Source organism: Arthrobacter sp. AFG20 (genome assembly GCF_002892795.1).
Taxonomy (GTDB): Bacteria; Actinomycetota; Actinomycetes; order Actinomycetales; family Micrococcaceae; genus Arthrobacter.
The window spans coordinates 112863-169034 of the sequence record NZ_PJMC01000004.1; the positions used below are offsets into that span (position 1 = coordinate 112863).

54 protein-coding genes (2 of these 54 running past the window's edge) are annotated in these 56172 nt (G+C 67.0%); 22 read left to right on the forward strand and 32 right to left on the reverse strand.

Going from position 1 to position 56172, the window contains the following annotated elements; genetic code table 11:
- Positions 1 to 364, reverse strand: partial view of a YceI family protein gene (locus tag CXZ05_RS05850; RefSeq protein WP_102971682.1) — the 5' portion only. Its footprint begins 185 nt before the window's first position; the window shows 364 of its 549 coding nt (coding positions 1-364); it begins with the start codon at positions 362 to 364; the stop codon falls past the left edge of the window.
- 204 nt (positions 365 to 568) lie between these two features.
- Here CXZ05_RS05850 and CXZ05_RS05855 point away from each other — a divergent pair, with 204 nt between their 5' ends.
- From CXZ05_RS05855 to ccsB, 5 genes are read left to right on the forward strand one after another with little or no spacing between them, the layout of a single operon-like run.
- Positions 569 to 1234, forward strand: a complete 666-nt coding sequence (locus CXZ05_RS05855; protein ID WP_102971683.1) for a histidine phosphatase family protein — start codon at positions 569 to 571, stop codon at positions 1232 to 1234.
- A 3-nt stretch (positions 1235 to 1237) separates the two neighbouring features.
- Positions 1238 to 1849: a TlpA disulfide reductase family protein gene (locus CXZ05_RS05860; RefSeq protein ID WP_102971684.1), complete on the forward strand. Its 612-nt coding sequence runs from the start codon at positions 1238 to 1240 to the stop codon at positions 1847 to 1849.
- Positions 1850 to 1855: 6 nt separating this feature from the next.
- Complete coding sequence (locus tag CXZ05_RS05865; RefSeq protein WP_102971685.1) at positions 1856 to 2611, forward strand: cytochrome c biogenesis CcdA family protein; 756 nt, start codon at positions 1856 to 1858, stop codon at positions 2609 to 2611.
- A complete protein-coding gene (locus CXZ05_RS05870; protein ID WP_102971686.1) occupies positions 2611 to 4356 on the forward strand; it encodes a cytochrome c biogenesis protein ResB in 1746 nt (581 codons plus the stop codon). The genes CXZ05_RS05865 and CXZ05_RS05870 overlap by 1 nt, the downstream gene beginning before the upstream one ends.
- A complete protein-coding gene (gene ccsB, locus CXZ05_RS05875) occupies positions 4356 to 5462 on the forward strand; it encodes a c-type cytochrome biogenesis protein CcsB (RefSeq protein ID WP_102971687.1) in 1107 nt (368 codons plus the stop codon). The genes CXZ05_RS05870 and ccsB overlap by 1 nt, the downstream gene beginning before the upstream one ends.
- Positions 5463 to 5847: 385 nt before the next feature.
- Here the strand turns inward: ccsB and CXZ05_RS05880 are convergent, their stop codons facing one another.
- Both CXZ05_RS05880 and CXZ05_RS05885 read right to left on the reverse strand, forming a co-directional pair.
- Positions 5848 to 6771 carry a hypothetical protein gene (locus CXZ05_RS05880; protein WP_102971688.1) on the reverse strand — a complete coding sequence of 308 codons (924 nt, stop codon included), beginning with the start codon at positions 6769 to 6771 and terminating at the stop codon, positions 5848 to 5850.
- Positions 6772 to 6994: 223 nt separating this feature from the next.
- Positions 6995 to 7510: a PLD nuclease N-terminal domain-containing protein gene (locus tag CXZ05_RS05885; protein ID WP_102971689.1), complete on the reverse strand. Its 516-nt coding sequence runs from the start codon at positions 7508 to 7510 to the stop codon at positions 6995 to 6997.
- 191 nt (positions 7511 to 7701) lie between these two features.
- Here CXZ05_RS05885 and CXZ05_RS05890 point away from each other — a divergent pair, with 191 nt between their 5' ends.
- Positions 7702 to 8025, forward strand: a complete 324-nt coding sequence (locus tag CXZ05_RS05890) for a DUF4229 domain-containing protein (protein WP_180987284.1) — start codon at positions 7702 to 7704, stop codon at positions 8023 to 8025.
- A gap of 21 nt (positions 8026 to 8046) precedes the next feature.
- Here CXZ05_RS05890 and CXZ05_RS05895 read toward each other — a convergent pair whose 3' ends face one another.
- The 5 genes from CXZ05_RS05895 to CXZ05_RS05915 form a co-directional block, all read right to left on the reverse strand.
- A complete protein-coding gene (locus tag CXZ05_RS05895; protein ID WP_102971691.1) occupies positions 8047 to 8928 on the reverse strand; it encodes a 1,4-dihydroxy-2-naphthoate polyprenyltransferase in 882 nt (293 codons plus the stop codon).
- A 93-nt stretch (positions 8929 to 9021) separates the two neighbouring features.
- Positions 9022 to 10185, reverse strand: a complete 1164-nt coding sequence (locus tag CXZ05_RS05900; protein ID WP_102971692.1) for an AMP-binding protein — start codon at positions 10183 to 10185, stop codon at positions 9022 to 9024.
- 60 nt (positions 10186 to 10245) lie between these two features.
- Complete coding sequence (locus CXZ05_RS05905) at positions 10246 to 11199, reverse strand: 1,4-dihydroxy-2-naphthoyl-CoA synthase (RefSeq protein WP_102971693.1); 954 nt, start codon at positions 11197 to 11199, stop codon at positions 10246 to 10248.
- A 21-nt stretch (positions 11200 to 11220) separates the two neighbouring features.
- Positions 11221 to 11661: a VOC family protein gene (locus CXZ05_RS05910; RefSeq protein ID WP_102971694.1), complete on the reverse strand. Its 441-nt coding sequence runs from the start codon at positions 11659 to 11661 to the stop codon at positions 11221 to 11223.
- 72 nt (positions 11662 to 11733) lie between these two features.
- Entirely contained in the window at positions 11734 to 12495 is a 762-nt protein-coding gene (locus tag CXZ05_RS05915) for a CPBP family intramembrane glutamic endopeptidase (RefSeq protein WP_102971695.1), read from the reverse strand.
- 181 nt (positions 12496 to 12676) lie between these two features.
- Between CXZ05_RS05915 and CXZ05_RS05920 the strand changes: the two genes are divergently transcribed.
- Positions 12677 to 14407 (forward strand): ABC-F family ATP-binding cassette domain-containing protein, encoded by a 1731-nt coding sequence (locus tag CXZ05_RS05920; RefSeq protein ID WP_102971696.1) that lies wholly within the window; start codon positions 12677 to 12679, stop codon positions 14405 to 14407.
- Between the two features lie 99 nt (positions 14408 to 14506).
- On the opposite strand, the gene CXZ05_RS05925 is transcribed toward CXZ05_RS05920, so the two are convergent.
- Positions 14507 to 16330, reverse strand: a complete 1824-nt coding sequence (locus CXZ05_RS05925) for a hypothetical protein (RefSeq protein WP_146033057.1) — start codon at positions 16328 to 16330, stop codon at positions 14507 to 14509.
- Entirely contained in the window at positions 16327 to 16614 is a 288-nt protein-coding gene (locus CXZ05_RS05930) for a hypothetical protein (RefSeq protein WP_102971698.1), read from the reverse strand. The genes CXZ05_RS05925 and CXZ05_RS05930 overlap by 4 nt, the downstream gene beginning before the upstream one ends.
- 628 nt (positions 16615 to 17242) lie before the next feature.
- Between CXZ05_RS05930 and CXZ05_RS05935 the strand changes: the two genes are divergently transcribed.
- Positions 17243 to 18703 carry an amino acid permease gene (locus tag CXZ05_RS05935; RefSeq protein WP_102971699.1) on the forward strand — a complete coding sequence of 487 codons (1461 nt, stop codon included), beginning with the start codon at positions 17243 to 17245 and terminating at the stop codon, positions 18701 to 18703.
- 72 nt (positions 18704 to 18775) lie between these two features.
- Here CXZ05_RS05935 and CXZ05_RS05940 read toward each other — a convergent pair whose 3' ends face one another.
- Entirely contained in the window at positions 18776 to 19501 is a 726-nt protein-coding gene (locus CXZ05_RS05940) for a dienelactone hydrolase family protein (protein WP_102971700.1), read from the reverse strand.
- Positions 19502 to 19633: 132 nt separating this feature from the next.
- The gene (locus tag CXZ05_RS05945; protein WP_102971701.1) at positions 19634 to 19810 is read right to left on the reverse strand and encodes a CsbD family protein; all 177 of its coding nucleotides are present in this window, start codon (positions 19808 to 19810) and stop codon (positions 19634 to 19636) included.
- A 119-nt stretch (positions 19811 to 19929) separates the two neighbouring features.
- Between CXZ05_RS05945 and CXZ05_RS05950 the strand changes: the two genes are divergently transcribed.
- From CXZ05_RS05950 to CXZ05_RS05970, 5 genes are all read left to right on the forward strand, one after another.
- Positions 19930 to 20388: an SRPBCC family protein gene (locus CXZ05_RS05950; RefSeq protein WP_102971702.1), complete on the forward strand. Its 459-nt coding sequence runs from the start codon at positions 19930 to 19932 to the stop codon at positions 20386 to 20388.
- Positions 20388 to 21077 carry a pentapeptide repeat-containing protein gene (locus tag CXZ05_RS05955; RefSeq protein WP_102971703.1) on the forward strand — a complete coding sequence of 230 codons (690 nt, stop codon included), beginning with the start codon at positions 20388 to 20390 and terminating at the stop codon, positions 21075 to 21077. Before CXZ05_RS05950 ends, CXZ05_RS05955 begins: the two co-directional genes overlap by 1 nt.
- 191 nt (positions 21078 to 21268) lie before the next feature.
- Positions 21269 to 22480 carry a thiolase family protein gene (locus CXZ05_RS05960; protein ID WP_102971704.1) on the forward strand — a complete coding sequence of 404 codons (1212 nt, stop codon included), beginning with the start codon at positions 21269 to 21271 and terminating at the stop codon, positions 22478 to 22480.
- Positions 22481 to 22509: 29 nt separating this feature from the next.
- The gene (locus tag CXZ05_RS05965) at positions 22510 to 23286 is read left to right on the forward strand and encodes an enoyl-CoA hydratase/isomerase family protein (RefSeq protein WP_102971901.1); all 777 of its coding nucleotides are present in this window, start codon (positions 22510 to 22512) and stop codon (positions 23284 to 23286) included.
- On the forward strand, positions 23283 to 24137 hold the full coding sequence (locus tag CXZ05_RS05970; protein WP_102971705.1) for a 3-hydroxyacyl-CoA dehydrogenase family protein: 855 nt from the start codon (positions 23283 to 23285) through the stop codon (positions 24135 to 24137). Before CXZ05_RS05965 ends, CXZ05_RS05970 begins: the two co-directional genes overlap by 4 nt.
- 39 nt (positions 24138 to 24176) lie before the next feature.
- On the opposite strand, the gene CXZ05_RS05975 is transcribed toward CXZ05_RS05970, so the two are convergent.
- From CXZ05_RS05975 to CXZ05_RS05985, 3 genes are all read right to left on the reverse strand, one after another.
- Positions 24177 to 24407, reverse strand: a complete 231-nt coding sequence (locus CXZ05_RS05975; RefSeq protein WP_102971706.1) for a DUF6480 family protein — start codon at positions 24405 to 24407, stop codon at positions 24177 to 24179.
- Positions 24408 to 24441: 34 nt separating this feature from the next.
- Complete coding sequence (locus tag CXZ05_RS05980; RefSeq protein WP_102971707.1) at positions 24442 to 24873, reverse strand: SRPBCC family protein; 432 nt, start codon at positions 24871 to 24873, stop codon at positions 24442 to 24444.
- A gap of 75 nt (positions 24874 to 24948) precedes the next feature.
- Positions 24949 to 25818, reverse strand: a complete 870-nt coding sequence (locus CXZ05_RS05985) for an SGNH/GDSL hydrolase family protein (protein WP_180987286.1) — start codon at positions 25816 to 25818, stop codon at positions 24949 to 24951.
- 257 nt (positions 25819 to 26075) lie between these two features.
- Between CXZ05_RS05985 and CXZ05_RS05990 the strand changes: the two genes are divergently transcribed.
- The gene (locus CXZ05_RS05990) at positions 26076 to 26783 is read left to right on the forward strand and encodes a tyrosine-protein phosphatase (RefSeq protein WP_102971709.1); all 708 of its coding nucleotides are present in this window, start codon (positions 26076 to 26078) and stop codon (positions 26781 to 26783) included.
- Entirely contained in the window at positions 26780 to 28999 is a 2220-nt protein-coding gene (locus tag CXZ05_RS05995; protein WP_180987287.1) for a S1 family peptidase, read from the forward strand. The genes CXZ05_RS05990 and CXZ05_RS05995 overlap by 4 nt, the downstream gene beginning before the upstream one ends.
- A 98-nt stretch (positions 29000 to 29097) precedes the next feature.
- Here CXZ05_RS05995 and CXZ05_RS06000 read toward each other — a convergent pair whose 3' ends face one another.
- The 4 genes from CXZ05_RS06000 to CXZ05_RS06015 form a co-directional block, all read right to left on the reverse strand.
- Complete coding sequence (locus CXZ05_RS06000; protein WP_258006464.1) at positions 29098 to 29394, reverse strand: antibiotic biosynthesis monooxygenase; 297 nt, start codon at positions 29392 to 29394, stop codon at positions 29098 to 29100.
- An 89-nt stretch (positions 29395 to 29483) separates the two neighbouring features.
- The gene (locus CXZ05_RS06005) at positions 29484 to 30812 is read right to left on the reverse strand and encodes a hypothetical protein (protein ID WP_102971902.1); all 1329 of its coding nucleotides are present in this window, start codon (positions 30810 to 30812) and stop codon (positions 29484 to 29486) included.
- 115 nt (positions 30813 to 30927) lie between these two features.
- Positions 30928 to 31677 (reverse strand): ABC transporter permease, encoded by a 750-nt coding sequence (locus tag CXZ05_RS06010; protein WP_102971712.1) that lies wholly within the window; start codon positions 31675 to 31677, stop codon positions 30928 to 30930.
- Positions 31678 to 31739: 62 nt separating this feature from the next.
- Positions 31740 to 32198 carry a PaaI family thioesterase gene (locus tag CXZ05_RS06015; RefSeq protein ID WP_374754626.1) on the reverse strand — a complete coding sequence of 153 codons (459 nt, stop codon included), beginning with the start codon at positions 32196 to 32198 and terminating at the stop codon, positions 31740 to 31742.
- A gap of 137 nt (positions 32199 to 32335) precedes the next feature.
- On the opposite strand from CXZ05_RS06015, the gene paaZ reads away from it, so the two are divergent.
- On the forward strand, positions 32336 to 34447 hold the full coding sequence (gene paaZ, locus CXZ05_RS06020; RefSeq protein ID WP_102971713.1) for a phenylacetic acid degradation bifunctional protein PaaZ: 2112 nt from the start codon (positions 32336 to 32338) through the stop codon (positions 34445 to 34447).
- Positions 34448 to 34573: 126 nt separating this feature from the next.
- Positions 34574 to 34981: a VOC family protein gene (locus CXZ05_RS06025; RefSeq protein ID WP_102971714.1), complete on the forward strand. Its 408-nt coding sequence runs from the start codon at positions 34574 to 34576 to the stop codon at positions 34979 to 34981.
- A 181-nt stretch (positions 34982 to 35162) separates the two neighbouring features.
- On the opposite strand, the gene CXZ05_RS06030 is transcribed toward CXZ05_RS06025, so the two are convergent.
- Together CXZ05_RS06030 and CXZ05_RS06035 are read right to left on the reverse strand one after the other, a co-directional pair.
- Complete coding sequence (locus CXZ05_RS06030; RefSeq protein ID WP_102971715.1) at positions 35163 to 35996, reverse strand: DUF427 domain-containing protein; 834 nt, start codon at positions 35994 to 35996, stop codon at positions 35163 to 35165.
- A 68-nt stretch (positions 35997 to 36064) separates the two neighbouring features.
- On the reverse strand, positions 36065 to 36682 hold the full coding sequence (locus tag CXZ05_RS06035; protein ID WP_102971716.1) for a TetR/AcrR family transcriptional regulator: 618 nt from the start codon (positions 36680 to 36682) through the stop codon (positions 36065 to 36067).
- A gap of 274 nt (positions 36683 to 36956) precedes the next feature.
- On the opposite strand from CXZ05_RS06035, the gene CXZ05_RS06040 reads away from it, so the two are divergent.
- Positions 36957 to 39146, forward strand: a complete 2190-nt coding sequence (locus tag CXZ05_RS06040) for a multicopper oxidase family protein (RefSeq protein ID WP_102971717.1) — start codon at positions 36957 to 36959, stop codon at positions 39144 to 39146.
- A gap of 68 nt (positions 39147 to 39214) precedes the next feature.
- Here the strand turns inward: CXZ05_RS06040 and paaK are convergent, their stop codons facing one another.
- From paaK to CXZ05_RS06060, 4 genes are read right to left on the reverse strand one after another with little or no spacing between them, the layout of a single operon-like run.
- Complete coding sequence (gene paaK, locus CXZ05_RS06045) at positions 39215 to 40582, reverse strand: phenylacetate--CoA ligase PaaK (protein ID WP_180987289.1); 1368 nt, start codon at positions 40580 to 40582, stop codon at positions 39215 to 39217.
- 10 nt (positions 40583 to 40592) lie between these two features.
- Complete coding sequence (locus CXZ05_RS06050; protein ID WP_102971718.1) at positions 40593 to 41048, reverse strand: hotdog fold thioesterase; 456 nt, start codon at positions 41046 to 41048, stop codon at positions 40593 to 40595.
- A 36-nt stretch (positions 41049 to 41084) separates the two neighbouring features.
- Positions 41085 to 42041: a CPBP family intramembrane glutamic endopeptidase gene (locus CXZ05_RS06055; protein ID WP_102971719.1), complete on the reverse strand. Its 957-nt coding sequence runs from the start codon at positions 42039 to 42041 to the stop codon at positions 41085 to 41087.
- On the reverse strand, positions 42019 to 42873 hold the full coding sequence (locus tag CXZ05_RS06060) for a CPBP family intramembrane glutamic endopeptidase (RefSeq protein ID WP_180987290.1): 855 nt from the start codon (positions 42871 to 42873) through the stop codon (positions 42019 to 42021). Before CXZ05_RS06060 ends, CXZ05_RS06055 begins: the two co-directional genes overlap by 23 nt.
- Before the next feature lie 252 nt (positions 42874 to 43125).
- On the opposite strand from CXZ05_RS06060, the gene pta reads away from it, so the two are divergent.
- Complete coding sequence (gene pta / locus CXZ05_RS06065; protein ID WP_102971721.1) at positions 43126 to 45258, forward strand: phosphate acetyltransferase; 2133 nt, start codon at positions 43126 to 43128, stop codon at positions 45256 to 45258.
- Positions 45259 to 45266: 8 nt separating this feature from the next.
- Positions 45267 to 46421, forward strand: coding sequence for an acetate kinase (locus CXZ05_RS06070; RefSeq protein WP_102971722.1), 1155 nt, complete (start codon positions 45267 to 45269; stop codon positions 46419 to 46421).
- Positions 46422 to 46452: 31 nt separating this feature from the next.
- Here the strand turns inward: CXZ05_RS06070 and CXZ05_RS06075 are convergent, their stop codons facing one another.
- From CXZ05_RS06075 to CXZ05_RS06085, 3 genes are read right to left on the reverse strand one after another with little or no spacing between them, the layout of a single operon-like run.
- The gene (locus CXZ05_RS06075) at positions 46453 to 47988 is read right to left on the reverse strand and encodes a bifunctional diguanylate cyclase/phosphodiesterase (protein WP_102971723.1); all 1536 of its coding nucleotides are present in this window, start codon (positions 47986 to 47988) and stop codon (positions 46453 to 46455) included.
- Positions 47978 to 48394 carry a hypothetical protein gene (locus tag CXZ05_RS06080; protein WP_146033058.1) on the reverse strand — a complete coding sequence of 139 codons (417 nt, stop codon included), beginning with the start codon at positions 48392 to 48394 and terminating at the stop codon, positions 47978 to 47980. The genes CXZ05_RS06075 and CXZ05_RS06080 overlap by 11 nt, the downstream gene beginning before the upstream one ends.
- Positions 48394 to 49461, reverse strand: a complete 1068-nt coding sequence (locus tag CXZ05_RS06085) for a hypothetical protein (RefSeq protein WP_258006465.1) — start codon at positions 49459 to 49461, stop codon at positions 48394 to 48396. The genes CXZ05_RS06080 and CXZ05_RS06085 overlap by 1 nt, the downstream gene beginning before the upstream one ends.
- A gap of 212 nt (positions 49462 to 49673) precedes the next feature.
- Here CXZ05_RS06085 and CXZ05_RS23030 point away from each other — a divergent pair, with 212 nt between their 5' ends.
- Positions 49674 to 49832, forward strand: coding sequence for a hypothetical protein (locus CXZ05_RS23030; RefSeq protein WP_180987291.1), 159 nt, complete (start codon positions 49674 to 49676; stop codon positions 49830 to 49832).
- An 86-nt stretch (positions 49833 to 49918) separates the two neighbouring features.
- Here CXZ05_RS23030 and CXZ05_RS06090 read toward each other — a convergent pair whose 3' ends face one another.
- Positions 49919 to 51616 carry a cell wall metabolism sensor histidine kinase WalK gene (locus CXZ05_RS06090; RefSeq protein WP_102971726.1) on the reverse strand — a complete coding sequence of 566 codons (1698 nt, stop codon included), beginning with the start codon at positions 51614 to 51616 and terminating at the stop codon, positions 49919 to 49921.
- Between the two features lie 133 nt (positions 51617 to 51749).
- Between CXZ05_RS06090 and CXZ05_RS06095 the strand changes: the two genes are divergently transcribed.
- Positions 51750 to 52124 carry an STAS/SEC14 domain-containing protein gene (locus CXZ05_RS06095; RefSeq protein ID WP_102971727.1) on the forward strand — a complete coding sequence of 125 codons (375 nt, stop codon included), beginning with the start codon at positions 51750 to 51752 and terminating at the stop codon, positions 52122 to 52124.
- Between the two features lie 37 nt (positions 52125 to 52161).
- On the opposite strand, the gene CXZ05_RS06100 is transcribed toward CXZ05_RS06095, so the two are convergent.
- The 3 genes from CXZ05_RS06100 to CXZ05_RS06110 form a co-directional block, all read right to left on the reverse strand.
- Entirely contained in the window at positions 52162 to 52968 is an 807-nt protein-coding gene (locus CXZ05_RS06100; RefSeq protein ID WP_102971905.1) for a class I SAM-dependent methyltransferase, read from the reverse strand.
- 174 nt (positions 52969 to 53142) lie between these two features.
- Positions 53143 to 55704 carry a hypothetical protein gene (locus tag CXZ05_RS06105; protein ID WP_102971728.1) on the reverse strand — a complete coding sequence of 854 codons (2562 nt, stop codon included), beginning with the start codon at positions 55702 to 55704 and terminating at the stop codon, positions 53143 to 53145.
- 7 nt (positions 55705 to 55711) lie between these two features.
- Positions 55712 to 56172, reverse strand: partial view of a peptidoglycan-binding protein gene (locus tag CXZ05_RS06110; RefSeq protein ID WP_258006466.1) — the 3' portion only. It continues 280 nt past the right edge of the window; 461 of the gene's 741 nt are visible here — the last part of the coding sequence; the start codon falls outside the window, past its right edge; its stop codon occupies positions 55712 to 55714.

Sequence of the window (56172 nt, forward strand, 5' to 3'; positions counted from 1 at the left end):
TCTCCAGGGAGACGGGGCGGGTGACACCCTTGATGGTCAGGTCGCCCTGGAGTTCGTAGCTGTCGCCGTTGGCAACGAGGCCGTTGGAGACGAAGGAAATCTCCGGGAATTTCTCGACGTCGAAGAAGTCTTCGCCGCGGACGTGGCCGTCGCGGTTGGCGTCGCCGGAGTCGAAGCTGGCGGTCTTGATGGTGGCCTCGACCTTGGTGGCCGTCACATCGTCGGCGAGGTCCAGGGTTGCGGCGGCGTCCTTGAACTGGCCGCGGACCTTGCTGATGCCGGCGTGGCGGACGGTGAAGGCGATCTCGCTGTGGGAGTTGTCGAGGGTCCAGGTGCCGCGGGTGAGCTCGGTGGAAAGTGCCATGGTGGTTCTCCTTGTATCAGTGGTGGAGGCGGGATGTTCCGATTGAAGCTTCATTGGTTGAAGTCTCAACTAACTGCTGCATCCAGTATAAACATGCATTTGCATCTTTTATTCCATCTGTTCGGAACTTTCTGAAAAATTTTTTAGTTCTACTTGGTGTAGAAGATTTCGTCATTACCCCTGCCCTTTGAGAAACTGGTAGACATGCCCCAAGCCACTGTCCATTTGCTCCGCCACGGCGAGGTCCACAACCCTGAAGGTGTCCTGTATGGCAGGCTGCCTGAATTCCACCTCTCCGAGCTTGGCCGGCAGATGGCGCAGACGGTCGCCGAGCACTTCCGCGAACGCGTTTCCCAGGGCGCCAACATCGTGTACCTGGTGGCGTCGCCACTCACCCGCGCCCAGGAGACCGCCCAGCCCACCTCGGAAGCTCTCGGGCTGGACATCCACACCGACGGCCGCATCATCGAGGCGGAAAACTACTTCGAAGGGCTGAAGGTCACCAAAGCCGAGCTGCGCAAGCCCAAGCACTGGCCGCACCTGATCAACCCTTTCCGGCCCTCGTGGGGCGAGCCTTACAAGCTGCAGGCAGCCCGCGTGACCGAGGCCGTCCAGGAAGCGCGCGCCAAGGCCATCGAGCTTGGCGGCGACGGTGCCGAGGCCATCCTGGTCTGCCACCAGCTTCCGATCTGGGCCACGCGGCTCAGCGCCGAGGGCAAGCCGCTGTGGCACGATCCGCGGAAACGCGAATGCACACTGACCTCCCTCACCTCCCTGGTTTTCGGCGACGACGGCGCCCTGCTGCGCGTGGAGTACAGCGAACCCGCCGCCGCCCTTCTTCCCGGTGCCTCGAGCACCCCCGGAGCCTAAGTTATGACTGAAACACCCAAAAGTTCCCGCCGCAGCGTCCTCGCCGCCGGCGGCCTGGCCCTCACCGCGATCACGCTGGGCCTGTCCGCCTGCGCTCAGGAGGACGCCCTGGCCAAGCAGGCCAAGGCCGGGGACAACAAGAACTACGTGGCAGGCGACGGCTCGGTGACTGAGTTCGCCGCAGCGGAGCGCAAGTCCGGCATCCAAATCCAGGGCACCCTGTTCAACGGCACTGCCGTTGCCCCCAAGGATTTCCTGGGGAAGGTCACCGTGCTGAACTTCTGGTTCGCCGGCTGCGCGCCCTGCCGGGTGGAAGCGCCGTCCCTGGAGGCCCTCCACCAGGAGTTCAAGACCAAGGGCGTCCAGTTTTTCGGCGTGAACCTGCGTGATGAGAAGGCCACAGCTGACGCCTTCGACAAGACCTTCGGCCTTACCTACCCGAGCTTCGACGACAAGGACGGCAGCGTGCTGCTGGCCGTGTCAGGTCTGGTGCCCCCGGGCGCCGTCCCCACGACGCTCGTGGTGGACAAGCAGGGCCGGGTGGCGTCGCGTGTGCTGGGGGAGATCGAGAAGGGCACACTCAAAGCCCTCATCCAGTCCGCCGTGGCAGAGTAACCTCCCGTGAACAGCCCCTTCGCCGAAGCCATCCTGAACGGTTCGCTGCTGCTCGCCATCCCCGTGGCGCTGCTGGCCGGACTCGTGTCCTTCCTCTCGCCGTGCGTGCTCCCGCTGGTGCCCGGATACCTGGGCTACGTCACGGGCCTCACGGGCGTGGACCTGCAGAAGCAGAAGGGCGGCCGCATGCTCGCCGGCATCGGCCTGTTCGTGCTCGGCTTCTCGGTGATCTTCGTGCTGCTCGGCGGCGCGTTCGGACAGCTGGGCTCGCTGATCTCGGGCGGGCAGAACGCCTGGGTCACGCAAGTCCTGGGCGTCCTGGTGATCCTCATGGGCGTGGTATTCATGGGCGGATTCTCCTGGTTCCAGCGCGATGCCAAGATCCACGCGAAACCGCCGGCAGGCCTGTGGGGCGCGCCGCTGCTGGGAATCACGTTCGGCCTCGGCTGGGCGCCCTGCATCGGCCCCACCTACTCTGCCGTCCAGCTCCTGAGCCTCTCCGGCGGCTCCTCCGCCGCGAAGGGTGCGTTCCTGGCCTTCGTCTATAGCCTTGGGCTGGGCATCCCGTTCCTGCTGATCGCATTGGCGGTGCGACGCGGCGCGGGAGTGATGTCCTTCTTCCGCAAACACCGGCTGGCCATCCAGCGCACCGGCGGCGGAGTCCTGATTGTCCTGGGCATCCTGATGGCCACAGGACTGTGGGGAGCCTGGGTCACCGAGTTGCAGTACTGGTTCCAAACCGATGTGAAGTTGCCGATCTGATGAGCGAGCGTGTGAAGTCAACCGAGAAATCCCCGGCCGAGGACGCCCCGCAGCCCGGTCCTGTCCAAAAGGACGCCGCGACCAAGGATGCCGTGAAGGCCGCCAAGGCCGGTGCCGCCCTCCCGTCCCTGGGCGTCGTGGGCATGTTCCGCTGGGCCTGGACCCAGCTGACCAGCATGCGCACCGCGCTGTTCCTCCTGCTGCTGTTGGCGGTGGCCGCGGTGCCCGGATCGCTGTTCCCGCAGCGGCCGGCCAACCCCTCCGTGGTCACGCAGTACATCAAGGACCACCCCGACTACGGCAAGCTGCTGGATTCGGTGCAGCTGTACGACGTCTACTCCTCGGCCTGGTTCTCGGCCATCTACATCCTGCTGTTTATCTCGCTGATCGGCTGCGTGGTGCCCCGCGCCATCGCCCACTACAAAGCCATGCGTTCGCAGCCTCCGCGCACCCCGAAGCGGCTCTCCCGCCTGCCCGAGTACGGCACCCTGGTGGTGCCGGCGGACGCCGGGATCCCGGCGTCGGACGCCATTGAGGACGCGGCGGCGCTGCTGAAGAAACGCGGGTACCGCGTTGACGTAAGGCACGACGACGGCGCGCGGCCGTCTTTGGGGGCCGAGCGCGGCTTCCTGAGGGAAGTGGGAAACCTGGTCTTCCATACCTCGCTGATCGGCGTGCTGGTGTCCGTGGCCGTCGGCGGGCTGTTTGGTTACAGCGGCCAGCGGATCCTGGTGGAGGGTGACACGTTCGTGAACACCCTGGTGGGCTATGACCAGTTCACGCCCGGCACCAACTTCCAGAGCGGCCAGCTCCAGCCCTACTCGATCCAGCTGGACAAGTTCCAGGCCACCTTCGACCGTGAGTCGCAGGGCAAGTTCGGCCAGCCCATCGACTTCACGGCGGATGTCACCACCAAGGAAAACCCGGGGGCGCCGGCCAAGAAGGAAGTCCTCAAGGTCAACGACCCCGTTACCCTTGGCGGCACCAGCATCTACCTGACGGGCAACGGCTACGCCCCGGTGGTCACGGTCCGCGACGGCAAGGGCAACGTGGCCATGCAGGGTCCCGTGGTGGCCAAGCTGCAGGGCGAGAACTACTACTCCTCCGTGGTGATTAAGGTGCCCGACGCGAAGCCAGACCAGCTGGGCTTCGCCGGCTTCTTCCTGCCGACTGCGTTCGTGACCGAGCAGGGCATCTCCTTCAGCGGCGACCCGGACCTCATCAACCCGCAGCTGAGCCTGAACTCGTACTACGGCGACCTCGGCCTGGACAAGGGTGCACCGCAGAACGTGTTTGAGCTTGACGTCAAGGGCCTCAAGGAGCTCAACAGCCGCAAGGCCGAGGCGGGTGGCATCACGCTCGCGCCGGGCAACACCTACACGCTGCCCGAAGGCAAGGGGTCCATCACGTTCGACGGCGTGAAGAAGTACGTGGGCGTGGACATCCACCACAACCCCGGCCAGCTGTCCGCGCTGATCTTCGCGCTGCTTGCCGTGGCCGGCCTCATCGTCTCGCTTTACGTGAACCGCCGCCGCGTCTGGGTCCGCACCGGCACCCACGAGGACGGCCGGACAATGGTGGAGTACGGACTCCTGGCCCGCGGCGAGGACCACCGGCTGGCCGGCGAGGCCGCAACGCTGCGCAGCCTCCTGGCGGGCAAGTGGAACCTGGACGCCGACAACCCCGAAACAGCACCTTCCAACTCCTCACCAGCCGGCTCGCCTGAGCCGAAGAAGGACCAGTAATGTTTCCCATCAACGAGACCATGGGCCAGTACAGCGAGCTCTTCATGCTGCTGGCGGCCGGCACCTACACCGTCGCCTTCATCGCGTTCGCGTGGGACCTGGCCAGGAGCAGCAAGTCCCTGAAGGCGATTGACCTCAAGGCCGCAGCTGCAGGCGCGTCTGCAGATACTTCCGCCAAGGTTCCGGTGGCGGCGGGCGCGTCCGCAGGAGCCGCCACGCCGCGGCCCGCGGGCAGCGGTGGGGGCCGGCTGTCCGGACCGGCAGACCGTGCCGAGCGGCCGTCGTCGTACGCCTCCTCCGCGAACGGTGCCGGCCAGACCGCCGACGACAGCATGCGCTACGGCGAACGCCGGGCCCCCGCACGCGTTGCCGTGGCACTGACCGTCCTGGGCGCCGCGATCCACGCCGCAGCCGTGCTGACCCGCGCTGTCGGCGCAGGCCGCGTGCCGTGGGGCAACATGTACGAGTTCCTCACCACCGGCGCGTTCGTGGCCGCTGCCGTGTTCCTCGTAGTGCTGATCCGCCGCGACCTGCGCTTCCTCGGCACGTTCGTAGTGGGCCTGGTGGTCATCATGCTGGTGGCCGCGTCCGTGGCGTTCTGGACGCCTGTCGGCCACCTGGTGCCCGCGCTGCAGAGCTACTGGCTGATCATCCACGTCTCGATCGCGGTGCTGTCCTCGGCGCTGTTCACGCTGACCTTTGCCATGTCCGCGCTGCAGCTGGTCCAGTCGCACCGGCAGAGGACCATCGCGGCCGGTGGTGCGGACAAGCTGGGGTTCATGCGCCTGGTGCCGTCCGCGCTGAGCCTCGAGAACCTGTCCTACCGCATCAACGCGATCGCCTTCATCGGCTGGACGTTCACCCTCATGTTCGGTGCGATCTGGGCGGAGAAGGCCTGGGGACGCTTCTGGGGCTGGGACACCAAGGAAGTGTGGACCTTCGTGATCTGGGTGGTCTACGCCGGCTACCTGCACGCCCGCGCCACCCGCGGCTGGACGGGGACCCGCGCGGCCTGGCTGTCGATCGTGGGCTACCTGTGCGTGGTCTTCAACTTCACCATCGTGAACCAGTTCTTCAACGGCCTGCACTCGTACTCGGGGCTGTAGGGGTCTTTAGCTTCCGGTTCGGCGGGGCCTCGCTCTGCAGGGCGTCGCCGTCTTGCGGGTGCTCACCGAATTACCGAAAAGGGCCGCTTGGCTTCGTCGAATTACCGAAAAGGGCCGTACAGCTTTCTGCTGGGCGGCCCTTTTTGGCGAAACGGCGAAGGCGGGGACCGCCGCCGGGCTTCAAGTGGGCTGCATGCGCCGCCGGCTTGCGGGTGCTCACCGAATTACCGAAAAGGGCCGCTTGGCTTCCTCGATTTACCGAAAAGGGCCGTACAGCTGGTTGCTGGGCGGCCCTTTTTGGCGAAACGACGAAGGCCTGAGACGCAGTCGGGCTTCAAGTGTGCTGGCGGCGGTGCACCTGTGCGGAGGGGCGAAACGGCGAAGGTTAGCGGGCGCGCTTCCAGCCACGGCTTGTTAACGCTGCGCGCACCTTGGTGACGGCGCTTGGCTCAATGCCCGGTGCAAACGGATCCAGGTCCAACTGCGTCAGTACCACCACGAGCCAGCCGAGACTGCGTGCGTTTTCATCGCGGTATATGTCACTTCTCCGCTGGGCCGGGGCGGCGTGGTGGCCGCCGTCGTACTGGATGGCAATCTTGAAATCTTCATAGGACATGTCGGGGTCCTGGATCCAGCCTCCGGTCCCGTCGAACATGGGAACGTTGATGCCTGGTTCGGGTAGCCCCGCGGCTGTCAGCAGAAGCCGCAGCTCGGTCTCCTTCGGTGAATCGGTGTTCGCGCGGATGAGGACCCTGGCCTTCATCGCCTTGGGGTAGCCAGCCCGGCCCTTCTTCCCTTCCAGGAAGGAGTCCAACGCGTCCGGCGTGGAAAGGGGACTCTTGCGGCGCAGGAGGAAGTCGCCGGCAATGACAAGATCCTGGAGGGATAGGATGCCGGCCAGGTCGAACCAGGTCCGAAGCGGCGACGTGCACGCAACGTAACGGCCGTCGGAAATTTCGTCTTCCGCGAGCGGAAGCCTATGGCCGCAGACGCTTTTCCGCCGCACGGCCCTGGCGCCGCCCCGGCTGGTCAGATGGATTGTCTTGTGGTCCTCGAAACGCAGGGGCAACGGGAAACCCCAGAGCGCAGCGGCCGAAAGGTGGCTAACGACGGCTCCGGTCGCGAGTGCAAGCCCGCGCGCCCGGATGAGGAGGGTAATCTCCACGGCAGCCGGGGCACGTACGCCGTGGCAGGGGCTCGCCAAGTCGAGGGCGCGAGTACGCCTGCGGGTAAGCCCGGCATCTGTGGCCTGGCGGATAGTGAACGGCTGTGCCTGCAGGGCGGGAGGAAGGGGGCGTGGACGCGGCATAGGAGCATTCTGCTGCCCGAAGTGTGCCTCCGTTCCGTTGTCCACAATTTAGGCCCGATGTGGAGGAATAGTGGGGGCCGCCTGGGTTCGCCGTTTTGCCAAAAAGGGCCGCTTGGCGCCAGTTCGGGGCGGCCACTTTTGGTAAACCGATGCGGCGGGGCGGCCACTTTTGGTAAATCGACGCGCGTGGAACGGCGCTGTGAAGGGACGCGGCGAAGTGGTGCTACTTGGCCTCGGGGTTGCCTTCGGCGTTGGCCTCGCCTGCTGCCCCCGGCTTGCGCGGACCAGGCTCACCCGCAGCCGGGCCGCCGGCATCCGAACTGCCGCTGGAGGTGCCCGGTGCTGCCCCCGTGCTGCCAGCACCCGTCGTTCCCGTGCCTGTGCTGCCCGAGCGGTGGGGACCGCCGTCGGCCTGGTTCTTCCGAGCGGCATCATCCCTCAGCTTGCGGAGTCTTTCCGCCTCGGCTTGGCGGCGGCGCTGCTCGAGGTTCCGCAGGAACTCGGGGTCGTCGTCGGGGGCGGTGGGGTGGTGCTGGTAGACGGGCTGGGCCACAGCCGATGCCCGGGGGCGGCCGATCAGGAACCACAGCGCCGCGCCGATGAGCGGCAGGAGTGCAACCATGATGATCCAGGTTGTTTTTGAGAACCCGCGCGTGAGACGTCCATCAGTCCGGATAACGTCCACCAGTCCGTAGACGTAGATGGCGAGAATGGCGACTGCGATGGCGACACGAGGCATGCAATCAGTCTAGCCGCCGTGTGCCCCAGCGGAGATTACAGTATGCCCACAGTAATGCGCCAGTAAAACGCCGAACGGCAGGCCCAGCTGACACCGATCTGCCAGGCGCGCGCAAACGGCCGGAGCAACGGGGAACAGAGCGTCTATGCCACCGGCAGGATACGTTCAGGCAGGACGGCTAAACTTGGATCGTGGCTTTTCTGAAATACACCCTGATCCGGTTCGCAATCTTCCTGCCCCTGTTTGTGCTGTTCGTCTTCCTGCAGCTGGGGTGGTTTCTGGCCGTCATCTGTGCGGGGCTGATTTCCTTCGCCATCAGCTACCTCTTCTTCCAGAAGCAGCGGGATGCGGCCACGGCGTCCCTGCATGCCCGATTCTCCGGCCGTGCCAAGCCCATCCGCACGGCCGGTGAGCTGGACGATGCCCAGGCCGAGGACCGCCTGGTGGACACCCACCCGGACGTCACCATCCGCAACGACGCAAAGAACCGCGAACCCCGCGGCGAGGGTGCCTAGCCTGCAGCGAGGCGCCTGGGCTTACAGCCCGCTGCTCAGCACGAGTCCCAGTGAGAACAGCACCGCGTAGCCCAGGTTGATGAGGCCCGTCTGCTTCAGGACCGGGATGAGGCTCTTGCGCTTTCGCCCGTTGATCATGAGCCAGGCCGGCATCAGGCAGGCCGGGATCAGGAGCAGCACAATCAGCATCCACGGCCGCGTGGGCGCCAGGATCACCACCAGCAGGATGGCCACGGCCAGCATCAGCACGTAGCTTTCGCGGGCGTGCTTGTCGCCCAGCCGCACCGCCAGGGTTTTCTTCCCCGCCTCGATGTCCGAGGGGATGTCCCGGACGTTATTGGCCATGAGCAGGGCGCACGCGATGAGTCCGGTGCCGATGGCGCCAATCACGGCAGGCAGGCCGATCTGCCCGGCCTGGGTGTACGTGGTGCCGAGGGTGGCCACGAGGCCAAAGAACACGAACACGAAGACGTCACCCAGGCCCATGTAGCCGTACGGGTTCTTTCCGCCCGTGTAGCCCCAGGCCGCCATCACGCAGCCCACGCCCACCAGCAGCAGCCACCACGTCTGGGTGATGATGACCAGCACCAGCCCCACGAGCATCGCCAGGCCGAACGCGCCGAACGCGGCATACTTCACGTGCTCGGGGCGGGCGGCACCGGAACCGACCAGACGCAGCGGTCCCACCCGGTTCTCGTCCGTCCCGCGGATTCCGTCCGAGTAATCGTTGGCGTAGTTGACGCCAATCTGCAGCAGCAGCGCCACGAGGGCCGCCAGAACCGCATTGAGCGGGCGGAAGGAAGCCATCTCGTAGGCCGCCGCCGAGCCGATCAGGATGGGGGCGATCGCGGCCGGCAGCGTGCGGAGCCGGGCGCCTTGGATCCATTGTGCGGCTGTTGCCACGGTAAGTACCTCGCGTTGGGTCGGTGATGCGTTCAAAAAATGCATGGGCGTGCGCTGGGCACGCGGAAGCCGCAGCGGCGCGGCAGGACTAATCTATTTTCCCTGATGGATTGCGTTCAGCCGTTCAATCATGGCCAGCCGGTCCGGCTTGCCGTTAGGCAGCATGATCAGCCCGCCGGCCGGAAGAACCGTCTTGGGGGCCAGTAGCCCGAGCGTGCGGTGCCATTCCTCGGCCCACGCCGCTCCGTCCCGCGCAGCGGACCCGGACCCAGCGCCGTCCCCGGACGCGGACCCGGCGACGGCCACATAGGCCGCCACGGCCTGGCCCCATTTCGCGGACTCGACGCCGGCCACAAAAGCCGCGGTCACGCCGTCGGACTTTTCCAGCTCCGCCTGCACGTGTGCGGCGGAGACTTTGACGCCGCCGGTGATGATGACGTCGTCGGCGCGGCCCAGCACGGTGAGCCGGCCATCGGCATCGAGGGTGCCGAGGTCGTTGGTCCGGTACCAGCGGCCGCCATCCTCCTCAACGAAAGCCTCGGCGGTCTGTCGCGGCGCGCCAAGGTAGCCCGCCGCAAGGGTGGCCCCGCCGAGGTGGATCCGGCCGTCTTCGGCGAGCCTCAGGGCCACGCCCTCGAGCGGGTAGCCGTCGTACACGCAGCCGCCGCAGGTTTCCGCCGCCCCATAGGTGGTGACCACCCGGAGGCCGGCGTTGCGCGCCGACTCCAGGAGCTCGGCAGAGGCCGGGGCGCCGCCGAGCAGGATGCCGTTGAAGCGGCGCAGCACGGCGAGCGTGTCCGCCGACGGGTCGGCGAGCAGGCGCTGCAGCTGCGTGGGCACCAGCGACGTGAAGCGGATGTTGTCCGTCAGTTCCAGCGCGGCCGCGGTGAAGCCCTCGGCCGTGAAGCCCTCGGACAGGTCCATGGCCCAGGGCCGGGTGCCGGCGAACAGCGACCGGACCAGCACCTGCACGCCCGCCACGTACTGCAGCGGCAGGGCCAGCAGCCACTGCCCCTCGCCCTTGAGCGCGAAGGCGGTTGCCATCGACGACGCCGCCAGCGCATCCACCGTCAGGACCGTCGCCTTGGGCTTCCCGGTGGACCCTGACGTGCGCACCACGGCGACGGCGTCCTCGAACCCTGGTGTCGGGACCGGCGTCACCACGGGCTCGCCGTCGGGGCTGGCGGAGAGTTCGACGGCGGGACCCTCACCGTGGAGGGCGGCCGCCAGCGCCTTGAGGGCCGGCTCGATATTCACTGCGTGCGCCTTGGGTGCGCGGTCCTGGGGAGCATGGGGTGCCTTCCGACGAGTGCGGGTTTAGAAGTAGTGCGGGAACCGTGACCAGTCGGGGTCGCGCTTTTGCAGGAAGGCTTCCTTGCCCTCCACGGCCTCGTCCGTCATGTACGCCAGCCGGGTGGCCTCGCCGGCGAACACCTGCTGGCCGGCCAGGCCGTCGTCGGCGAGGTTGAAGGCGAACTTGAGCATCCGGATGGCCTGCGGGGACTGCCGGGCGATGTCCGCGGCGTAGTCCAGCGCCACCTCCTCCAGGCGTTCGTGGTCAACGGCCTCGTTCACGGCGCCCATCCGAACCATGTCCTCGGCGGAATATTCACGGGCAAGGAAGAAGATCTCCCGGGCGGCCTTCTGGCCGATCTGCCGGGCCAGCAGCGCCGAGCCGTATCCGGCGTCGAAACTGCCCACAGTGGCGTCGGTCTGCTTGAACTTTCCAAACTGGCGCGAAGCGATGGTCAGGTCGGAGACCACGTGCAGGGAATGCCCGCCGCCGGCCGCCCAGCCGTTGACGACGGCGATGACCACCTTGGGCATGGTCCGCATGAGCCGCTGGACTTCCAGAATGTGGAGCCGCCCGGCGCGGGCCGGGTCGATGGTTTCCTGCGTCTCGCCGTCGGCATAGCGGTAGCCGTCCCGTCCCCGGATCCGCTGGTCCCCGCCGGAGCAGAACGAGTGCCCGCCGTCCTTGGAGGAGGGGCCGTTGCCGGTGAGCAGCACGGTGGCCACGTCCGGCGTCATCCGAGCGTGGTCCATGGCGCGGTAGAGCTCGTCCACGGTCCCCGGGCGGAAGGCGTTGCGGACCTCCGGCCGGTTGAACGCGATGCGGACGGTGGGCAGGTCCCGTGCCGCGGTGCCGTCGTCGGACCGCTCCACCTGCCGGTGGTAGGTCAGGTCCTGGAAGTCGTCGAAGCCGGACACGGTGCGCCAGCGGGACGGGTCAAAGACGTCGGATACCTTGGCGGGGAATTCGTTGCTCACCGTCCAAGTCTAGTAATCGGCTCAGCTGATGCAGAACTCGTTGCCCTCGGGGTCCGCCATGGTGTGCCATTCGTGGGGCCCCTGGCTGGCAGTCCAGAGGAAGGTGGCGCCGCGGGCCTCAAGCTCGGCGCGGACGTCGTCCTTGTCCCGGCCGTCGAGCCTGACGTCCCAGTGCACCCGGTTCTTGATGGTCTTCTGCTCCGGTACGGTCTGGAAAAGCAGCCGCCGGGCCGGTGCCTTCGCGTCGAGTTCCTCGGTGGGCCGGATCGCCGCGCCGTCCTTCCACACGAGCTTGCCGTTGTGCGTCATGGTCTGGTCTTCCGCCGCGAAGCCCTGGCTGATCATGGACCGGATGAAGCCCTCATCCTGCGGCTCCACTGACCAGTCCAGCGTTTCGGCCCACCAGTCGGCGAGGTCATGTGGGTGCTTGCAGTCGATGGCGATCTGAATGTTGAGTCCCATGCCACCAAGTTACGACGGCGGCGCCGCCTCCGGATAGGGACCGGCTCATGCAGGGGAGGGGCGTGGGCGATTCTAGCTTTGGGCGCGCTGCAGCTGGTCCAGGAGTTCTGGCGGGATGGTGTACAAAAAAACCGCAGCGAGCAGGTTCTTGGTGGCATGGACGAAGTAGGAAAACATCAGGTTCCTTCCGGTCCACACATAGACGAACACCAGCGTGGCGCCCATGGCCAGGTACGGCATGAGCGCGGGGAGGGTGACCGCTTCCTGGCCCACGATGTGCAGGGCGGCGAAAAGGACCACGGACAGCCCGCAGCAGATCCAGATGTTGACCCGCCGGCTCAGTTTTCCGATCAGCAGGTGCCGGAACACGTACTCCTCGACGAACGGGCCCACCAGGACGATCAGCGGCACCATGAGCCAGGCCGGCACCTGCCGCATGAGCGCCTGCAGTCCGGCCTGGTTGGCGGATGTCTCGGTGGTCCCGCCCACGGCCACCAGGATCGCGGTGACAATCATCATGGCGACGACAGCCAGCGGCACCATCGCGAGCGTGAACCAGGGCCGGGTGGCAAGCACTTTCAGGTCCCGGGACACCACCCCGTGGGCGGCAACCAGCGCCAGGGCGCCAACGCACCCGTAGAAGAGGAGATTTACGCCATAGGACGCGACGGCCGGCGTCGGGGCCATTTCGCGGAGCAGCGGCAGGATCAGTTCCCCGGCCAGCGCGAAGAAGGCCGCGACGGCGACATAAAGCCCCACGGCCGTGAGGTCCAGCGGCGAAAACCGGTAGAGATCCGGCCGCGGAGTCGGGAGCGTGCGTCTGGTATTCACCATGCTTCCAGCGTAGTGCGCCGACGGCGGTGCGAACCTTGACGGGGCCGCCCGCCGCCGGGCAGGCTTGACCCATGAAGTCCTAGACCCCGACGCCGGCATCCTCCGGCGTCGGCATGGCCCTAGACCAGGCCCCGCAGAGCGCCCAGCTCCGGGGCCGCACTTTGGACTGCGAGGACTTCCCATGACTGAACCAAATTTCCGCACCGAACAGCTCCACCTGTCCGGCGTCTCCCACGGCTACGGGGATCGCGAACTCTTCTCCGGCGTCGATCTGGTGATAGCCGCAGGGGAACACGCCGCCGTCGTGGGTGAGAACGGGTCGGGCAAGTCCACCCTGCTGCGGATCCTGGCGGGAATCGAGGCGCCGGCAAACGGCACGGTCCGGCGGCACGGCCGGGTGGGATACCTGGCGCAGACGTCAGGGCTGCCCGCCCGGCTGACCGTGGCCGACGCCATCGACGGTGCGCTCCTCGTACTCCGGGAGATGGAAGCCGAGCTGGAACGGCTGGAGGACGGCCTGGCCGCCGCAGGGCCCAACGAACTCGAGGCGTACGGGAACCTGCAGACCCAGTACCAGCTGCGCGAGGGCTACACTGCGGAATCCCGTGTGGAGGCGGCGCTGGACCGGCTGGGTTTGGGCGGCGTGGACCGCGGCCGGACGCTGGGGTCGCTGTCCGGCGGGGAACAGGAGCGCGTCGCGCTGGCCTGTCTGCTGGCCGACCCCGCGGACATCCTGCTCCTCGACGAGCCCACCAACCACTTGGACGCCGGCGGCACTGCCTGGCTGGAAGCCCGCCTCGCAGCACACCGGGGAGCCGTGGTGGTGGTCTCCCACGACCGCGTGCTCCTGCGCAAAATTGCCGCCGCCGTCATCGAGGTGGACGCCGAGCGCCGCACGGTGAACCGCTATGGCAACGGCTACGACGGCTACCTGAAGGAGAAGCGCGCCGAACGCCAGCGCTGGGCACAGCAGTATCACGGCTGGCTCGACGCCATGGCCTCGGAACGGCGGCAGGCGGACACCGTGGCGGACCGGATGGGCTATGCGCGCCGTCGGGACAATGACAAGGCGGGCTTCGACTTCAAGACGGGAACGTGGCAGCGCGCCGCCGCCAGCAAGGTCCGCAATGCCCAGGAGCGACTGCGCCGCCTGGAGGACAACCCGGTGGAGCGCCCGCCGGAACGCCTGAAGCTCGACGCCGGGCTGAACAGCGCCAGGTTGGACGACGCCGGGCTGAACCTGGACCGTGAAGCCCGGGACGTGGCCGACCGGGTCCTGCACGCCCGCAATACGCAGGTGCCCGGCCGGTTGGACGTGCCCGAGTTCCGTGTGGAGCGCGGGCAGAAAATCCTCATCACAGGTCCCAACGGCGCCGGTAAGTCCACGCTGCTCTCCGTTCTGGCCGGCACCCTCGAACCGGCCGCCGGCCAGGTGGTGCGCCACGGCCGGATCGGTTATCTGCAGCAGGAGCTGGAGCCGCCCGAGCATCCATCCCTGCGGCTGCTGCCGGCCTTTACTGCCGGGCTGGGCGGGAACATCGACGACCACGCCGAGGCGCTGCTGCGGCTGGGCCTCTTCCGCACCAGCGAGTTCCATGTTCCGGTGGGTGCCCTTTCCGCCGGCCAGCAGCGCAGGCTGTCGCTCGCCCGGCTCCTGCTGGGCCATAACGAGGTCATGCTCCTCGACGAGCCCACCAACCACCTGGCTCCCGTGCTCGTGGAGGAACTGGAAGCGGCGCTCGCGGACTTCAGCGGAACGGTTGTGATGGTCAGCCATGACCGGGCCCTGGGCGAATGGTTCGACGGCTGCGCGGACAGGTCCCGCGGCCGGGCCGGCGAAGGTACGCCGGGCACGTGGCTCAGGTACGCGATGGCGGAGGGCACGCTGGAAAAAGTGGCGTTGCCGGCCTGAACCTCCGCCTGCTGGCGCGGAAAAAACCCAGGCCCGGCGGGTGTGCCGCCGGGCCTGGGTTTTTGAACCGCATGGGTTTGCTGCCCCTACGAAGAGCAGCTACCGGAACAGGGCGCCGTAGGTTCCCATGATGATCCGGTCGCCCGGCTTCGACTTCTTGATGTAATCCACCACGGCCCAGTCGTCCAGCGAGATACAGCCTGCCGTCGGGACCTTGTTCATGTGCAGGAAGATGGCGAAGCCGGCGTCCTGCACGATGTTGGGCCGGTTGTAGTTGATGACCACGCCTTGACGGTAGTCATGCGAGGCGCGTGTGGCGAAGTACCACATGTTCTCGTCCCAGCCCACCCAGGACGAGGACTCGAAGTACTTGTTGTACGTCGCCGTCCACGGGTTGCCGCCCCAGCGGGAGCGGGGGTTGAGCGTGCGGTAGGGGAGCTGCGTCCCCGGGTTGCCCAGGCCGAATGCCTCGGTTACCGAGTAGGACCCGGTGGGTGAGTACAGGTTGCGGGTGGGACCGGAGGGCACTCCCGGCGCCTTGAAGCCGGAGGCCCCGACGTAGCCGTCCGTCTTCCAGTCCGCAACGTACAGCCCTGCCACCCGGACGCAGTAAATATTTGTCGCATAGGACCGCCCGTAGCCCTGGGTGAAAGTGAGCAGGACCCGGTTGGCGCCGTACGTGGGATACCTGGACCGGCCGTTGTTCAGCTTGGCACACTCGGTCATGGAGTAGATGCGGGTGCCTCCGGTCGTCGACCAGCCGATGTAGCCCGCCTGGAATGACTGGATGCATTGTCCCGGGACGCATTTTTCGTTGGCCGTGGGATAACCCAGCCCGCTTCGGGTTGAACCGGCGGCGGCATACCGCGCGCCGATGCCGCCCTTGGTGACCCAGTTGCCGCTTCCCGCAGACCAATAGATGGCGCCACCCTGGAAGCGCTGGATACACCCCCCGGCCGGCTGGCCGCAGGTTTCACTGCTGGTGGGGTACCCCAGTGCACCGGGCAACCCGCCCACGCCTACCCACTTGGCGTAGTTGCCCGGGCGCACCGCCCTTGCTCCGCTTGCTGGACTCCAGTAGATGTAGCCTTTGGCAAATTTCTGGTAGCAGCCGCCGTTCCGCTGGCCACAGGTTTCCTTGGACACAGGCAGGCCAAGAACGCTCACTGCTCCGAGTGTGTTCCAGTGACCTCCGATCGCTCCCCGCAGCCAGACTTGGTACGTGCCCTGGCCCGACCACGCAATGAGCCTGCCGGTGGACATTTTCTGAACAGTTCCTCCCGGAACCGCTACTTCGTCCGTGACGGGGTAGCCGAGGACTTTGCCTCGGCCGTTGGCGTACCAGTAGGGGCCGGTGTGTCCTGACGTGAGGAGCACGGGGTGGGCTCCGGTGGCAGCGGTCGAATACATCGTTCCGCCCTTGAACGTCTGGCCGCAAAGGCCCGCGCCGCACGTTTCGTTCGCCAGCGGCGCGCCCAGGGGGCCTGCAGCACCGTTCATGGCCCGCCATTTCACGCCGATCGCGCCCTTGACGACGATTGGAGCGGGGGCGGAAGGGACCGTGGGCGACGGCGTCGCGGACGGCGCGGGAGTGACTGTGGCTGAGGGCGCCACTGACTGTGCGGGAGAGCCAGTGGGCGTAGGCGTCACGGACGGGGAAGGTGCCACGGATGGCAGGGCCGGCTCTGACTGTGCGGGGTCAACGGACCCTGCCGGCTGAGGCGATTCCGCGGTGGTCGCGCTGGGACTTGGCGTCACCGTGGCCGTGCCAGGTGTTTCCGCGCCTGCCGTGGAAGCATTCGCAGTTTCCGTTGCCTGGGCCGGCGGTGGAGGGGTGGCATCGACGGCGAGGGCGGGCGAGGACGCAAGGGACCCGGCCGCCAGGCTCAGGAGCAGGGCAGCCGCAAATATTGGTTTTTTCACGAAGCGTCCTCCACCGAGACAACGGGTTCGCACGTGCCGGCCTGGCCCGTGGTTTTGGCGAAGTTCTCGGCAGAAACCTCAGCCGATTTCCCTGCCTGGACGGTTTCCGTGATCAGGGTGTGGCCCTGGACTGCCGCGCCGACGGTGACCGCGATGGCCAAGGTGTAGGTCTTGGCTTTGTCTGAGGAGTTGACCAGGGTTCCCTTGAACGTCCACTGACCGTCTGCACCGGCCGCGCACGTGTGCTCCTGCAGGGCGTCGATCGCGTTCAGCGATGTGGACACATCGGTAGGGAGGGAGGGTGCCGTAGTGGGTGGTGAGGATTCCGACGGCGGCTGGGACACCGCCGTCGTACTGGCTGGTGATGCGCTGGGGCTTGGTCCGGAGGGGCCACTGCCCCCGCCGGAACACCCCGAGGCTGCCAGCAGCAAGGCAGCCGGCAGCAGTAGAGCTCTCTTTCTCATAGTTCCCCCTGAACAAATGGCGCAAGTGCCGGCGCCCGCATGAGACGGTGCGGTGCCATGGCCGGGAACGGATCCCCGGCCATGGTGCTCACAGTAGCCGCAACAGGGCCCCGCCGGGAGCCTTTTCTCCATTCGAATTAGAGACGGCGTCCCCGCGGGTCAGAGACGGCATCCCGCGGGGTCGCATATGTGAACTCGACCGGGAGGACGGTGCGATCGAGATCGGCCCGCCCGGCGCCTGTTCCGGCGGGGAATGTTGTCCCCGTCACGCACCACTCGGGGAATCTTGTACGATGGATAGGCCGCGCGAACCTTCGATGCTCCATGAGGTTTTGTACATATACGGTCCTCAAGAGGGGCCTGAAGTCGAATTATCTGTACAAAATCTCCAGGTTCCGGAACCGGCAGTGCCCTATCCAAGGCAACCCCCGACCTACAAGGAACAGTTGTGCCTCAAAGTACCCCAACAGAACTTATGAGCCCGACGGCTCCATCCGCCGCCGTCGACTCGACCCTCAGCGCCGAGGGCTACAAGAAGACCCTGGGCCGGCGCCACGTCACCATGATCGCCATGGGCGGCGCCATCGGCGTCGGCCTCTTCATGGGCGCGGGCGGCCGCTTGGCCTCCACCGGCCCCGCGCTCATTTTCTCCTACGCCATCGCCGGCGTCATCGCCTACCTGCTGATGCGCGCCCTCGGTGAACTCGTCATGTACCGCCAGACCTCCGGCTCCTTCGTCAGCTACTCCGGTGAAATGTTCGGCAAGAAGGGCGCCTACCTGTCCGGCTGGATGTACTTCATCAATTGGGGCATGACCGGGATCGCGGAACTCATCGCGATCGGCCTCTACTTCCAGTTCTTCTTCCCGAACGTACCGGTGGAAGCCTCCGCCATCGCCGCACTGGCCCTGCTGGTGGCGGTCAACCTGCTCAGCGTCAAGGCGTTCGGCGAATTCGAGTTTTGGGCGTCCTGCCTGAAGGTGGGCGCCATCCTGATCTTCCTGGCAGTGGGCACCTTCATGGTGGCCACCAACGCCAGGGTCGGCGACGGCCACGCCTCGGTCGCCAACCTCTTCGCGGCCGACGGCGGGCTGTTCCCCAAGGGCGCCCTGGTGATGGTCCTGGTCCTGAACGCCGTCATCTTCGCATACAACGGCATCGAGCTCGTCGGCATCACCGCCGGTGAGATGCAGAATCCGGAACGCGAAGTGCCCAAGGCGATCCGCGCCGTCGTGCTCCGCATTGTGGTGTTCTACGTCGGTTCCGTCACCCTGCTGGCCATGCTTCTCCCGTCCGACCAGTACAAGGCCGGCACCTCCCCGTTCGTCACGGTGTTCGGCCAGATGGGCCTGGGCTGGGTGGGCGACGTGATGAACATGGTCGTCATCACCGCCGCCCTGTCCTCCTGCAACTCGGGGCTCTACTCGATCGGCCGCGTGTTCCGCACCATGGCCAACAACGGGCATGCCCCGCAGTGGCTCACCCGGATGTCCAAGCGCCACGTTCCGTATGCCGCGATCCTGGCCATCGCCGCGTTCTACCTGGTGGGCATCCTGCTCAACATCTGGCTGGGCGGCTCGCACGCGTTCGACCTCGCGCTCAACACCGCGTCCATCGGCGTTATCTTCACGTGGGGCGCCATCTTCGCGAGCCAGATCGCGCTGCGGCACCGCAAGGGCCAGGTTTCCAGCCTGCCCATGCCGGGTTCGCCGTGGACCAGCTGGGCCGGACTCCTGGGCCTGCTCGCAATCACGGTGCTGATCGGCTTCGACACCATGACCAGCAAGACCGGCGAAGTCTTCCACCTCGGCCTTTGGACGCTGGCCACCGTTCCGTTCTTCGCCCTGGTTCTGTGGCTCGGCTGGCAGAAGGTCAAGAACAACGAGCCGAAGAGCGAACTCTTCAGCTAGCTTTCTGTTTTGATTACGACGGCGGGCCCTCCTTTTCGGAGGCGCTCGCCGTCGTCGTTCCTGCAGAGGGGGTTAGTCCTTGAGGTGCCGCGCGAAGTGGTCCTCGATCCGGCGCCATGCCTCCGGAGCGGCGGACGGATCCGGGCCAATCCCCATCACGCGCGCCAGCGGGCGCAGCGCCCGCGGGCCTTCCTCCTGGTCGTTCAGGAAGGAGTGCCCCGCCGTCGGGAATTCCTTGACGTCGTGTTCAACGCCCGCCGCGGCCAGGGCGGATTCCAGACGGGCCGCGGCGCCCCGCAGGGTGCGGTCCTGCGCGCCGTAGTTCGCGACGAGCGGGCACGCGGCCCGGAGTGCCGGCCCAAGGTCACGGGGGAGGCGCCCGTAATTCACTGAGGCGGCGTCGAAGCCGTCGTTGGCCGCCAGCAGGGCGAACCCTCCGCCCATGCAGAAGCCGATCACCCCCGTCCGGCCGTTGGAAAGGGGCGATGCCTGAAGCCACGAGCGTGCGGCGGCGATGTCGGCAAAGACCCGCCCTTCGCCCGTCATCATGGATTTCATGGTGCCGACCAGGCAGCGGCCCGGGCCGCCGTCGCTGTAGAGGTCCACGGCGAGGGTGAGGTAGCCGGCCGCAGCCAGCCGGTCGGCATGGCGTCGGATCTGGTCGGTGAGGCCGAATGCCTCGTGGATCATCACGACGCCAGGAACGGGGCCGGTGTCGGCAGGGGTGGCGAGGTAGCCGCGAAGGTTCTTGGATCCGCCGGCGGCAGTGCCTGCCCCGCCCAGGTCTACGTGCGTCATGCGGCCAGTCTTGCACGGGGCCCGCAGGGTTGCATGGGCCGTCTTTGCGGGGCTTTCAGCCGGCCGCCACGAAAAACGGCGACGCCGGGCTCCCCCCAAGGGAGTCCGGCGTCGCCGTTGAGCGGGGCTGTACTAATCCCGCTTGAAATCGTCCTTGACGTCTTCGCCGACCTTCTTGGCGTCGGCGACCACCTGGTCCTTCTGGCCCTCAGCCTTCAGGCGGTCGTTGTCCGTCGCGTTGCCTGCCGCTTCCTTCGCCTTACCGCCGAAGTCCTCTGCAGCGTTCTGGATCTTGTCTCCGATACCCATGGTGGGAACCACCTTCCGTTGCCCGTTGATCTGACAAAGCCATTTCAGCCTAACACGAAGCATGCTTACTATTTCAAGCGGTGAGGCAAAAATGTCGGTCCCGCGGCTAGGCTCAAAGGATGGATCACAGCATCAGCCTGAGTCAGCACGTGAACGCCACTCCGGAGAAAGTCTGGCAGGTGATCTCGGATATTCCAGGGTCGGCCGCCACGCTTTCCGGCATCGAGTCCATCCAGATGGTCAGCGAGGGGCCGTACGGCGAAGGGACCCGCTGGAAGGAGACGAGGTCCATGATGGGCCGGCGCGAAACCGTGGAGATGTGGGTATCCCAGGCGGATCCGCCACGCAGCACAACAGTCAAAGCGCTGCAGGGCGGAGCGGACTACACGTCCAGGTTCACCCTGGTAGAGCGGGACGGCGGGACCGAGCTGACCCTGACCTTCGGCGCGGAGGTTCTCCGGCCCACCGTGTTCAGCCGGCTGATGTTCGCCCTGTTCGGGCGGCTGGGCATGAGCGTGACGCGTAAGGCCCTGGCGAAGGACCTCGCCGAGATTGCCGCGAAAGCGGAGCAGCTGTAGTGGCGGGCAGGAACCCGGGGAAACCCCGGCAGGGTGCGGCATCGAAGGTCACGCCGCCGAGGCTGGCGCCCGTGCGGCTGGAGGACCTGCGCGAGGACGATGCGCCGGATTTCAGCCGCGCGGCACGGTACGACGGAATGCGGTACAGGCGCGCGGCCGCCGACGGGCTGGAGCTCAGCGGCATCACCTTCGCCGAATGTGAGTTCGCCGGCGTCTCCTTCAATGAAGCCCAGCTGCGGGGCGCAACCTTCCGGGACTGCATCATCGAGGAGGCCTTTGCCCCCGTCCTGAACCTGGCCCGGTCCACCATGCACGACGTCGTCATCAGCAACCCCAGATGGGGGTCGGCGGAGCTCTATGAGAGCGGCTGGCAGTCGGTGCGGATCGACGGCGGCAAGCTGGACTACCTGAATCTGCGGGGCTCACGCCTGGCGGACGTGCAGATCAGTGACTGCATCATCAGCGAGCTGGACCTGGGTTCCGCAACCGCCGCCAGGGTAGCGCTGAAAAACTGCACCATCGGAAGCCTGGACCTGGCTGGCGCCAAGCTGAAGGACTTCGACCTGCGCGGCACGGACTTCCGGAGCATCAGCGGCCTTGGCAGCCTGGCCGGCGTCGTGATTGACGAGTACCAGCTGGGACTCCTGGCTCCGCTCCTGGCGGCCCACCTGGGCGTGGTCGTCGCCTGACGCTGATGGTGCCGCGCGAAAAGCGGAAGAGTTTTTGTCCACTTGTCACGACTTCGAGGCACGTTAGGTCGCGACAAGTGGACAAAAACTCCAGTTCCGTTGACCGGTTGCCCGCACCGTGTAATCTTTATAGAACGAACGGTCGGTAATTTATTCGCTTCCGGCCCAGCTTCTGCGAAAAGGATGTTCTCATGGTCGAGGCTTTTCTGGTGGGCGGTGCCCGCACCCCGGTGGGACGGTATGGCGGAGCGCTTTCGGCGGTCCGGCCCGATGATCTCGCCGCGCTGGTGGTCCGCGAGGCCGTGGCCCGGGCGGGTGTGGATCCGGATGCTATCGACGAGGTCATCCTCGGCAATGCCAACGGCGCCGGCGAGGAGAACCGCAACGTGGCGCGCATGGCGACCATCCTCGCCGGCCTGCCGCTGCACATCCCCGGCATCACCGTGAACCGGCTCTGCGCCTCGGGCCTGAGCGCCATCATCATGGCCAGCCAGATGATCAAGTCCGGGGCCGCGGACATCGTGGTGGCCGGCGGCGTCGAGTCCATGAGCCGTGCGCCCTGGGTCCAGGAGAAGCCGCAGGCGGCGTTCGCGAAGCCCGGCGACATCTTCGACACCTCCATCGGCTGGCGGTTCGTGAACCCCCTGTTCAAGAAGGGCGAGCTGTCGCGCGACGGGAAGATGACGTTCTCCATGCCGGAAACCGCGGAGGAAGTGGGCCGCGTGGATGGCATTTCCCGCGAGGACGCCGACGCGTTCGCCGTCCGCTCCCATGAGCGGTCCCTGGCCGCGATTGAGGCGGGCCGCTTCAAGGACGAAATCGTCCCGGTAACGGTCAAGACCCGCAAGGCCGAGACGGTGGTGGACACCGATGAGGGGCCCCGCGCAGGCACCAGCATGGACGTGCTGTCCGGTCTCCGTCCCGTGGTTCCGGGCGGCTCGGTGGTCACCGCCGGCAACTCGTCCTCCCTCAATGACGGCGCCTCCGCGATCATCGTCGCCTCCGAGGCCGCCATCCAGCGGCTCGGCCTGACGCCCCGCGCCCGCATCATCGACGGCGCGTCCGCCGGCTGCGAGCCGGAGATCATGGGCATCGGCCCGGTCCCGGCCACCCAGAAGGTGCTTAAGCGGAACGGGCTCAGCGTCGGAGACCTTGGCGCCGTCGAACTTAACGAAGCGTTTGCCACCCAATCCCTGGCCAGCGTGCGGCGCCTTGGGCTGGACCCGGACATTGTGAACAACGACGGCGGCGCGATCGCTTTGGGGCACCCGCTGGGTTCCAGCGGCTCCCGGATCGCCATCACCTTGCTGGGCCGGATGGAGCGCGAAGATGCGCGGATCGGCCTGGCCACCATGTGCATCGGCGTGGGCCAGGGCACGGCCATGCTGCTGGAGCGCGTGTAGTGCCGGGCCAGGACAGCGCGAACGGACACTTGAGCACCCGGGAGTTCAGCACCCTCCTGGTCGAAGAGCGCGCGGACCGGGTGGTGGTGCTCCTCAACCGCCCCGACGTCCGGAACGCCATTGACCAGCAGATGGTAGACGAGCTCCATGCCGTGTGCGCCGAGCTGGAGAAGAACCCCAAGGTCCTCATCATCGCCGGCACCGAAGGCGTTTTCGCGTCGGGGGCGGACATCGCGCAGCTGCGGGAACGGCGCCGCGATGACGCGCTGCAGGGCATCAACTCCACCATCTTTGTGCGGATCGCCAAGCTGCCCATGCCGGTGATCGCGGCGCTGGACGGCTACTGCCTGGGCGGCGGGGCAGAGCTGGCTTACGCCGCCGACTTCCGGATCGGCACCCCGGCCGTTCGGATCGGAAACCCGGAAACGGGGCTTGGCATCCTTGCGGCTGCCGGTGCCAGCTGGCGGCTGAAGGAGCTGGTGGGGGAGCCCGTGGCCAAGGAAATCCTGCTGGCCGGACGGGTGCTGAAAGCCGAGGAGGCCCTCGCCGTCAACCTCGTCACTGAACTCTACGAAGCCGCCGAGCTCATGGACGCCGCCCACCGGCTGGCCGACCGCATCGCCCGGCAGGACCCGCTGGCCGTCCGGATCACCAAGTCGGTGTTCCACGCGCCGGCCGAGGCGCACCCGCTGATCGACCAGCTGGCGCAGGGAATCCTGTTCGAATCGCAGGCCAAGTTCGACCGGATGCAGGCTTTCCTGGATAAGAAAAACGACAAGAAGAAAACAGACGGGACGAAGTCATGACCGCCATTCCCCAGTACGTCGGAGTCCTCGGCGGCGGCCGGATGGGCGCAGGAATCGCCCACGCCTTCCTCATCAAGGGCGCCACAGTGGTGGTGGTGGAGCGCGACGACGATGCTGCCGCCGGTGCGCGCACCCGGGTCGCCGACGCCGTTGCCAAGTCCGCTGCCCGCGGCGTTCTGGACGGAGCCCCGGAGGATGTCCTGGCGCGGTTCAGCGCGTCCACGGACTACTCGGCCTTCGCCGGCTGCGGCCTCGTGGTGGAGGCGGTCCCGGAGGATTTCGAGCTGAAGGTCAGTGCCCTGAAGGCCGTCGAGGAACAGCTGGCGCCCGGGGCGTTCCTGGCCTCGAACACGTCGTCGCTCTCGGTTACCGATCTCGCCGCCCAGCTGCAGCGGCCAGCCAGTTTCGTGGGGCTGCATTTCTTCAATCCCGTGCCCGCCTCCACCTTGATCGAGGTGGTGGTGGCCAAAGAGACGTCAGCCGAGCTGGCGGCCCAAGCGAAAGGCTGGACGGAAGCGCTGGGCAAGACCGCCGTCGTCGTCAATGATGCCCCGGGGTTTGCGTCCTCGCGGCTGGGCGTGGCGATTGCGTTGGAAGCGATGCGAATGGTCGAGGAGGGCGTGGCCTCCGCGGAGGACATCGACGCCGCCATGGTGCTCGGCTACAAGCACCCCACCGGACCGCTGAAGACCACCGACATTGTGGGACTGGACGTCCGTCTGGGCATCGCCGAGTACCTGCACTCGACGCTGGGGGAGCGCTTCGCTCCGCCGCAGATCCTCAGGGACAAGGTGGCCCGCGGCGAACTGGGCCGCAAGACCGGCAAGGGCTTCTTCGACTGGGCTGACTGACCTGCGGAACCTGACCCGCGGCCGTCTACCGCCGCCCGCCTAGAGCAGGCCGACGATGTAGCCGACGAAGAACAGCAGGCACAGCAGCACCACGATTCCGATCAAAACCAGCACCGCCACCTGGGTTCCCCGCGGCGGTCCGCCCTCGTCGTGCCCCTGCGGTCCGCCGGTGGAGCCTTCACCGGGCGGTGTTTCCCCCGGCGGCACTCCGCCGCCCGGTTCCAACCCGGTGATGTGGTCTTCAAGGGGGTCGGGGTTCTGGCTGCTCATGGAGTCCTCCTGGGCTGACTTGCGGCTGGGACGGTTACAGCGACTCGAGTTTCTGCCGAAGCCCGTTCAGGGCCGGATCGCGCAGCTTCATGAACTGCGGCTTGAGGATCGGCTGCAGCAGTTTGTAGGGCCAGTTGATCCTGAACTGGGCCGTGTACAGGATCTCGGAGCCGGAACTGAGTGACCGCACGTCGATCGAGTCAAAGGCCACGAGGTTCTGGTGTTCACCGCGGAGCTTGATGTGGTTGTCGAACAGTTCGATGACCTCATACTCGATGGGCTGGCGCTTGTTCCGGAACAGCGCCTCGGCATGGTAGCGGTGGCCGACGGCGACGGGCCCCTCGGTCAGTCTGTCCATCACCGCCGTGCCCGGATCCCATTCGCTGGTGTGTTCGAAGGCGGACAGGTAGGCGAACGCAGTCCGCGCCGGCAGGGAAGAACTGACAGTGCCCGAGACTGTGATCATGCTCCCAGCCTAGCCATGCGGGCCGGGGGGCACACCCCCGGCCCGCGACCGGAGCCCGGCCCTAGCGGCGAGGCCTTAGGGCACCAGCCCGGCGAGGGCAGGCACGTACCCGTAGGCGTAACCTGTGGCGGTCGGGTGGAACACGTCCTCGGGTCGACCGGCCGGCGCGCAGGTGTACGAGAGCTTGCAGATTGGCTCGGGTCCGACGATCCAGGGCTCAGCGGATCCGATTCCATGGTTGGTGAACTGGTTCGTGACGCTGACGTACTTCACCCGGTTGGCCAGCGCGGAGAGTGCGATGGTGCCGTTGAGGAGGTCCGCGGCGGAGTTCAAGGTGCGGACAGTGGTCTTCTGCTGCTCGGTCATCAAGGCGTTCGCCGTGAACAGCCGGGGGTATCCGGTCAGCACGATCCTGGCCCGGGGGGCGTTTTTCTTGATCACTGCCACCATGGCCTTGATTTTGCCTGGCAGCTGGGGGAGCTTAACCGCCAGCGAATTCACCAAGGCGGCCTTGCAGGCTGCTGTAGCGATGGAAGCTGCACATTGCACGGCCGCAGCTCCCGCGTCGATGTCGTTTCCGCCCACAGTTACTGTGATGACCGAGGCGTTCGCCAGGTACCGTGCCGTGCCGGGGTTGTAGGCAGCAGCAGTCACGATGGCGGACACGCCTGTCGTGGTCGCCCCCGAACAAGCCAGGTTTTCGCCGTCCAGCATGGTGGAATATGCCTCCTCCGTCTGAATACAGGGCTCCTGAATCCATGCGGGCCCTGCCTTATATGCCCCGCCGCCTATTCCTGCTGCATAGGAGTCGCCAAACCCGAGGTAGATGGGTGGCGGATCGGCGGCCGTGGCCGGTGCGGCGGTAAGGCCGGCGGTGAGCGCCAAAGCGGCCAGGACACCGGCCAGTCGGGCTGTGCGGCGTCGGATCAGTTCATTGGTCAACACGATGAAACCCCCTCATTCAGGGAAAACCATGGAATCGGATGCAGGGAAGGCTGCGGAGAATCGGCAAGCGATGAGCCGGGCCTGCCGCGGGCGGCAGGCCTGGAAACTGACGGCGCGAAGTGGCGCTCATCGCCCTAGGGTATGCCTGCGGAAGGGTCTGAACCCCGGCACCTGGTACTCGTTTTTCCGCCGCGTGGTCCGGCACTACTTGCTTTAAGCCCCTGCACCCGGACCCGAAGGTGTGGTTAGCTGGCTCCGTGAATGAGAGCGGACAGGTCGGCTGGGACGGGGCTGTGAACGCCTGGCTCGTGGCTGGCTCCGTCTACCGGATGGGGCGGCGGGAATGGGTCACCGAGGCTGGCTGGAAGAAGGCCTACGGGGACGGCATCCGCACCATCATCGACCTCCGCAACTCCGCCGAACGCCAGCCCAGGCCCAGCGATCCTGACGTGGGCGGGGCGCTCGCCGCGTTCGACGTCGTCCACGCGCCCACGGAGGATCCGGACAACCTTGAGTTCAAGGCCCTCTGCGATCCGTATCTCAACGATCCCGCGCACTATGCCGCCAATGCCCGCTTGTTCCCGGACCGGCTGGCCGCCGTCTTCAAGGCGGTGGCCGCTTCCTCCGGGGCCGTGGTGATTCACTGTTCCGCCGGCCGTGACCGGAGCGGCATGATCGCGGCCATGCTGCAGGACCTCGCCGGAGCTGACGACTCCGAGATCGTCGCCAGCTACCAGGCCGCCATGCGCGGCATTAACGAACGCCACCGGACCATGTGGCCCCCGCACCCGCACGAACGCTACCTTGACGAGGAAACCCTCGCCCCGCTCCTGGAAATCCGCGGTTCCCGGGTTCTGGGTTTCGTGCGGCAGCTCAACACCCGGGAATTCCTGCTGCAGAACGGCGTCACAGAGCCTGAGCTGGAGTCTGTGCTGGCCGCCCTCGGCGCTAGGGTTGCCTTGTGACTTCTTCCACATGCGCCCCTTTGCTCCGGCGTGCACTCGCCCTTGCGGCGGCGGCTGCGGTGGCGCTCGGTGCCCCGCTCGCGTCCGTGCCGGCTTACGCTGCCCCGGAAACCACGACGGCGGAAACCACGACGGCGGAAACCACGACGGCGGGGGGCGGCTCCGCTGCCCCGGCGGCCGTGCCGTCCCCGGCCGTCCCGGCGGCGGGCGGCCGGGATGCCCCGGGAGCCTTGCCGTCCCCGGCCGTCCCGGCGGCCGGCACCGCAACAGCCGAACTGTCCGGAGAAGGCCTTGCCGACGCCGTTCTGCAGGACCTCGGCATGACCGTGGCGGAATTCAATGCCGCAGGAGAGCAAGGCAAGCGCGCGGCCGCCGCCCTGCCCAGGCTCCGGAAGGCCGCAGGATTCGAGTCGATCAGGCTGGGCGGGGGCAGAATCGTGGTCGAAGGTACGGGCGCGGACCTCGCCAACGCCGTGCGCGCACTCAACGAGGCCGATGCCGAGTCCCGGCAGGAGTTCGTGCTGGCGCCCTCCGAAGCGCCCGCCGCGGCGGCCCCTTCCTCGCAATCGTCGCCGCTCCCGGCGTCCGCCGATTCTTCGCCCACGCAGCCTGCCGCCGAGCCGGACCCAGCGGCCCCGGATCTCCGTGCTACGAGCATTGACCAGCTTTACCGGGCCTACCTCCGGGAAGTGGGACCGGCCGGGCTCCAGGCCGTGGCCGAGGCGGACGGCAAGTTCGTTATCCGGACGGGCGGTGTGAACCAGCCCGAGTCGGAGCCGCAGGCCGGGCGTGTTGCTGACACCGACGGTCCGGCTGCCCCGTCTGCCGGTTCGCCCGGCGGGTCGCTCCTGTCACCGTCGGAATTCGTGGAGCAGTACGCCAACGTGGTCCTGGAGAGCGGGGAGCCTCTGGTCAGGGAGGAGGACTTCTTCGGCGGGCAGGGGTACAGGATCGACGGCTGGGTGGCCTGTTCCGCCGGGTTCAGCGCCTTCGATGCCGAGGGCCGGCCCCTGGTCCTCACAGCCGGCCACTGCGCTGACGACGGCGCCGCGCGGCTCGCCGAGGTGACCCTGCCCGCCGGGGATCCCGCGGGCGGATCCGTGGCCGAAAGCGCGGTTACCGGAAAACTCGGAACGTTCGGGTTCAGCCAGTTTGGCGGCCCCGGGAACTCGCGGGTCACCGATCCGAAGAATCCCGGCACCCCCGGAAACGACATCGCCGTCCTGGAATCCATCCGCCCCGGCCTGGATGCGCGCCCGGCTGCCGCCACCTGGGCGGATGCCACCAATCTTGCAACCGGCTCAGTACCAATTGTGGGCACGGCGTCGCCGTTCCAGGGGCAGCCCGTCTGCCGTTCGGGGCGAACCGTTGGGTGGTCGTGCGGAACTGTCGACGAGGTGGGGATCTACATAGTGGGCGGGGGCTCGGGGGACCCTGCAGACCTGCGTTCCTTCCGCGGATTGTTGTCCAGGTCGGTGGAATCCAGCGGCGGCGATTCCGGCGGTCCCTGGATCAGCGGAAACTACGCCGTGGGCACACACTCCGCGGGCAACAGCCGCTTCTCCACCGAGAACTTCGCCGTGGCGGCAACGCTCGAGGAATCCATGGCGGTCCTTCCGGGCGTGCAGCTGAGGCTGTTTCTGAACAGGCCAGTCCTTGCCGGCGTCCTGCCTCCGGGGCCCATCAAAACCGGCCAGCGGGTCGCCGGCCGGCTCGCCTCGGCGCCGGCCACAGACGTTCCGGCGGGAACGCAGGTCCGGATCACCTTGCCCGGCAGCGATCCCTTCGACGTGGACGTGGACGCCCAGGGAAAATGGGCCTTCAGCGCGCCCGCTCCAGCCGGGGAGTTCACCGCCCAGACGATAAACGGCTTCAGCCGCTCCGGGCTGAGCACCTTCCGCGCTGCGGCCGAACCGGCGGCACCTGAACTGCCAGCACCGGGCGGTGCCGGTGCCGGTGCGCCCAGCCCCGGCGGGTCACCGTCAGCGCCCCCGCCGGCGGCCGCTCAGGGTGGCGAGCCTGCGGTGCTCGCGCCCGCGCCGCAGCCTACAGTGGTGGCCGTGCTTCCGGCTGCAGTTCCGGACCCGGATTCACGGCCGATGATGCTCGCCGACACGGGGGTATCCGGTCTGACGCTCGCCGCTGCTGTAGCGGGCGCGGTTCTGCTGCTCGGCGGCCTGGTGCTGGTAGCCGTGCGGCGCGGCGGCAGGCGCTAGCCGCACAGCGACAGATGGCGCCTGCGCCATACGGTGCGCTGGTGCAATGTGGGACGCGGTCGGATTGGACAGAGCTGGGCAGATGGAGCCGTGCCGGCTCAGCCGATTGTGGCGGCTTCGTCCAGCGTGTGCGGCTCGAAGTGCTCAATGATGTCGCGGATCGACGCCAGACCCTCGGTGAACGTCGCCGACGCCCGCCACTGTTCGACCTGCTCGAGTGAGGCCCACGGCCCGGTGCTAATGAAGCGGTTGGGCACATCACGGTCACGCTTCAGCAGGCCCCGGCCACCCGGATAATCCTTGTGGGTCCGGTCGGCCATGTCCTTCCAGGCCTTCACGAAGTCGTCCTCGTGGCCCGGCTTCACAAGCCAGATACCCAACGTGTATACAGACACATCCAACACCTCCATTGGTGTGCAGAGCGGATATCTGATTATCGTCCCGCACCGCAGCACGCGGAAGACGCTGCTGGCTTACGCCACAGCTAGCAGTTGGCCGGGCTGTATTCGTAAGCGCCGGCGTCGGCCAGTCCGGCTCCGGAACAGTGCCCTTTTTGCGGAACGGGCTTCAGGTCCAGGTCCACCCCGGAATGGCTGCTCTCCGCGCGGTCTATTGCCGGGCTGCCGCTGGTGAGGTGGAGATCCTTGCGGGGATCGGCGAATTTTGCGGGAGCCGTCGTAGAACTGTTGTCGAGCGGGACATTGCTGGGGCCGTTGACGACGTTAGACTGCTCCGTCCAGCCGGACCCGTCCATCCACAGGGCGTCACGCACGGCCACGAGGATGTTGGCGCGGACGACGGTCGACGAGGGGCAGCGAGCGTGGCAGACCACGCCGCGCGAACGGCTGCCGTTAAGCCATACCGTGTTGAACTCGAAGGTGGTGCTGTTGGTGGGGCCGTAGCGTGTGTCCGGGCCGCGGATGATCAGGCCTGCGGCGTCGGCGCACTTCTTGCCGCACGAGGAGCGGATCAGGTTGTAGCGGAAAGTGTTGCCGTCTGCCTTCCCGTCGGAGCGCCCGACTTCGGAGAACATGTTGTTGTCTATGGCCTTGTTGTGATGGATGTTGTTGCGGCTGCCGTCGTAGATCTCGAAGGCGCTTCCGTCCCGGCGGAAGTCGTAGGAGTATGCCGTGGAACCGGTGACGGTATTGCCCGAGAACTCGTTGTCGTTGCCGTTGATCAGCACGCCGAACGCACCCGAGTCGTCGCTGCAGTTTGCTTCATCCGCGGTGCCGCACCGCCTTCCCGGGCTGTTGACGTTCATGATGTTGTTGTCCGTCAGGACGTTGTTGGAGTAGTTTCCGAAGTCCGAACCCGTGCCCACCCTAATTCCGGCGCTGTTCTTGGAAGCCTCGGAATTCTTCACCACCACGTGGTCGCCGTACACGTTGAAGCCCGCGTACCCGCAACCGGTGGCGCGCAGCCCGTCAACCTCGATGTAGCTGCCGTCCAGCCGGAAGCAGTCTCCGCCCTCCCCGCTGGTAATTGTCGGCAGGTCCCCGTTCCCGTAGCTGTTCAGTCTGATGGCCGACGACGGCGTTCCGCTTTCGTCGAGCACGACCTTGCCGATCCACTCGTCACCCCTGCGGAAACTGAGGGAGTCTCCGGGGTTGAATGCCGTCTCGTTGACTTTCATCAGCGACTGCCAGGGCGAATCCGGGGACGTCCCGGAGTTGGTGTCGCTTCCCACAGCACTCACGTAAAAGTGGGTGGGCGACGTCGAAGGGGCAGGCTTCGCTACGCAGCCCATCAGTAGGACTACCAAGAGGACGGCCGCCAGCGCCGCGGCGGCCCGTGTGGATCGTGTGCTCATGATTGCACCTGCTGGGCAGACAATGAGGGCCCGGCCCAGCAGTGCCGCCGCCTCTGGTCCGGAGCGGCCAGAGTACAAAGCGCCCGGCGCAATGTCAACGGCACGTGCCGGGTTCCTACCTGAGAGGTGCGGGCCGTACCCGGACCGGTGCCAGCATGCCGATGAGCAGGACGGCGGTGACCGACCCGGCAGCCATGATCGAGGCCAGCACCACAATCTGGAACCGGCCCGCCTCCAGCGGCGAAAGCCCGCCGAAGATCGCGCCGACGAAGGCCCCCGGCAGCGTGACCAGGCCCGTCGTCTTGGTCTGGTCCACCGACGGAATGAGGGCGGAATATACGGCGCTGCGTGCCATCTCGCGGGTCGCCTGCCGGGGAGAGGCGCCCAGGGCGAGCCAGCCCTCCACCTGGTCCCAGCGGTCGATCACGGCCTCGTTGAACCTGCGGCCCGCGAGCGCCGCAATCGCCATGGAATTGCCCACCACGATCCCGCCGATCGCCAGCGCGTAGCGGGAGGTGAACTCGATGGCGCCGGTACCGAACACGATGACCAGGGCTGCGAGGATGCCGACTGCCATCGAACCGGCCACGACGCCAAGGTGGCGCCAGGACCAGACGAGGCGGCGTGCGGCGGTAAGGGCAGCGACGGTGAACATGACGGCCAGCGCCACGGCCACCCATTCGGCGCTGGCGATCACGGCGCCGAGGATCAGGCTGACGGCTGCGAGTTGCGCCGCGCCGCGGAGGATGGCCAGGGCCGGCGCAAAGGCGTGCGGAACCCGGAAACCTTTGAGGACGGCAGCGGCCAGCGCCATCAGGAGGCCCACCGCGATCAGGGTGGGGGGCAGGCTGCCAAGCTCGGTCACCAGATCAGCCTAGCCGGGGGGGGCGGTGCTGCGGAGGGCTTCAGACGGCGTCAGGGAAGACGTCAGGCCCTCGGGGCAAGCAGCAGGTTGGTGATCCGCATGCTGCAAAGCCGCTGCCCGGCGTCGTTGGTGATCAGCACTTCGTGCGTGGTGAGGGTGCCGCCGAGGTGGATGGGGGTGGCCGTGATGGTGATGACGCCGGTCCGGGCCGAGCGGTGGTGCGTGGCGGAGACGTCCACGCCCACCGCGGTCTTGCCCAGCGTGCTGGCGTGGATCACCGCCGCCCACGATCCCACGGCCTCGCCCACGGCCAGCGAGGCGCCGCCGTGCAGAAGGCCGAACGACTGCCGGTTACCCTCCACCGGCATCGTCGCCACGACGCGCTCGACGGACTCCTCCACGATTTTCACTCCCATCTTCTCGTCCAGCTCGCCGAGGGTGATCTTCCACAGCTCTCCGGGCGTTGGGCCTTGGGGTGCTTGGGTAGCCGTCAGTTCTGCGTCGCGGGCTTCCGGCGTCATGTGCTCTCCTTGGGTCGTGTGCGGTGCCACTAGTGTGCAGCGGGGCACATTCATGTACTGTAGACATATTACCGAACGGACGGTCAGTAATGTTCTGGCCGGATCAGATTTGTCCCCGTTGGAAGGACCCGTCAACGATGACCACCACCGCCACTGCCCCCGAGGCCACCCTGGACACCGTGCAAACCGTCCCCAGTTTCGTGCAGGATTCCTGGTGGACTCCCGACGCCGGCTCGGCAGCTTCCGCTGTCCCCGTCCGGGACGCCAGCACGGGCGAGATCCTGGCCAAGGTGAGCACAGACGGACTGGACCTGGCCGCCGTCGTGGACTACGGCCGCACCACCGGCCAAACGGAACTCGGCAAGCTGACCTTCCACCAGCGTGCCCTCAAGCTCAAGGAACTCGCGCAGTACCTGAACGCGCGGCGCGAGCACTTCTATGCGTTCTCTGCCCAGACTGGCGCCACGAAGATTGACTCGATGATCGACATCGACGGCGGCATCGGCGTGCTCTTCACGTTCGGGTCCAAGGGCCGGCGTGAACTGCCCAACGCCCAGGTGGTGGTGGACGGGCCCATGGAGGTGCTGTCCAAGGACGGATCGTTCGCTGGCGAGCATATCTACACCCGCATACCCGGGGTCGCCGTGCAGATCAACGCCTTCAACTTCCCGGTCTGGGGCATGTTGGAGAAGCTCGCCCCCGCGTTCATCGCCGGCGTCCCCACCATCGTCAAGCCCGCCACGCCCACCGGCTACGTCGCCGCGGCCGTGGTGAAGGCCATCATCGAATCCAACATCCTGCCCAAGGGATCGCTGCAGCTGATTTCCGGCTCGGTCCGCGGGCTGCTGGACGTGCTGGACTACCGCGACCTCGTGGCCTTCACCGGCTCGGCGTCCACCTCGCAGTCCCTCAGGTCTCACCCGAACGTGGTGCTGGGCGGCGTGCGGTTCACCTCCGAGACCGACTCCCTAAACGCCGCCATCCTCGGCCCGGACGCGGTGGAAGGCACCCCGGAATTCGACGCCTTCATCAAGTCCGTTGTGACCGAAATGACGGTCAAGGCCGGGCAGAAGTGCACCGCGATCCGCCGCGCGATCGTGCCGCAGGAGCTGGTGCCCGCCGTGGTTTCCGCCATCGGGGCCCGCGTGGAGCAGCGCGTGGTGCTCGGCGATCCGCGCGCCGAGGGAGTCACCATGGGCGCGCTCGCCTCCGTGGAGCAGCTCGCCGATGTTCGCGCCGCCGTGCAGTCCATGCTCGACGCCGGCGGTGAGCTGGCGTACGGAACCCTCGATTCGCCGTCGGTCACCAGCGCGGACGGAGCAACGGGCGTCGTCGAGGGTGGCGCCTTCATGTCTCCCGTGGTGCTCAGCTGGGCTGACGCCGAGGCCGAGCCGGTCCACTCGCTGGAGGCCTTCGGTCCGGTGTCGTCGGTGATCGGGTACAAGGACATTCCCGACGCCGTCCGGCTCGCCGCCCGCGGCGGCGGTTCGCTGGTCGCCTCGGTCTGCACCAACGATCCGTCCGTGGCGCGGGAACTCGTCACGGGCATCGCAGCCCACCACGGCCGCGTGCTGATGCTGAACCGCGAGGACGCACGTTCGTCAACCGGCCACGGATCGCCCGTCCCGCACCTGGTCCACGGCGGACCCGGACGCGCCGGCGGCGGCGAGGAACTGGGCGGCATCCGCTCCGTGATGCACCACATGCAGCGCACCGCCATCCAGGGCTCGCCCAACATGCTCACCGCCGTGACCGGGATCTGGCACACCGGCGCCGACCGCAACTTCACCATGGACACTGAGGGCACGCACCCGTTCCGCAAGTCCCTCGAGACCCTGCGCATCGGCGACGCTGTCCGTTCGGAGCTGCGCGAGGTCGCGCTTGAGGACATCTCGGCCTTCGCCAATTCGACCGGTGACACGTTCTACGCCCACACCAACCAGGAGGCCGCGGAAGCCAACCCGTTCTTCCCGGGCATCGTGGCGCACGGCTACCTGCTGCTGGCCTGGGCTGCCGGGCTGTTCGTTGAGCCCGCCCCGGGTCCGGTCCTGGCCAACTACGGCCTGGAGAGCCTGCGCTTCATCACTCCTGTGGCTGCGGGGGACTCCATCCGGGTGACCCTTACCGCCAAGAAGATAACCCCGCGCGAGACCGACGAGTACGGCGAGGTGGCCTGGGATGCCGTCCTCACCAACCAGAACGACGAAATCGTGGCCACCTACGACGTCCTCACCCTCGTGGAGAAGTAACCCGCACGCTTCCTCAGGTCCTGTCGGGTTTCCTGGAACCCTTCCGCAATGGTGCCGGCAGTCAGGAATTTCCCCTGATCTTTCAGGGCTTCGGGGCGTAAAATGACCCGCGTAGGAGGTGGCGAAATGACCCTAGCACTGAGAACAGCCACAACCATCCTGCCTGTCGATGATCCGGACCGCGCCCGCGGATTTTACGCGGAAACGTTGGGCCTCCCACACCGTGGCAAGGCTGAAGATGGAAGCGATTTATTCGGCAACGCTGACGGCCCTATGCTGCAGCTGATGCCTGTAACTGACGGAAAGCACTCCGAGCACACCGCATTGAGTTTTGAGGTCACTGACATTGAACGGACCGTCCAGGACATGGAGTCCAAGGGCGTTCGGTTCCAGGACTATGACCTCCCCGATTTGAAGACCGATCACCACATCTGTGCAACCGACGCCGAGAAATGCGCCTGGTTCATGGACACCGAAAACAACATCCTCTGCGTCCACGAGAGGCTCGGAACACAGGCTGAATATCAGCTCTGATCCGCCGCACTGTCGCAGACTCCAAACCCTTCCCCGCCTAGGTGAGGAAGGGTTTGGTTTTAAGGGGCGAAAGGTGAGGTAGGGCTGGCCAAAAAGCAGCGAAAGGTGAGGAAGGGTTGGCCAAAAAGCAGCGAAAGGTGAGGGAGGGGTGGGAAAGGCGCGGCAGGAGGTGAGGGAGCGTTCAGGACCAGGGGGTGACCGGGTGGTCCTGCGGCTCACCGTCCACGAACACGTCCGCCCGCTCGTTGAAGAAGCAGACCAGCCCGTGGATCTGCCGGGCGTCGATTAACCGCGAGTCGTAGGCCCAGGCGATGTTCTTGCCCCGGGCCGACTCCGGATAGCTCCAGTACTTGGCCTCGCCCTTGTAGGGGCAGACGGTCCGGTGCGGGCTGGCCTCGAGCAGGTTCAGCCGCACGTCCTCGGGCGGAATGTAGTAGCGCACGGGAAGCAACGTTTCGTAGAGCAGATGGGCTCCGACAGTATCGGCCAGCAGCACACCGTCGAGCTTTACCTCGATGCGCCGCAGGGTGGCACGGATGTCCACGCGGTGGAACGGGTCCCTCGGGTGGCCGATGATCTCCTCGTGGTCCTCGAGCCAGTGGAACGCGCCGAAATCCAGCACGACGTACCCCGCCAGGTCCGGATCCGAGGGCCGGAAAGCGGCCCGGGGCACGCTGAACGCGGATGCCACGACGTCGAGCTCCTCGCCCGCCGCAGTGTGCCGCCTGAACCCGGTTCGCGGGTCCAGCGCCGGCGGCGCCTCTGCCATCAGGCGGACCGGATACTCGTCCGGACCGGCGTCCCCCTCGGCTGCAGGCGGCTCGAGCCGCGCCAGCAGATCCTTTTCGGGCACGGCGTAAACCGGGGTGACGCGTTTCGGTTCCCAGACCAGGAGGGCTTCGCGTGTGTCGACGACGGGACTTCCGTCGATGCCCGCGCGGATCCTTTTGGAGGTGGGCTGGTACCGGAGATCAGGAAATGCGCCGAACAGCAGATCCGACAGTTTCGTGGCCATGCATTCAGGGTGGGCATAAGGGCGCCCGGCGTCAACGGCTAATTCGCCAACGCCTGCCCGTTGGCCTGTCAGGGCTTGGCGTGCAGGCCGTCGAACGCCATGGTGATGACGTCGTCGGCCAGCTTTTCGGGTGAGAGCGAACCGCCTGGCTTGTACCACTCGACTATCGAGTTGATGGTTCCGAACAGGAGCCGGGTCACGGTGCGGGGATCGATGTCCTGGCGCAGCGACCCCTCATCGCGGGCCGCAGAGATCAGCTCCGCCACCCTGTGGTCGAAGGCGCGACGGCGTTCCATGGCGTCTCGTTCGATGTCCGTGTTCCCGCGCAGCCGCAGCAGCAGCGTGACGAAGGGCAGCCGCTCCACCAGCACGGCGATGGTCTGGCGCAGCACAAACTCCAGCCGCGCGTCGGCTGCCCCGGAGGTTGCCCCCGGCTGGTCCAGGATGGCTTCCAGTCCGCCGAGCGCGTGGTCCAGGGCGAGCTTCAGCAGGTCGCCCTTTGACGGCACATGATGGTAGATCGCCGACTTGGAGATGCCCAGGTTTTCGGCCAGGATGCCCATGGATGTGGCATCGTAGCCGTGGCGGTTGAAGACGTCGACGGCGATCAGCAGCACGGACTGCTGGTCGTAGCCGGGGCGGCCGCGTTTGGTGGGGGCTGCTGTGCTGGCTGCTGTACTGGGCATACGGGCTATTTTCTCATGAACGTTCGGTAATCCGGAGCAGGTGAAAACAAAACGCCGGCAGACCGCCCATTCGGAGGGTCTGCACGGCCGGCCATCAGTTTTTTCCCAAGGTATGAATCCCACAGTTTCGCTAAGGGGAATAGCGGCAGCAAAGCTGATTCACGGGACAAGGAGGTCCCTGCGGTCAGGATTCGGTCTCAACAGCCATACCTATTGGATTGACGACCGGGGCGGTGTAGTTGGCACATGCCGCCATGCCTAGGAGGCACTGACCATGTCTGAACAATCTGCAAACACCAACGGGCTGAGGCGCCGCACGCTGCTTCGGCTCAGCGCGGCCGGGGGAGCCGGCGCCGCACTCGCGGCAGCACAAACCTGGGCGGCTCCGCTGCTGGCCCGGAGAGGGCTCCTCTCGCCCGACGGCGCCTTCGCTGCCACGTCTACGGCGCTTGGCGATGTCGTGTTCTACATAGAGAAGTTCCCCACGAGCCCGCTGATAGTCTCGCCGTTCAGCGACCCGCTGCCCATCCCGAAGGCGCTGGCCCCGGTGCCGAAGTCGGTGTACAACGCTTGGCGGAATCCACCGGGACCGGGACCGGGCCAGCAGAACTCGCTGCGCAATGAACAGCACCAGTTATGGCCGAGCCGGATTGGCTATCCAGACCCGATCGTCTACAAGATCGATGTGCTGCTTCGGACCCACGCGTTCACTACGTCCCAGGTGCTGCCGATCGACTCGGACGGCAATCCGACTGTCTCGTTCGATTCATCTGGCAGAACCTTCGCCGCGGGCACGAAGCGGACGTTGCCTCCCAGCACGATCTACGGCTTCAACGGCACCTTCCCGGGGCCGATGATCAACGCCGAGTACGGCAAACCGGCACTCGTCCGCTTCGAGAACCACCTGGACGAGAACCCTCTGAACCTTGACCGCCAGGACTTCGGCTCGCCGGACTGGTCCTTCCTGACCCACCTGCACAACGGCCACACCGCGCCGGAGAGCGACGGCAACCCGCACTACTCGATGGTGTCCGGGCCGAAGCACCCGGGCTTCCTGCCGCGGATGTGGGTCGACCAGCTGTACCTGAACTGGCCTGCCGGCAATGACGACCGGGAAAAGCAAAGCTTCTTTTGGTTCCACGACCACACGATGGACCACACCGGCTCGAACGTCTACAAGGGCCTGGTGGGCCTCTACCCGATCTACGACCCGAAGAACGGCATGGACATGGGGGACGAGCGGCAGGGACTGCGCCTGCCAGGTGTCCGAAAGAACAATCCGGACGGGTCCTTCGACGTGGACTACGACATCCCGCTGGCCTTCTCGGACTTCCGTCTGGACGACGGCGTGACCACGCACAAGGACATCCACGACGTGCAGGGCGAGTTCCCGGCCGCCAAGAACCCTGCCAAGCACCGGGAGTGGTGGGGCAAGACCTTCTACAAGCACTTTCCCAATCATGGGTTTGTGGGTGACATCTGCGCGGTCAACGGCACGGCCTCACCGGTGCTGGAGGTCAAGCGGCGCAAGTACCGTTTCCGGTTCCTGGACGCCTCGGTCTCAAGGATCTACGAGTTCAAGCTGATGAGCTCCACCAAGGGCGCGAAGTCGTCGGTGTCGCTCGGCTACGAGGATGACGAACTTGAGGGCCAGTACCGCATTGAGGACGGCCAGCAGTGCATGCAGTTCACGCAGATCGCCTCGGACGGCGGGCTCCTGCCGTTCCCGATCAAGCGGCACTCGTTCGAATTGTGGCCCGCGAAGCGCCGCGAAGTGGTCATCGACTTCACCCGCTACCAGGACGGAACACCCACCACCAAGGGCGACGTCATCTACCTCACCAACGTCATGAAGATGCCCAACGGGCGCATGTGGTCCAACTCGTCCCGCTTCTTCCCCGACCCGAAGTACAAGGTGCCGCTGCTCAAGTTCGTGATTGGCGACAACGCCCCGGACGACAGCCGGATCCCGGCGGCCCTCCGTCCGCTTCCCCCGCTGCCAAGCAACTGGCAGAGCATGCTGGATAACCGCCTGATCTTCGAGGTGAAGCGCGGCGCCGCCGGAGGCGAGACCGAGTGGCTCATCAACGGCAAGGCCTTCGATCCGGCCGCCGTCGCGGCGAGCCTGACAAACCGTGCCGGCCGCGCACCTCTGGCCCAGCAAAAGAAGGGCAGCTTCAACCTCTGGGAGCTTCGCAACGGCGGCGGCGGCTGGGTCCATCCCTTCCACCTGCATATGGAGGAGCACCGGACCGTCATGCGCAACGGCAAGGACGTGACGCGTGCAGGAGATCCAGGGCATCCTGACGACGTCTCGAAGGAAGACCTGGCAGCCCTCGACCCTGGCGAGTCAGTGATCCTCTACCGCGGCTTCCGGGACTTCGTAGGGCCGTACGTGGCGCACTGCCACAACCTGGCGCACGAGGACCACGCCATGATGTTCGGCTGGGAGATCACACCGTAACCGCCGCCTGAAGCCGTCGTCTCGGGCGTGTCCCGCACACAGGCCCGAGACGACGGATAGCCCGGAGGTTACCCCTTCGGCCGCAGGTCGTAGATCCGGCGCAGCTTGCCGTTGGAGCGCTCGAGCGAGCCGGGCTCCACCACGTCAACGGTGCACGAAGAACCCACGTGGATCTTGATCTGCTCGCGCAGGGTGCGGGCCGCCGTCGTGCTCTGCCCGGTGGTGACGTTGTCACGGCGCTCGATCTTCACGGTCAGCTGGTCCATCCGCTGGCCCTCAGGCCGGGTCAGCTCGAGCTGGAAGTGCGGGCTGAGCTCGGGGATGCGCAGGGCGATTTCCTCGATCTGGGACGGGAAGAGGTTCACGCCGCGGAGGATGATCATGTCGTCGCTGCGGCCGGTGATCCGCCCCATCCGGCGGTGCGCCGGGCGGGCGGTGCCGGGAAGCAGGCGGGTGAGGTCCTTGGTGCGGTAGCGGATGATCGGCAGGGCTTCCTTGGTGAGCGAGGTGAACACCAGCTCGCCGTGTTCCCCGTCGCCCAGCACGTTTTCCTTGCCCGGCGCCGGGTTGAACGGGTCGATGATCTCCGGCCGGAAATGGTCCTCCCAGATGTGGCTGCCGTCCTGGGTCTCCAGGCATTCACCCGCGACGCCGGGCCCCATGACTTCGGAGAGGCCGTAGATGTCGCAGGCTTTGATGTTCATGGTGACCTCGAGCTCGTGCCGCATTTCCTGCGTCCACGGTTCCGCGCCGAGCACCGCGTACTTCAGCGAGGTGGACGTGGGGTCGATGCCCATGTGCGCCATGGCGTCGGCTATGGTGAGCAGGTAGGTGGGTGTGGCCAGGATGGCGTCCGGCTTGAAGTCCTGGATCATCTGGATTTGGCGTTCAGTCTGCCCGCCGGACATCGGAATCACCGTGCAGCCGAGGGCTTCGGCGCCGGCGTGGGCGCCCAGCCCGCCGGTGAACAGCCCGTAGCCGTAGGCGTTGTGGACCTTCATGCCTGGCCGCACGCCCGAGGCGCGGAGGCAGCGTGCCACGAGTTTGGCCCAGTCGGCCAGGTCCTGCTTGGTGTACCCGACAACGGTGGGCCGGCCCGTGGTGCCCGAGCTTGCGTGCACGCGCGCCACCTCGCTTTGCGGCACGGCGAACATGCCGAACGGGTACTCCTGGCGCAGGTCCTCCTTCGTGGTGAAGGGGAAGTTGCCAAGGTCGGCGAGTTCGCGCAGGTCCGAGGGGTGGATTCCGGCGTCGTCGAACTTCCTCTTGTACAGCGGGACCCTGTCGTAGGCGTACGCGACGGTGTGCTGGAGCCGGCTGAGCTGGAGCGCCTCAAGTTCGTCCCGGGACATGGTCTCCTCGGGGTCGAGGACCGCGTCGGCGGGCGTGGCGACGGTGCTTGCCGCGACAGTGGGTTCAGGGGCGTGGATGGTCATGGTCTGCTTCCTACTTCTTGGGGATGGTACGGCTGCGTCCGCGGAACTCGGCAATGAGTTCCCCCGGCTTGCCGGAACTGGCCTCAGCACCGGGATCAGCAGCGAAGATCTGGATGTCGTAAAGGCCGCTGCGGCCCGCGCTGGAGCGGCGGTCGGCGACGGCGGTGATCACCTGGCCCTGGTAGGCCGGCTTGAGGAAGTTGATGTCGACGCCGGCAGCAACGGTGATGCTGTCAGGGTCGGCAGGCGACGCGGGGTTGCAGGCGAGGGCGAACGCGGAGTCTGCAAAGGCGAAGATCATTCCGCCGTGGGCCATGCCGAAGCCGTTGAGCATCTCCTGCCGGAGGGTCATCCGGATGGTTGCGTGGCCGTCACTCAGGGCGAGGACTTCTATGCCCATCCATTCCGAGGCGTAGTCGTTCTCGAGGATGTGGTGGGCCACACCGGGGATTGCCGTTTCAGCCATGCGTCGTTGCCTCCAGCTTTATTTACCGAATGTTCATTAGGTAATCCCATTGGAGGGGTTCGTGTCAAGGGTGCGGGCCAGCCGGAGGGGCCCGGCGACGGCAATAACCACCAGCGCTGACAGGACATGAAGGAGTGCAACGGTCCACCAAAGCGTGAGGTAGCCCGGCCCCAGCATGGCGGGGAAAACCAGGGCCCCGAAGGTGTTGAATGCCGCGTGGAAGACCATGCAGATGGGCACGCTGCCGCTGCTGTTGTAGAGCCAGGCCAGCAGCACGGACTGCGCCAGGACCATCAGCAGGAACGGAAGCGCCGGCCGCTGCCCGGTGGGATCCGACAGCAGCTCCGGCAGGTGCCACGCCGCCCACACCAGCCCGAGGAGCAGCGCCGCCGACAGGGACGGGCGGTCCCGCTGCAGGAGCGGCAGGGCGTAGCCCCGCCAACCCAGCTCCTCGAAGAGGCCTACGGCCACCAGCGTGAACGCGAAGGTGCCCAGCAACATGAACCAGCCCGGATTCGGGCCTAGCTCCGGGGCAGGCGCGCCGCCGGAGACCGTGAGTCCGGCAGAGACCGCCACCAGCAGAAACGGCAGTCCCGCGGCGGCGGCGTACCAGCGGCCGGCCACGCGCCAGAGGGCCAGCTGCCGGAGCAGTTGCAGCAGTTCGTCCTTGCCGCCTGCGAGGTAGGCGGTGATGGCCGCGGCCAGGGCGGGTCCGAACGGTATCAGGGGCGAGCTGTTCGGGTTGAGGAGGGTCAGCGGCCACAGCAGCCATGAAATGGCGAAGGCAAGAGCAAAGAACAGCGGGAGCCGGTGGCCGGCCGGCCAGGTCAGGTCCCCGCGCGGCCCTGTGGTCCGGCGCCGTGCTTTGGTTCCGCGCCCCGATACGGTTCCGTGGTGCGCACCCTCCTTCCGGGCCCGACGGCGGTCCGGGCCGCCAGGATGCAATGCCCGCCTGGCGGGTGTGGGCTGCTCAGCCGGCGACCGGTGCGCCACGGCCCGCCTCCGCTGTCAGTGTGCGGAATTTCCGGAGCAGCGCCAGGACCACAAGCAAAAGGGTGGCCGCGGCAATCTGCTGCCACGCGCCGTCGAACACTGCTAGTTTTGACTGCTCCGAGGCGTTGAACGAGGCGTGGAGGAGGGCCACGATCAGCAGGCTCTGGCCCGTTCCGAGGTAGGCGATGCCCACCAGCAGACGGAACAGCGGGGCGAAGACCAGAAGCACGCCCCACGCGACCGCCACGTCCGGCCACGGGGTGGCGCCGAAGCCCTTGTCCGCAAAGGCCAGCGGGAAGTGGATGAGCGCGAAGGGAATGGCGGTGAGCAGGCTGCCGGTCACCAGGCCGCGGCGCTCCATCAGCCGGCGCTGGACCACCCCCGTCCAGGCCAGCTCCTCCCAGAGGTTCCCCAGCAGGGCGCCGACGATCAGCGTGTTCAGCAGGTATGACCCTGCCACCGTGGCCCACCCGTCCGCGGGCTGATGGAACGTGCCGGCGGCGGCCGCGATGAGTACGGTCAGGACGGGCAGGGCAAGGACTGCCGCCACGTACCAGCCCGTTCCGACACGCCAGCGGACGGTTTGGCGGAACAGGGCCTTAACGCCGGGCTTGCCGTCGGCTGCTCTGGTCACCAGGACGGCGGTTCCCAGCAGGATCAGCAGTTCGGCGAGGATGCCGGGCACGGCATTGCCGAGCAGCGTGATGGACAGGATGAGCGCCACCCACGTCAGCCCGATCGCAATGACCAGGAACGCCGTCACCGGGCGGGCAGCGATGAGCCGGCGCGGCGGAGGGGCGGATGGATCGGAAGCGCGGCCAGCGGGGTTCATCGGGACCACCATCGTTCAGGACGTCGCAGCTCAGCAGGCTGCTGCGGATGGGCCGGTCCCGGGGCGCTGGCCCACTCCGGATCCGGGACGGCGATTGTGCGCCGACGTGGCAATCAACACCATTGTCTGCTCCCGGAAGCACGGCAACAAGTGAAAGTATGGGGGAGTGCGCGCCCCGGCGCGTCAAGTCAGTAGTCCGGCACGTCCAATGCAGTACGTTCCACGCAGGAGCTTCCAACCAGAGGACAGATCATGGCCAAAGGGATATATGTCAGTGCGACCACTCCGGGATCGGGGAAGTCGCTCATAGCGCTGGGCCTGGCGGACACGCTCCACCGGCACGCGGACCGGATCGGATTCTTCAAACCCGTGGTCCACGGCGACGACGCCGGCGCGGATCCGATGGTGGCGCTCATGAAGTCCCGCTTCGACCTGGACGACCAGCGCTGCCGCGGCGGGCTGACGTTCACCGAGGTCAGGGGCCTGCTCGCCGAGGGCAGGCGCGAGGACATCGACTCCCGCTGCGTGGAGATCTTCGCCGAGATGGGCCGGCATTGCGACGTGATCATCGTGGAGGGCACGGACCTCACCGGCCACGACGCCGCCGTCGAATTCGACCTCAACGCCCGCCTGGCCAACAACCTGGCCGCGCCCGTCGTGGCGGTGGTGGGCGCCAAGGGGCGCAGCGTGGCGGAGGCCGCGGCCGCCGTCGACGTTGCCCGCAAGGAACTCGCCGCGGAGAAGTGCTCGCTGCTGGCCATGATGGTGAACCGGGCGGACCCGGAGGACGTGGACGCGATCATTGCCGCCGTGAAGCCGGGCGCGTCCGGCCGGCCGGTGTACGTCTTCCCGGAGCTGGAGGATATCGCCCGGCCCACCACCGGTGAGGTGGGTGCGGCCCTGGCGCTGCGGCAGATCGCCGGCCGCGCGGACATGGAACGGGACGTCCGTGACGTCAAGGTCGCCGCCATGAATGTGGGCAACTTTTTGAACGTGCTCGACGACGGCGCGCTGGTGATCGTGCCCGGTGACCGGGCGGACGTGATGGTGGCCTGCCTGGCGTCGTCGTTCTCGCCCGAGTTCCCCGTGCCGTCCGGGCTGATCCTCACCGGCGGCCTGGCCCCGGACGCCAACATCTACCCGCTGCTGGCCTCCGCGCCCTTCCCGGTGTTCGCCACGGAAGATGACACCTACACGACGGCCCGGCGCGTGTCCGAGGTCCGCAGCGAGATCTGGAGCGGCCACCGGCGCAAGGTGGCGTCAGCGCTGGGCCTGTGGTCCCGGCAGGTGGACGAGGCCGAGATGCTCGAGCGCCTGCACCTGCCCCGTGCCGAGCGGATGACGCCGCTGCGGTTCCTGCACGACCTCGTCGAACGTGCCCGCTCGCAGCGCCGCCACATCGTGCTACCGGAGGGCAAGGACATCCGGATCCTGAAGGCCGCCGAAATCCTGCACCGCCGGGACGTCTGCGACCTGACGCTGCTGGGCCGGGAGTCCGACGTCCGGGAGCTCGCCGCCAGCCGGGGCATCGACCTCGCCGGCATTAACATCGTGGACCCCGCCACGTCCGAGCTGCGCCAGGACTTCGCAGCCAGGTACGCCGAGCTCCGGTCGCACAAGGGCGTTGACCTGGCCCGGGCACTGGAGGTCATGCAGGACGAAAGCTACTTCGGCACCATGATGGTCCAGCTCGGCGTGGTGGACGGCATGGTGTCCGGCGCCGCGCACACCACGGCCCACACGATCCGCCCGGCGCTGGAGTTCGTGAAGACCCGGGAGGGCGTGAAGATCGTCTCCTCTGTGTTCCTCATGCTCATGCCGGACCGTGTGCTGGTCTATGGCGACTGCGCGGTGAACCCGGACCCGAACGTGGAGCAGCTCGCGGACATCGCGCTGGCCTCTGCCGAGACCGCGGCCCAGTTCGGGGTGGAGCCGAGGGTGGCCATGCTGTCCTACTCCACCGGCGGCTCGGGCTCGGGCGAGGCCGTGGAGGAAGTCCGGCAGGCCACCGACCTGGTCCGTGAGCGCCGCCCGGACCTCGCCGTCGAGGGCCCCATCCAGTACGACGCCGCCGTGGATGCCTCGATCGCCGAGTCCAAGATGCCCGGCTCGTCCGTCGCCGGGCAGGCGACCGTGTTCATCTTCCCGGACCTCAACACCGGCAACAACACGTACAAGGCGGTGCAGCAGAGCTCCGGAGCGGTCGCCGTCGGGCCCGTCCTTCAGGGGCTTCGCAAGCCCGTCAACGACCTCTCCCGCGGTTGCACCGTGGAGGACATCGTGAACACGGTGGCCATCACCGCCATCCAGGCGCAGAGCCTGGCCGTCCCGTTGGAAACCCCCAGCACCACAGAATCGTCCGCCGTTACAGCAGCCAAGGCTTAGGAGGCCCCATGCTCGTGCTTGTCATCAACTCCGGCTCGTCCTCGCTCAAGTACCAGGTGCGCGACGTCGCCACGGGCAGCGTGCTCACCGAGGGCCTGATCGAGCGGATCGGGGTGTCCAACGGCGGCCAGGGCGACGGCGAGGTGGTGGGCCCGGCGGACCATGCCGAAGCCCTCGAACAGGTGGACGCGGCCATTCATGAGGTGCTGGGCGAGCGGCAGCTGGACGCGGTGGGGCATCGGGTGGTGCACGGCGGCGAGCGGTTCGGCGAGCCCGTGCTGGTCGATAACGAGATCACCCGCGCCATCGAACGGCTCAACCCGCTGGCGCCGCTGCACAACCCCGCCAACGTGCTGGGCATCCGCGCCATCACGAAGAAGTGGCCGGACATGCCGCAGGTGGCCGTGTTCGACACCGCCTTCCACCGCAGCCTGCCCGAGCACGCCTGGCGCTACGCCGTTCCCGACGAGCTCTACACCAACCACGGGATCCGGCGGTACGGCTTCCACGGCACTTCGCACGGATACGTCACTAACCGTGCTGCCGCGCTGCTGGACATTCCGGTGGAGGAGTTCGACGGCGTGATCGCACACCTGGGCAACGGCGCCTCCGTCACGGCGATCCGGGGCGGCAAGTCCGTGGACACATCGATGGGCTTCACGCCGCTGGAGGGCCTGGTCATGGGGACCCGTTCCGGCGACCTGGACCCGTCCATCCTGGTGTTCCTGGCCCGCACCGGCTGGAACGCCGAGGACCTCGATTCGATGCTCAACCGCGAGTCCGGGCTCAAGGGGCTGGCCGGCAACAACGACATGCGGTCGGTGGTGGAGGCAGCCGAGTCCGGTGATTCCCGCGCGGCCACCGCCCTCGCGGTCACCTCCTACCGGCTGGCCAAGTACATCGGCGGCTACCACGTGGCGGTCGGCGGGGCGAAGGCGCTGGTGTTCACGGCCGGGATCGGCGAGAACTCGCACCAGTTCCGTGCCTTGGTGGGGGAGAAGCTGGGGGCGCTGGGCATCGAGCTCGACGCCGGGCTGAACAGTGAGCGGTCCAAGGAACCCCGCGTGATTTCCACCGAGGCTTCCGCCATCCCCGTGCTGGTGGTGCCCACGGACGAAGAGCGCGCCATCGCCGAGGCTACAGCCGCCGTCGTTGGAGGCTAGGCGCCTGGTCAGCGGGCGCAGTCAACAGTCCTCAGCCGGGCCAAACGTCCTGTCGGGCCAGGCGGTCAGTGAACTCGGCGGCGGGGAGGGGGCGGCTGAAGTAGTAGCCCTGCCCGCTGATGCAGCCCGTGCTGCGGAGGTGCTCGGCCTGCTCCGCGTTCTCGACGCCCTCCCACACAGCCTCAAGCCCGCAGGCCCGGATGAGTTGGTGGATGGCGGCGATCAGGGCCGGCTGCGCGGGGTCGCTACCGAGGGCGGTGAGCAGTGTCCGGTCCACCTTGACCCGGTCCACGGGCAGGCGCCGGAGGTAGCTGATGGACGAGTACCCGGTGCCGAAGTCGTCGATCTCCAAGCCCACGCCCAGCTTCCGGAGGCTGGCGAGCGTGTACCTGTCGAGCTCGTTGCCTTGGATGATCGCGCCTTCCGTGAGCTCCAGGACCAGGAGGGCCGGCTCGAGGTCCGCGGCGGTGAGCGCTTCCCGGACGTCCTCAATGAATTGGAGCCGCTGAAGGTCCGCCGCCGTAATGTTGATGCGCATGTCGAAGTCGTGTCGGCTGGTTGCGGAGGACGTTCGCCAGAGCCGGAGCTGCTCCACCGCATTCTTCAGCACCCAGTTGCCAAGCTCCGAGATCAGGCCGGTTTCCTCGGCGACGGGGATGAACTCGTCCGGCATGATCAGGCCGCGCTTGGGGTGTCTCCAGCGGATCAGGGCCTCCACGCCTTCGATTTTGCCTGAGGCAAGTTCGATGACCGGCTGGTAGTACAGCACCAGCTGGTCGGTGGCGATAGCCTCGCGCAGCTCCCCCACCAGCTGGTTGCGGAGCTGCCGGGCATGCAGCATGGCCGGTTCGAACACGCGCAGCTTGTTGCGGCCGTCGGCCTTGGAGGCGTACATCGCGATGTCCGCCTCCATCAGCAGTTCCTCCGATGTCTCGCCGGGATCCGCAATCCGAAGCCCCAGGCTCGCGCCGCAACGGATGGTTTTGCCGTCCACTTGAAGGGTTCCGTTGAGCGAATCCAGGATCCGGTTTCCGACGGCGGCCGCCTTGGCCGGCGTGGTGGCAGGGAGCAGGACGGCGAACTCGTCGCCGCCCAGCCGGGCCACCATGTCGCCGTCGCGCACGCACGAGCGGATCCGTGCCCCCACAGTGGCCAGCACCTGGTCGCCCATGGAGTGGCCGTACGAATCATTGATGCTCTTGAATGCGTCCAGGTCCAGCAGCAGCAGCGCCGGCGGAAGCCCGCCGTCGGCCACCTCTGCCTGGGCCGCGTTGACGGCGCTGACCAGCGCCGACCGGTTGTAGAGTCCCGTCAGCGAATCGGTGAGCGCCATCTGCTGCAGCTCTTCGTGCGCTGCGTTGAGCATGCGCGTGCGCAATTCCACGCGCTGCTCGAGCTCCTGGTAGATGATCTGCAGGTCCTCGGCGAGCAGGTTGGTGCCCATGATCACCGCGTCCAGCTCGTCCCTGGCCTCGGAAATTTCAATGCGCGAGTGGAGTTCCCCGGCTGCCAGGCGGACGATTCCGTCGAGCAGCTTCCCGAGCCGGGGATCGTCGTTAGAGAACATCGTCAAGGCGGCCCAACCAGTCGAGGGCGTCGTTTTCCGCGGTGAAATAGCGGGCCGGCACGGAGCTGAATTCGCCGCCCAGCAGAAAGTGCCCCAGCAGCCTGTCCACCGGGGATTCACCCAGGATCGCCCAGGCGGATACCGACGGGATCGCTGCGTACGCAGCCCGTGCCGCGCGGGTCACGGAGGCCACTCCCGTCAGTTCAAGTACGACGGCGACCCTCCGGTCGCCGGCCAGCTCGCCGAGGCGGGTGTGCAGTTGGGCGGCCGCAGTCTCGTTCAGGTGCGCGCCGGGCGGGAGGACCGCCTTGACGGCAAGGTCGGGCAACACAGTGAAGACGGCAGCGGCGGGAGGCGCCCCGGGCTGCAGCGGCGCGGCACCGGGAAACACTCTGGCTTCTGGCATTACCCCCCCTGGAGAAATTGCTGTTGGCGCCGGTCCGAAGGCTCCGCTGAGGCGATGAAACCACGGACGGTGGCGCTACGCTCCGGTGCAGCAGCTGTATCGAACAGCGTAGCGGCATCGTCAAGCATCTGCAGCGATTCCGGTTCGTGTCCCTGCGCCATCAGTGCCTTGCCCAGGATGAAGGTGGCTTCCGCCGCGGTTTGGGTGGCAAGGATGGGAAACTTGCTGCGAAGCGGGGTCAGGAGGCTGATTGCCGTTTCCATGTCCCCGGTGAGGTAGCACCAGTGGGCACGGACCAGTGACATCTCAAGGATGTCCCGTTCGCTGCCGCCCACCACTTCGGTGGCAAGTTCCGCGCGTTCGATGCAGCGCAGCGTTGCGGCGTCGGCCAGCTTGGCCTGCAGTCGCATTTCCGCAGAGGCGCGGTTGAAGCGAGCCCACAGGGCGACGTCCTGCGAGGGGGAGAGTTTGCCCGCGGCCAGGTCGTGGTAGTGGCCGCCTTCACCAACCCGGGTGCTGAGGAACGCGACGTTGCCAATCACCCAGTAGGCCTTGCCAGCCGTATCTTCATCCACGTGGTCGGTGAGCAGCGACTCCAGGTCCATGCACTCCTGCCAGGCGTCCTCGAGCCGGCCACTTTCCGCGAGGGCGGCGATCAGGGCCTGCTGGGCGTGAATGTGCAGGTATACATTTTCGAAGTCGCCGGCCACCAGCCCGGCCGCGGTGGAAGCTGCATCCACTGCTTCGTGGAGCCGGCCAAGGCCCTGCAGTGAATGCGCCAGCAGCATTGCTGCCCGGGCACCCAGATCGGGGGCCGAACCCGCAACCGGGTGGGCCGCGAGTTCCGCGGCGAGCTTTTGGCACTCCTGCATGGCGCCCTGGTCCCGCAGGCATTCGGCCTGCAACAGGACCATTTTCCACCAGCGCAGCTCGTCGCCGGCCTCGCGGGCCAGTTCCGCGGCGTGCCCGGCCTGATCGTGTCCGGCGGTGTAGTCCCGCCGCTTCCAGCTTTCGCGCGCAGCCAGCTCTGCAATCACGAACGGGGACAGGTCACGCTGCATAGGCATGCTCCCAATTATGCATAATCTCGTCCGCGGAAGGCCGAGGTACAAGGCAGAACAAGGGTTGTTACGGCGATTGCAAGAGCGGTCGGGAAAAACATGGCAAATCCTTCGGAATTGACAGGATTTGACTTGACCAAACCTTGATCTGATGACCGTATACTGTCGCCGTAATGTGCAATTCGGTTTACAGCTACAAACAACGAAAGGGACAGCGGATGAAGAAACTTGCCGCAACACTTGTTATGACCGGCATCCTTGCAGTCGCAGGCTTCGCTGCTCCTGCCAATGCGGCGTCGAAGGACAAGGACGTCTCCACGTCCTCGACTTCGAGCTCCGAGGTCAATTACGCCAGCGTCGGCTGGTGGCCCCACTAGGACTGGCCCCTGGCCGAGCAAAATTGCGAAAGCCGCCCCGGACCCTAATGGCCCGGGGCGGCTTTCGTTTGGGCTCAGCCGGTTGTTTAGGCGTCGGGCGTGGGGCCGCCGGACCCTGCGTCGTCGTCGTCCCCGGCCTGGGGCCCGTCCACCGGAAGGGTCACGGATACGGTGGTTCCCTTGCCCAGAACGGACGAAAGGTCCAGTGAGCCGCCATGGCGGCGGACGATGTCCTGTGCGATGGCGAGTCCCAGACCGCTTCCCGGGATGGCCGCAGAGGAAGCATTGGATGCCCGGTAGAAACGCGTGAACACCTGGGCGATTTCCTGATCGGGAATCCCCACCCCTGTGTCCGTGATGCTCACGGCGGCGCAGGGGCTCCCGCCGGCGGAGTCAGCGGACATGAAGGTGATGCTGATCCGCCCGCCATGGGGGGTGAACTTGATGGCGTTCGCCACGATGTTGGTGAAGACCTGCTCCAGCTGGGCCTCGTCGGCCTGGACCTTGACGTCCTCGTGCGAGTCGGCGCCGGCGATGGTGACGTTCCGCGACTCGGCGAGCGGGCGCAGTGCGGCCACAACGATCCGCAGGACCTGGCCGAGCTCCACCTGCTTGAGGTTCAGGGTGCCGGGGGTGTCTTGCTGGGAGACCGTGAGCATGTCCTCGATCAGCCGTCGGAGGCGGTCGGAGTTCCGCGAGATGACGTCCATCATGGATTCGATGCCCGCGGGAACGGGGCCCCCGGCTCCATCGCGGATCATGTCGAGGTAGGCCGTGATGGACGTGAGCGGCGTGCGGAGCTCGTGGTTGACCGTGGCGAGGAAGTCTGTCTTGGCCTTGTCCAGTTCCCGGAGCTGCTGCAGCACCTGCAACTGGGCGCTGATCAGGTGGCCCTGGATGAGGCTGTGGGCGAGGTTGCCGGCGACGTGCTGGATAAGGGCGATCTCGGCCCTGGTCCAGTCGCGGGGTCCCGCCACCTGCGCCATCCAGACGATGCCCAGGGCCGTCTCGCCTTCTCCGACGGGCAAGGCAACCGACGCGCGGACCCGGCCCAGGCCGGACCACTCACGCAATCCCTCGGCCAGTGCTGCCGATTGTTCGGCCTGGTGGTCCGGAACCGCGAGGGCCTCGGCCGCCGACCACAGGGACGTCGTCTGCTCCCGGGCTGCATCCTCGAAGGACCCGAGCGTGTCTGGCAATTTGGCGTGGCCGGGCAGGCACCACTGGGCGCTGATCCTTGGCACGCGCGAATCCTGGAAGGTGGTGAACCAGACGTGGTCCACCCCAAGGGATTCCCCGAAGCCGCGGACCAGGTGCCCCGCCATCTGCTGGGGACTATTGGTGCCGCGGATGGCGGCCGAGACGTTGCGGAGGCTTTCGCGCAGAAACTCGGCTTCAGCACGGATGCGGCGGCGTTCCCGGGCCCGGCCAATGAGCGTTTCCACCCGATGGGTCAGCTCCCGGGCGGCGGCGTCATAAGCGATGTAGTCGGCGATGCCCCAAGGTTCGAGCTGGGCTAGGTCGAAGTCGCCGGCGAGGTCCACCAGCAGCAGCACCGGGGTGCCCTCCCACGCGTACCCGTCCGTCAGTTCGGTATCAAGAAGTACGACGGCGGCGCTGTTGCCTTCCAGCGCATCGGCGAGTGATCCGGCGTCGGGCGCTTTGCGGACGGTAAAACCCGAATCGGTGAGAACCGACGCCACCGCGTCCAGGCGGGCGGCATCGGTGAGCGCGACCACCGCCTCGCGAGGTGCGGAGGCAAACTCCGCCGGTGCCTGGACCATGTGCCCCCTGTGTTGCGAGTGCCTTTTGAGGCTACCGTGACTTTGGACTCACATTATCAGTCCGCGGAGCGTTGGCCGCGTACGGATGGCTGTACCGTGATACTTGTCCCCTTAGCTACTGCGGAGGTTTGATTTGGATTCCTACAGCACGGGCCGGCGCACGCTGTTCGACCTGGAATTGGATCCCGAAGACCTGCTGCGGCTGACCTGGGCGCGGGACGCCAGCATCACCGAGGCCGATGCCGAGGCCGCCATGGAGAAGGTAAACATCCTTTGCGGTCAGAACCGGCACCCCATGCTCGTGGACATGGCCACGACCGCCGATGTGAGCCGAGGCGCGCGTGCCGTCTTCGGCCGTCCGTGCCAGGCTTCAAGGATCGCGCTGCTCGGCTCGTCTCCGGTGGACCGGGTGATGGCCAACTTCTTCCTGGGCATCAACAAGCTCCCGTGTCCGACGAGGTTTTTCACGTCCGAGGCCGACGCCCTCGCCTGGCTGAAGGTCAGGTAGTCCCAGGTCCTGCTCGCCGGCTGGCTACTTCGCGCCCTCAGCGTGCCTGGAGTACCGCGAAATAGCCCGGGATCTGTTCCGGTCGGTCAGCGGACGTGAGGGGCCGGGTTTCGATGGTGACCGGGCCGTCTTCCACCACATCCCACTGGGCCTCCGGAAAGGCCCGTCTGCGCTGCTCGGCGCCGAAGCGGCCGGGGATGGGCAGGGCGCGGATTGCCTTTTCGAGCGGGCCGGGGATGGAGTGCACCGTCGCACCAAGATGGCTGACGTATTCGACGGGGTTCCCACGGAAGTTGGTCTCGGCCAGGAACACGCGGCCGCGCTTGCCCACGAGCGGGTGCAACTGTCCGGCCAACGCCGCCTGGGCAGGCCGTTTCAGCACGTGGAGGACGCCCCGGATGAAGATGTTGGCTTCACCGGAGAACCCGGCTGCGGCCAAGGCGCCGGCCACTGCACGGGTGCCCGCGGGAGCCGTCATGTCGGCCGCGATGTAGGAGACCCGCTGCAGCCCGTCAGATTCGGCGGCCGCACGGGCGACGGCGTTGGCTGAAACGTCCACCCCCAGAACATACGGAAAGTAGGCGGCAAGCGCGCGGCTGAAGACTCCGCTGCCGCACCCGACATCGACGACGGGAATGTTGGGGTCCAGCTGCCGCGTCAGGTGCTCCAGATACGCCTGCAGCTCGTGGTCACTGCCGGAATCCCACAGCACGTCGCCGCGGGCGCCAGTGGCCCCGACCCGGCCCCAGTACTGGTCCCAGGCAACGCGGGGGTCCTTTGGCGCGTTGGAGGACAGCTTCACCAGTTTCGGAAGCAGCAGGTATTTCTTGAGCGCCGAGAGCATCATTTAAATATATGTTGCCTGGGACACGTCGCCGTTCAGCGGGAACCCCGTGGCTGGCGTCTCGTCATCTAGCCGCTCAAACCGTTGTCTGGGTCTCCTGGGTCCACCAATTGCCCAAAATGGCCGCCCGGTCTCAGGCGGCCATTTTCGGCGAAACGACGACTTGCCGCGGCCCTACGGGCCTGCCGGGTCCTGCGCCGGTGACGCGGGCACGGTGCTGGCAGGAGCCGTAGCCGCCGGGGCCGGCTCCGCACCTGTGGGGGCTGGGGCGGGAACGGCGGGGACCGGCGTCGTTCCCGTTCCCGGTGCGGGAACCGCGGGGTCCGCCGTCGTTCCTGGCGACGGGGCACCCGGCGATGCTGCTCCCGACGACTGGACGCCCGGCGACTGAACACCCGGCGCGGCCGGCTGACCCGGCGTCGGTTCATCCGGCCGGGATCCGGAGTCCGGGTCAGACCCGTCGCTGGTTCCGGGCGACGGCGATGATCCCGGTGACGGAGTGCCGGTGCCGGTTTGGGGCTTGGCGCTGGGATCGGTCCGGATGATCTCCATTAGCTGTGCCTTGTATGCGCTTAATCGATCCTCGATTTCGGACAGGGGAACGCCCTGCAGGGTGCGTCCGAACTCGGCGATCTCGCGCCACAGCGTATTGAGCCTGGCCGTGCCGTCGGTGCTGAGCGGTCCGTCCAGGGTGAGCACCAGTTGGCTGGCCAGGGCGTACGTCAGGCAGCGGACGCAGTTGTAGTTCGCGGCGGCGGAAAGGTTCTCGGGCACCACCACGTCCGCCTGGCCCACGATCAGGACCACCTGGAACCCGACGGCCACAGCCGCGCAGTCCGTGCAACTGGCGAAGGCATAGGCCTCGTTGCGGGTATTCACCGGCCCGTCCTCGGCCCACACCAGCGCGAACGCGACGTCGTAGCTGACGGAGCCGTCGGTCGTGTTCACGGCGAGGGCCTGGTTGCCGTTCTCCTCCGGGGCCGGGGGCTTGTCGAAGGGGAAGACCCATGACGGCGGCGCGGCGTCGCCAGATGCCGTACCCGGACCTTGGTCTCCGTCCGGGGCCGGTTGGCCCTGGCCCCGGTCCGTTTGGCCGGGCGGGGACGCGGGTGCCGCGCCTTGCCTCGGCACGAGCACCATGCTGAGCTGCGGCTGCTCCCGCGTGGGCAGCGCGGTGCCGTCCGGCCAGAGCGCCACCGTCTGCCCCGTCCGGCCCGCGTGAAGGACTCCGTCCCTACCGGCTAAGACGGGATAGACGGCGGCCGTGGCATCGACGAGCGTCCCGCGTTCGTAGGGCTGCACCGGGCGGTAGCTGTCGGGCAGCGGCCACCACGCCCACGCCAGCCCGGCGGCGACGGCGCCCACCGCTGCCAAGGCGGTCGCGCGCTGCAGCGGCCTGCCCCGGGTTTTGGTCCAGAGTCCCGTGAGGAGTTGCCGCGCCAGCCGTAGCAGCATGTACACCACGCCCACCACGGGAAGGACGACGGCGGCAATCGCCAGGACGCGCACGGCACCGTCGGCGAAGTTCCCACTCGCAAGGCTTCCGGACAGAAGGCCCTGCTGATGCTGCAGGCTCGCCCACGCCGTGCCCAGGAGTCGCGGGAAGGAGACGACCATCAGCACCAGGCTGAGCAGCAGCAGGGGGACGGTGACCAGGACCCAGACCGTGATGACGGCGCGCGCCCACGGCTTGAGGGCCTGTGCCTCGGGGGCAGGCTTGCCCCAGCGCCAGGGCAGGAGCCCGAGCAGCGTGGGCCGGATCCGCTGGAAGAGGTCGGGCACGCCGGTGGCGTCGGCAAGGATGTGGTAGCCGTCGAAGCGGACCAGGGGCAGGAGCTGGCGCACCATCTGCAGGATCTGTGTGAGCACCACCAGGAGCAGCGCATCGAAACCTGTGGCCCACCAGACACCCATGGTGGCGATCGCGACGATGGCGTTGAAGTACAGGCCGCCCATATCCGTGCGAAGCCTGCCGCCACGCCCCAGCCTGTAGGAGTCGGTAACATCCGTGTAGAAGGCTGGCCAGACGAGGTACAGCCCGGCACCCATCGCGCCGGGAGTGGCACCGCCGCGGCGTGCTGCCGCCGCATGGCCGAATTCGTGAAAGCCTGCCGACAGGACCGTGACGGCGAAAATCAGCAGGAGCAGCCACGGGTTCGCGAAGGCGTCATGTGTGGCCGAGGCCAGGCCTTTGACCATCAAAACCCACCAGCACGATGCCAGGAATCCCGCGGCGACAACTGCCACGATCAGCGGATTGAACAGCACAGCGAACGGTGCCGTCAGCTTCCGGGTCCGCTCCGGGTCCGTGACGGTGTACCGGAACCGCATGCCCAGCAGCGGATCCGCTCGTCTGACCTCCGGCTGTGACCCGTCCGCCAGCTGCAGCAGACCGAGCGGCAGCAGCTGCCCCTCGATCAGCGTCCTGACGTTGTCTCCGCTGATGAGCCGGCCGGACCGCGTGCTGGCAACCTCGGCGATCCCATCCATGTCACGGGCACCGTCGATGGCTTCGAGGACGTGAAAAAGCAGCCGGGTGAGCTGGATGGTCTGGCCGTCGGCGCGGCGGACCAGCGAGGGGGCCTCCCGGTAGCCGGACCCCTTCGCCTCGCCGATGAGCTGCATTCCCGCCGCCCGCACCGGCACGTCGGCGTTTCTGTCTCGGCCGATTACGACGGCGCTAGGGGAGACTGGCGGGCCGTCCACGCCGGACGGCCCGCTGCGTTTAGTGCTCATGCAGGGACTACTGCTGCAGATCAGACTGCTGATCTGCCGATGCGGTCGCCTCGCCGTCGATGTCCTGCGTGATGATGGCGTCCTGCTGGGCCACGGCGAAGGCGTCGCTGTCGATCGAGCCGATGTTGGCTGCAACTGCGGCGTCGATCGGCGCGGCAACGTTGGCGTTCGCGGCCACGGCGCCGTTGATCGGGGCGGCGATGTCGGCGTCGGCCGCGAGATCCACGTTGACATTGAGCAGGTCTCCGTCGAGGGCATCGGCAGGATCGACAGGAAGGGCGCCGACACCTGTGCCGTCGGGAAGCGTGCCGTCGGGAAGCGTGCCGTCGGGCAGCGTGCCATCGGGCAGCGCGCCGCCGTCGATGACGCTGTCCGAGGTGCTGTCGGGAGTACCGCCGTCGATGTTCCCGCCTTCAACACCCGACCCCTGGGTGATGGTGCTGTCCTGCACGGAGTCTGCCGTGGCAT

Bases quoted from the DNA above. Each gene is read 5' to 3' on its own strand.
- CXZ05_RS06060 (WP_180987290.1), bottom strand. From the start codon at position 42,873: ATGAACCCCGCTGGCCGCGCTTCCGATCCATCCGCCCCTCCGCCGCGC.
- CXZ05_RS05980 (WP_102971707.1), bottom strand. From the start codon at position 24,873: ATGATCACAGTCTCGGGCACTGTCAGTTCTTCCCTGCCGGCGCGGACT.
- CXZ05_RS05940 (WP_102971700.1), bottom strand. From the start codon at position 19,501: ATGACGCACGTAGACCTGGGCGGGGCAGGCACTGCCGCCGGCGGATCC.
- CXZ05_RS05910 (WP_102971694.1), bottom strand. From the start codon at position 11,661: ATGGGACTCAACATTCAGATCGCCATCGACTGCAAGCACCCACATGAC.
- CXZ05_RS06075 (WP_102971723.1), bottom strand. From the start codon at position 47,988: ATGTTCTCTAACGACGATCCCCGGCTCGGGAAGCTGCTCGACGGAATC.
- CXZ05_RS06080 (WP_146033058.1), bottom strand. From the start codon at position 48,394: ATGCCAGAAGCCAGAGTGTTTCCCGGTGCCGCGCCGCTGCAGCCCGGG.
- CXZ05_RS06025 (WP_102971714.1), top strand. From the start codon at position 34,574: ATGACCCTAGCACTGAGAACAGCCACAACCATCCTGCCTGTCGATGAT.
- CXZ05_RS05860 (WP_102971684.1), top strand. From the start codon at position 1,238: ATGACTGAAACACCCAAAAGTTCCCGCCGCAGCGTCCTCGCCGCCGGC.
- ccsB (WP_102971687.1), top strand. From the start codon at position 4,356: ATGTTTCCCATCAACGAGACCATGGGCCAGTACAGCGAGCTCTTCATG.
- CXZ05_RS05880 (WP_102971688.1), bottom strand. From the start codon at position 6,771: ATGCCGCGTCCACGCCCCCTTCCTCCCGCCCTGCAGGCACAGCCGTTC.
- CXZ05_RS06050 (WP_102971718.1), bottom strand. From the start codon at position 41,048: ATGGCTGAAACGGCAATCCCCGGTGTGGCCCACCACATCCTCGAGAAC.
- CXZ05_RS05915 (WP_102971695.1), bottom strand. From the start codon at position 12,495: ATGGTGAATACCAGACGCACGCTCCCGACTCCGCGGCCGGATCTCTAC.
- CXZ05_RS05885 (WP_102971689.1), bottom strand. From the start codon at position 7,510: ATGCCTCGTGTCGCCATCGCAGTCGCCATTCTCGCCATCTACGTCTAC.
- CXZ05_RS05920 (WP_102971696.1), top strand. From the start codon at position 12,677: ATGACTGAACCAAATTTCCGCACCGAACAGCTCCACCTGTCCGGCGTC.
- CXZ05_RS06030 (WP_102971715.1), bottom strand. From the start codon at position 35,996: ATGGCCACGAAACTGTCGGATCTGCTGTTCGGCGCATTTCCTGATCTC.
- CXZ05_RS06035 (WP_102971716.1), bottom strand. From the start codon at position 36,682: ATGCCCAGTACAGCAGCCAGCACAGCAGCCCCCACCAAACGCGGCCGC.
- CXZ05_RS06015 (WP_374754626.1), bottom strand. From the start codon at position 32,198: ATGACGCCGGAAGCCCGCGACGCAGAACTGACGGCTACCCAAGCACCC.
- paaK (WP_180987289.1), bottom strand. From the start codon at position 40,582: ATGACCATCCACGCCCCTGAACCCACTGTCGCGGCAAGCACCGTCGCC.
- CXZ05_RS06040 (WP_102971717.1), top strand. From the start codon at position 36,957: ATGTCTGAACAATCTGCAAACACCAACGGGCTGAGGCGCCGCACGCTG.
- CXZ05_RS05975 (WP_102971706.1), bottom strand. From the start codon at position 24,407: ATGAGCAGCCAGAACCCCGACCCCCTTGAAGACCACATCACCGGGTTG.
- CXZ05_RS05960 (WP_102971704.1), top strand. From the start codon at position 21,269: ATGGTCGAGGCTTTTCTGGTGGGCGGTGCCCGCACCCCGGTGGGACGG.
- CXZ05_RS23030 (WP_180987291.1), top strand. From the start codon at position 49,674: ATGAAGAAACTTGCCGCAACACTTGTTATGACCGGCATCCTTGCAGTC.
- CXZ05_RS05855 (WP_102971683.1), top strand. From the start codon at position 569: ATGCCCCAAGCCACTGTCCATTTGCTCCGCCACGGCGAGGTCCACAAC.
- CXZ05_RS06005 (WP_102971902.1), bottom strand. From the start codon at position 30,812: ATGAGCACACGATCCACACGGGCCGCCGCGGCGCTGGCGGCCGTCCTC.
- CXZ05_RS06070 (WP_102971722.1), top strand. From the start codon at position 45,267: ATGCTCGTGCTTGTCATCAACTCCGGCTCGTCCTCGCTCAAGTACCAG.
- CXZ05_RS06090 (WP_102971726.1), bottom strand. From the start codon at position 51,616: ATGGTCCAGGCACCGGCGGAGTTTGCCTCCGCACCTCGCGAGGCGGTG.
- CXZ05_RS06105 (WP_102971728.1), bottom strand. From the start codon at position 55,704: ATGAGCACTAAACGCAGCGGGCCGTCCGGCGTGGACGGCCCGCCAGTC.
- CXZ05_RS05945 (WP_102971701.1), bottom strand. From the start codon at position 19,810: ATGGGTATCGGAGACAAGATCCAGAACGCTGCAGAGGACTTCGGCGGT.
- pta (WP_102971721.1), top strand. From the start codon at position 43,126: ATGGCCAAAGGGATATATGTCAGTGCGACCACTCCGGGATCGGGGAAG.
- CXZ05_RS05870 (WP_102971686.1), top strand. From the start codon at position 2,611: ATGAGCGAGCGTGTGAAGTCAACCGAGAAATCCCCGGCCGAGGACGCC.
- paaZ (WP_102971713.1), top strand. From the start codon at position 32,336: ATGACCACCACCGCCACTGCCCCCGAGGCCACCCTGGACACCGTGCAA.
- CXZ05_RS05950 (WP_102971702.1), top strand. From the start codon at position 19,930: ATGGATCACAGCATCAGCCTGAGTCAGCACGTGAACGCCACTCCGGAG.
- CXZ05_RS06085 (WP_258006465.1), bottom strand. From the start codon at position 49,461: ATGCCTATGCAGCGTGACCTGTCCCCGTTCGTGATTGCAGAGCTGGCT.
- CXZ05_RS06100 (WP_102971905.1), bottom strand. From the start codon at position 52,968: ATGCTCTCGGCGCTCAAGAAATACCTGCTGCTTCCGAAACTGGTGAAG.
- CXZ05_RS05970 (WP_102971705.1), top strand. From the start codon at position 23,283: ATGACCGCCATTCCCCAGTACGTCGGAGTCCTCGGCGGCGGCCGGATG.